This window comes from Pseudomonas sp. YNh, from assembly GCF_037993085.1.
Taxonomy (GTDB): domain Bacteria; phylum Pseudomonadota; class Gammaproteobacteria; order Pseudomonadales; family Pseudomonadaceae; genus Aquipseudomonas; species Aquipseudomonas putida.
Genome location: NZ_JBBMRJ010000003.1, coordinates 113,151 through 157,602, shown reverse-complemented (window position 1 = coordinate 157,602; position 44,452 = coordinate 113,151). Strand labels below are relative to the sequence as shown.

The following is a 44,452-nucleotide window of genomic DNA, read 5'->3' as shown; positions in this document are numbered from 1 at the left end:
GCGAGTACCCGCCGGGGCGGAACCGGTGAGGGTGGTGCCGTCGGCATCGATGGCCAGGTTGCTAGGGCTGTCTGGCGCGGTGGTCAGCGGTACGTCGTACTCCACTGCCACGGAAGCGTTACCGCTTGGGTCAGTCTGCACCAGGTTCAGCTGTTCGCCCTGCTGTGCAGCCGGGTCGAGGTCGATCAGGAAGGTACCGTTGGCACTCACCACGCCAGAGCCGATGACGTTGCCGTCGGCATCGCGCACTTCTACGGTGGCGCCAGGTTCGCCACGCCCGCTCAGGGCCGTGCCTCCCGGGCCGACCAGAATGTCGGTGACGGCATCAGGCGGGGTGATGTCCGGGGCGGTGAATTCCAGTGGTATCGAGCTATTGCCCGCGGCATCGACCTGGCGAATGTCCAGGGCTTCGCCGTTGGCCTGGGCAGGCGAGAGGGCGAGGCTGAAGGTACCGTCAGCGTTGACCAGGCCGCTGCCGATGAGGTTGCCGGCAGCATCGCGCACCTGCACGGTGGCGCCGGGTTCGCCGCGACCGGTGAGGGTTACGCCATTCGCCAGGGCCAGGTCGGTTGGCTGGTCTGGGGCGCTGGTGTCAGGGTTGTCGACGTCCGGTGCCGTGATGCTTGCAGCTGGCGAAGTATTGCCGGCTGCGTCTGCGGCGCTGACTTCCAGGGCCTGGCCGTCGGTTTGTGGCGGTTGCAGGGTGATGCTGAACTGGCCGTCAGCACCCGCTACCGCAGTGCCCAGCACTACGCCGCCAGTGCCGCGTACGGAAACCGTCGAGCCAGGTTCGGCACGCCCGGTAAGGGTGGTGCCCTGTTCGTTGATGGCGAGGTCGGTCGGTGCCAGTGGTGCGGTTGCATCCGGGGCGGTGACGGTGCCTGGTGCCGAGACATTACCGGCACCATCGGTCAAGGTGACTTCAAGGTTCTCGCTGTTGATCTGTGGTGGGTTCAACGTCACGTTGAAGCTGCCGTCGGCACCCACGGTGCCGCTGCCGATCAGGTTGCCGGCGGCATCACGGATATTCACCGTGCTGCCCGCTTCACCCCGGCCGGTCAGGCGCAGGCCATCCGGCGACACCAGCAGGTCGATGGGCGTGGCCGGGGCAGTGGTATCGGGGTCCGAGCCGCCACCGCTGCTTCCGCCACCGCCGCTGCCGGCTGCAGCTGCTGCGCCACCGACACCGAGCAGGCTGAGCCCGGCAATCGCCCAGGTCGGCATGGCGCTACCGGCGGTGCCGATACCCGCGACCAGTTCGTCCAGCGAGGCCACGTCTTCGAAGGTAAAGCCAGTGAACGCTGCCGCATCGTACTGGGCGTGCCACAGGGTGCCGTCTTCGCCGACGAAGACAATGTCGCTGCCGACACCGGCCTGGTCCACCGCGAAGAAGTTGCCGACGGTGACTTTCTCACCCGACTTCAGGGTGATGATCAGGTCCTGCCCGCGTTGGGTTACGGTGGCTACTTTGTCGGGAGATACCGGCATCTGCACGACGCCTGGTGCTTTGAGATTGATATTGCCCCAGGCGCTCTGAGTGGCGACTTCGGATTGCTTGTCGGCGATGACGATGTTGTCCATGGATGCTCCCTGCTGGTATCCGGATCCCCCGGCCCGAAACGTTCGGGCCACAACCGCCATAACAGAGCCCTTGCCGGGGTGTTACGCGCAGCCTCGACCAGGCAGTCGAGATTTGGGTGGTTAGGGAGATATAGCAGTCGGGCAGGAAGCAACCAGAGGCTTTCTGGGTTAATCCTTTTGTAGGTAAACCTCAGCGAAGCCCCAGCCGGCGGGCCAATCGGCTCAAGTTTGCGCGGTCCAGGCCCAGCTCGCGCGCGGCTGCCGCCCAGTTGTCCTGGTGGCGTTGCAGGCAGGCTTCGATCACCTGGCGTTGGTAGAGGTCGACCGCTTCGCGCAGGCCGCCTTCAGGTAATGCTGCCACCTGGAGCGGGGCTGCGGGGGAGGGCAGGGACCCCGGTGTTGCCGAGGACACGCGCAGGTCCAGGTCGATGGCTTCGAGTGTGAGGATGCGTGGCCGATCGGGGTGTTGGCCCAGTGCCTTGAGGGCCGAGCGGCCGATCAGGTGTTCCAGTTCGCGCACGTTGCCTGGCCAGTCGTAGGCCAGCAGCGCGGCCTGGGCTTCGTGGCTCAGTCGCAGGCTGTTCAGGCCCAGGCGCGAACGGTTCTGTTCGAGGAAGTAGCCAGCCAACAGCAGTACATCTCGACCACGTTCGCGCAAGGGCGGCACGTGCAGCGGGTACACGCTGAGGCGGTGGTAGAAGTCGGCGCGGAAGTTGCCGTTGCGCACTTCTGCTGCCAGGTCACGGTTGGTGGCGGCAATCAGGCGCACGTCCACGCGGTGCTCGCGGTCCGAGCCCAGGCGTTGCAACTGGCCGCTTTGCAGCACACGCAGCAGCTTGGCCTGTACGGTGAGTGGCAGTTCACCCACTTCGTCGAGGAACAGCGTGCCGCCATTGGCCAGTTCGAACTTGCCGCGGCGCTCGCCGTGCGCACCGGTAAAGGCACCGCGGACATGGCCGAACAGTTCGCTTTCTACCAGCGTGTCGGGCAGGGCGGCGCAGTTCAGGCTGACCAGCGGCTTGTCTGCGCGGCTGCTGGCCTGGTGCAGGGCAAGGGCCACCAGCTCCTTGCCGACCCCGGTTTCGCCGGTGATCAGCACAGTCAGGTCGCTGCCGCCGACCAGGCGGATTTCCTCTACCAGGCGCTTGTGCGCCGGGCTCTGGCCAATCAGTTCTTTATCCTGGCCGCTGGCCTGGCGGTAGATCTCGGCGCGGTGGTGTTCGTCCTCGGCGCGCAGGGCCAGGTGCTTGATGCGCTCGGCCACGGTAACGGTGGCCGCGGCCAGGCTGGCGAAGGCCTGCAGGGCATCCAGTTCCAGGCTCTGGAACTGCCCGGGGGTGAGGGCGTCGAGGGTGACCAGGCCCCAAGGGCGTTCATCGACCATCAACGGGCAACCCATGCAATCGTGCACTTCAAGGTCGGCATCCGGGGCATTGACCAGGCCATCGTAGGGGTCGGGCAGTTCGGAGTCGCTGGCAAAACGGGTGGGTTCCGGGCGGCTGAGCAGGATCTGGAACCGTGGGTGCTCGCTGACCCGGAAGCGCCGGCCGAGGGTGTCGGGGCTCAGGCCATCCACTGCCAGCGGCACCAGCCATTCACCATCCAGGCGCAGCAGCGCGGCGGCATCGCACGGCAGCAGGCCGCGCATGGCCTGCAGCAGGCGCCGGTAGCGCTCCTGGTCGGGCAAATCGCGGGACAGGTCGCTGACCAGGGGCAGCAAGGCGGTGAGCAATGGCTTTGCGGTCATAAAGACTCCAGTGGGTCGTTATGACTATACGCCGGGGTGGGTCGTTTTGACATGACTTCTGTCAAGCCCCTGATTTTGCTGGCGATAAAAGTTGGCACGATTGCTGAAATGGCTAGGGCAGTCATTTGAAGCCACAGGCTCAGGAGTTGTCGCAATGCTCAATGCCGAACAACGTGCAATCATCAAGGCCACTGTACCCCTGCTGGAAAGCGGCGGCGAAGCGCTGACCACCCACTTCTACAAGATGATGCTCAACGAGTATCCCGAGGTCCGTCCACTGTTCAACCAGGCCCACCAGGCCAGTGGTGACCAGCCGCGGGCCCTGGCCAACGGCGTGCTGATGTATGCCCGCCACATCGACCAGCTCGAGCAACTGGGCGGCCTGGTGGGGCAGATCATCAACAAGCATGTTGCCCTGCAGATTCTGCCGGAGCACTACCCGATCGTTGGCAGCTGCCTGCTGCGCGCCATCGAGGAAGTGCTGGGCAAGGAAATCGCCACACCTGCGGTGATCGATGCCTGGGCCGCGGCCTATGGCCAGCTGGCCGACATCCTGATTGGTGCTGAAGAAAACCTTTATAAACAGAAGGAAGACGCCGAGGGCGGCTGGCGCGGTACCCGCGAATTCCGCCTGGTACGTCGCGAGCAGGAAAGCAGCGAGATCGTCTCGTTCTACTTTGCCCCGGTAGACGGCAAGCCGGTGCTCAAGGCCGAGCCAGGCCAGTACATCGGCCTGAAGCTGGACATCGACGGTGCTGAGCAGCGCCGCAACTATTCCCTGTCGGCGCTGTGCGATGGCAAGGAGTACCGCATCAGCGTCAAGCGCGAGGCGGGCGGCAAGGTTTCCAATTACCTGCACGATGAGCTGGTGGTGGGCGATACCCTGCAACTGTTCCCGCCTGCGGGTGACTTTACCCTGGCTGCCAGCGACAAGCCGCTGGTGCTGATCAGCGGGGGCGTGGGCATCACGCCGACCCTGGCGATGTTGCAGGCAGCGTTGCAGACCCGGCGCGAGGTGCATTTCATTCACTGCGCGCGTAACGGTGCGGTGCATGCCTTCCGTGACTGGGTCGATGGCCTGGCGGCGCGTCATCCGCAGCTCAAGCGCTTCTACTGCTATGCCGAGGCTGCGGGTGCCGCTGAGGCCGATGCCATCGGCCTGCTGAGCGAGGACCTGCTGGCCGAGTGGCTGCCGCCGGAGCGTGATGTGGATGCCTACTTCCTTGGGCCCAAGGCCTTCATGGCGGCGGTGAAGCGCCAGTTGAAGGGCCTGGGTGTGCCGGAGCAGCAGAGCCGCTACGAGTTCTTCGGGCCGGCGGCTGCCCTGGAGTGATGTCACGCCTGTACCGGCCCGCGTAGGGGCCGGTACAGGCACAAATGTGTATCCCAGTCACAGTACTCCTTCCTGCCTATATATAAGGAGAGATGAAAAGCGCCTGCTCAGCTTTCATCTTTAATCCTCCTTTAATCACGGTATCCTTCACTCCCGGGTGTCGAGGGGCTTGCCCCTGCGCGGCACCCGGGCAGCCGTTTTTTTGCCGCCCAGCGTTGAACCGACGTTGTTGCGGCCGGTCTCAGCCACACCGGATAGCCCTGCGCAGTGCTATCACGCTGCTTCCTCGGCACGCTCAAAGGCCCTGCCCAGCGTGTAGACTTGCGCTCAGGCAGGCGGACCACGCTGCCACTATCCATCGAAGGAACCGGCAATGAACGAACAAACATCGCGCCTGAATCGGGAACGGCGCTTTCTGGTGCTGTTGGGCCTGATCTGCCTCTCGCTGATCGGCGGCGCCCTCTACATGCAAGTGGTGCTGGGCGAGGCACCGTGCCCGCTGTGCATCCTGCAGCGTTACGCGCTGCTGTTCATTGCCGTATTTGCCTTCATCGCCGCGGCGATGCCCGGGCGCCGCAGCCTGACCTTCTTCGAGGCACTGGTGGTGGTAAGCGCAATTGGCGGAATTATTGCGGCCGGCAACCATGTGTATATACTCGCCAACCCCATGGTCAGCTGTGGCATCGATACCCTCCAGCCGATCGTTGACGACCTGCCTCTGGCCAAACTCTGGCCGCTGGCATTCCAGGTCGACGGCTTCTGCAGTACGCCGTACCCGCCGCTTCTCGGCTTGTCGCTGGCGCAATGGGCGCTCGTGGCGTTCGTGCTGACCGCCATCCTGGTTCCGCTCGGGATCTACCGCAACCGACGCCAGGCTTAGACAAAAGTCCTGAATTGCATGTGGTCTTTTACACCGCATGAGAAGAGGGAAAAGTCGCTCACCGCTTGATCCAGATCAACCACGAAGCCTTGCAGAATGCGGCTTTGAGGCCTAGCAAGCGGGGTGCGACAAACTGTCGCGAAGTTGAATTATCGAGTAGCATTGTTACGCATTCTGTAAAAGACTGTTGCTCAATAAGTCATAGTCAAGGGTTGGCGACCTCACTACAATCGCCCCCAATTTCCGTTCGGCACTGCTTGCGAGTCGCAGGATTGAAGGAAGCCCCAGCGCTCCTTTTTGCTGACTTCGTCAAGTTTCGCCCAACGGCGATACCGGGCGGACCCCCCTCCGCGTTTTCCCGCACCAAATGGACTTGGTCTGAAGTACAGGCCTGTTGCCTACGAAACCATAAGCACCGCTAACACGCTTGAAGCCAAGGTCCTGCAGTCGGACCCCAGGCAGGAGCGAGTACGGGCGCAAAATGCCTCACTTGGCAGGACGAAGTGTTGGCTACCAAAACACAAATTGCATTGAAGCAAGCTGATCTAGAGGTCGTGAGATGAGTAAAAAGCGTTACCCCAGACTGTTTGGCATATTGCCCTTTTTAGGCATGCTTTTACTCAGTGGGTGCAACTGGACCCTGCTCGACCCCAAGGGCCAGGTCGGCATTGAGCAAAAGAACCTGATCCTGATCGCTACCGGCCTGATGCTGCTGGTGGTCATTCCTGTGATCATCATGACCCTGGCGTTCGCCTGGAAGTACCGTGCTTCCAACAAGGCAGCCACCTACACCCCTGACTGGTCTCACTCGACCAAGATCGAGGCTGCGGTGTGGATCATCCCGATCCTGATCATCATCGCCCTGGGTTACGTCACCTACCACTCCACCCACAAGCTGGACCCTTACCGTCCGCTGGACTCGGACGTGAAGCCGATTCAGATCGACGTGGTCGCACTGGACTGGAAGTGGCTGTTCATCTACCCGGAACAGGGCATTGCCACCGTCAACAAGATCAACTTCCCGGCTAATACCCCGGTGAACTTCCGTGTCACCTCCGACGCCGTGATGAACTCGTTCTTCATCCCGGGCCTGGGTGGCCAGATCTACGCCATGGCCGGCATGACCACCAAACTGCACCTGATCGCCAACGAAAACGGTGTGTTTGACGGTATCAGCGCCAACTACAGCGGTGCTGGTTTCACCGGCATGAAATTCAAGGCTACTGCCACTTCCCAGGCCGACTTCGATGCATGGGTCGCCGAGGTCAAGCAGTCGCCGTTGAAACTGGGCAAAGCTGAGTACGAAGCTCTGGCCAAGCCTAGCGAATACAACCCAGTCGCGCTGTACAGCGAGGCGCCAGCAGAGCTGTTCCAGTCCATCGTCGACAAGTACGAAGGCATGAACCGCGGCAAGCCGGTCCACGAAGAAGCAGGCAGCAAAGATCTGGCCACAACCAAGGGTGTGGAATCGAGTATGCAACCAGCTGCCGGTGCAGAGGAGTAAGAGATGTTCGGTAAACTAAGCCTGGAGGCGATACCCTATCACGAGCCGATAGTCATGGTGACGCTTGCCATGATCGCGCTCGGCGGTATCGCTGTCGTCGGTCTTATCACCTATTTCCGCAAGTGGACCTACTTGTGGAGCGAGTGGCTGACTACTGTCGACCACAAAAAGATCGGCGTGATGTACATCATCGTCGCGATGGTCATGCTGCTGCGCGGCTTTGCCGACGCCATCATGATGCGTACCCAGCTGGCTGCCGCTACCGGTGGCTCCGAAGGCTACCTGCCGCCTGAACACTATGACCAGATCTTCACCGCTCACGGTGTGATCATGATCATCTTCATGGCGATGCCGTTCTTCACCGGCCTGATGAACCTCGCGGTTCCTCTGCAGATCGGTGCACGTGACGTTGCCTTCCCGTTCCTGAACTCCCTGAGCTTCTACCTGCTGCTGGCAGGCGTGCTGCTGGTCAACATCTCGCTGGGCGTTGGTGAATTCGCCAAGACCGGCTGGGTTGCCTATCCGCCGCTCGCAGGCATCCAGTACAGCCCTGGGGTAGGTGTCGACTACTACATCTGGGCGCTACAGCTATCCGGATTGGGTACGACGCTTACCGGCGTGAACTTCCTCGTCACCGTGATGAAGATGCGCGCACCTGGCATGAAGCTGATGGACATGCCGATCTTCACCTGGACCTGCACCTGGGCCAACGTACTGATCGTTGCTTCGTTCCCGATTCTGACTGCTGCACTCGCTCTGCTGACTGTTGACCGTTATCTGGACTTCCACATTTTCACCAACGAGCTTGGTGGGAACCCGATGATGTACGTCAACCTGTTCTGGGCGTGGGGTCACCCTGAGGTGTACATCCTGATCCTGCCGGCCTTCGGCGTGTTCTCGGAAGTTACCTCGACGTTCTCTGGCAAACGCCTGTTCGGCCACCACTCGATGATCTACGCATCGGGCGCGATCGCCATCCTCGGCTTTGCGGTATGGCTGCACCACTTCTTCACCATGGGTGCCGGCGCCAGCGTCAACACCTTCTTCGGCCTGGCGACGATGCTGATCTCCATCCCGACCGGTGTGAAGCTGTTCAACTGGCTGTTCACCATGTACCAAGGCCGTGTGCGCTTCACCGCACCGATGCTCTGGACCCTGGGCTTCATGGTCACCTTCTCCATTGGTGGCATGACCGGCGTACTGCTGGCCGTTCCAGGTGCTGACTTCGTTCTGCACAACAGCCTGTTCGTAATTGCGCACTTCCACAACGTGATCATCGGTGGCGCGGTATTCGGCTACATCGCCGGTTTCGCCTTCTGGTTCCCGAAAGCCTTCGGCTTCACCCTGAACGAGAAGTGGGGCAAAGCTGCCTTCTGGTTCTGGCTGTCGGGCTTCTACGTTGCGTTCATGCCGCTGTACGCCCTGGGCTTCATGGGCATGACCCGTCGTCTGAACCACTCCGACAACCCACTGTGGGAACCCTACCTGTACGTAGCCGTTGTCGGCGCCGTGCTGATCCTGTTCGGTATCGCTTGCCAGCTGATCCAGATCTACGTGTCGGTTCGCGACCGCAAAGACAACATGGACGTCACTGGCGACCCATGGGGCGGCCGTACCATCGAGTGGTCCACTTCGTCGCCACCTCCGTTCTACAACTTCGCTCACATGCCTGAGAAAGTTGGTCTGGACGCCTGGCACGAAGCCAAGGAAGCCGGTGTTGCGTACAAGGTTCCGGCCAAGTACGAAGCGATCCACATGCCGAGCAACACCTCCACCGGTCTGTTCATGGGTCTGTTCCTGACCGTGTTCGGTTTCGCCTTCATCTGGCACATCTGGTGGCTGGTGGGCGCGAGCCTGTTGGCAACCATCGCAGTCTTCGTTCGCCACGCTGCACGTGACGACCAGGGCTACATGGTTCCGGCCGAAGAAGTGGCGCGCATCGAAGGCGAGCGTATGAAAGCGCTGGCCAAAGCAGGTGCTCTGCCTGCCGGCGCACGTGTCGAATCGTTTGAGCGGGTGTAATCAATGTCCAGTCAAGTAATGCACGGCGGCGCTGCTCATGGTCACGACCATGGGCATGACGACCACCACCACGACTCGGGCCAGATGACCGTACTGGGTTTCTGGCTGTACCTGATGACCGACTGCATCCTGTTTGCGTCGCTCTTCGCCACCTACGCGGTGCTGTCCGGCAGTTTTGCCGGCGGCCCGTCGGGTCATGACATCTTCCAGCTCGATTTCGTAGCTGTTGAAACGCTGTTCCTGCTGCTGTCCTCGATCACCTTCGGCTTCGCCATGCTGAAGATGTTCGATGGCAAGAAAGCCGGCGTACTGGGCTGGTTGGCTGTGACCTTCCTGTTCGGTGCGGGCTTCATCGCGATGGAAATCTATGAATTCCATCACCTGATCAGCGAGGGCTTCGGCCCGCAGCGCAGTGGCTTCCTGTCGGCGTTCTTCGCCCTGGTAGGTACCCACGGTCTGCACGTGACTGCCGGCCTGATCTGGATGGCAATCATGATGTACCAGATCAACAAGCATGGCATCACGCCGACCGCCAAGACCCGCATGAGCTGCCTGAGCCTGTTCTGGCACTTCCTGGACGTGGTCTGGATCTGCGTATTCACCGTCGTTTACCTGCTGGGGGTTCTGTAATGGCTAGCGCACACGACACTCATCACGAAGGTAGCCACGGCAGCGTCAAGTCGTACATGATCGGCTTTGTCCTGTCGATCATCCTGACCGCGATTCCGTTCGCGCTGGCGATGACTGCCAGCCTGCCGAAGAACCTGACCGTTCTGATCATTGTTGCCATGGCCGTGATCCAGGTAGTGGTACACCTGGTGTACTTCCTGCACATGGACCGCTCGAAAGAGCAACGCAACAACGTGTCGACGTTCCTGTTCACCGTGCTGGTAATTGCACTGCTGGTCGGCCTGTCGCTGTGGATCATGTTCAACATCCACATCGAAATGATGGCCAAGTGAGGTAAGACTGCATGTCCGTTAAGCACTTTATCCAAATCACCAAACCGGGGATCATTTTCGGTAACGTGCTTTCCGTGGCAGGCGGTTTCTTCCTTGCCTCGAAGGGCCATGTGGATTTCGCCTTGTTCCTGGCGGTGGTGATCGGTACTTCGCTGGTGGTTGCGTCCGGATGCGTGTTCAACAACTGCATCGACCGTGACATCGACCACAAGATGGAGCGCACCAAGAACCGCGTCATGGTGCAGGGCGGCATGTCGCTGCCCCTCGCGCTGATCTACGCCACCCTGCTCGGGGTGGCGGGTTTCAGCCTGCTGTATGTCCAGGCCAACCCACTGTCGGCGTTCTGCGCAGCTGTAGGCTTCATTGTCTATGTCGGTTTCTACAGCCTGTGGCTGAAGCGTAAATCGGTGCACGGCACCTTGGTCGGCAGCCTTTCGGGTGCCATGCCTCCGGTGATCGGCTACTGCGCCGTTAGCAACAGCTTCGACCTGGCTGCGGTAACCCTGCTGGTGATGTTCAGCCTGTGGCAGATGCCGCACAGCTTTGCCATCGCAATCTTCCGCTTCAAGGATTACAGCGCTGCCAACATTCCGGTCCTGCCGGTGGCACGTGGCATCCTGGCGGCGAAGAAGCAGATCGTGCTGTACGTGCTGGCCTTCGTGCTCGCCACCTTGATGCTCACCCTCGGCGGTTACGCCGGCCTCGGCTACCTGGCCGTGGCAGCTGCCATGGGCCTGTACTGGCTGTACATGGCCTGGGGTGGCTACAAGGCCGAGGACGACAGCAAGTGGGCCCGCAAGGTGTTCGGCTTCTCCATCCTCACCGTTACCGCCCTGAGCGTGATGATGGGTGTGGACAGCCAGACCGCTGCGGACGTGCTGATGACTTACGCACGCTGATACTGCTGCCTGTTTCACGAAAACCCCGGCCATGTGCCGGGGTTTTTTTATGCCTGTCTTCCTGTGCCGGCCCTTTCGCGGGCTTGCCCGCTCCCACAGGTACGGCGCAGTTCCCAGGGGCTGCGGGTAACCCTGTGGGAGCGGGCGAGCCCGCGAAGAGGCCAGCGCAGGAAAACATAAATCCTGGATTTTCAAAAAATACTTCTGAAAAGTTCTAACAAAACAGGATTTTGTCCTTTACAGCTACCATGTTTCGGCACTATCTTCTGACCCAGGCCGCCACATCGGCCAACGTCGCTCGGACGGTTCCGGGCGCTTACGTACTCAGAGGAAGCCATGGCCAACCCAGGTTCGCCGCGCCGCTTTGCGCGCATCGATCGTCTCCCCCCTTACGTCTTCAACATCACTGCCGAGCTCAAGATGGCCGCCCGCCGCCGTGGCGAGGACATCATCGACCTGAGCATGGGCAACCCCGACGGCGCCACCCCGCCGCACATCGTCGAGAAGCTGGTGCAGGTTGCCCAGCGTGAAGACACCCACGGCTATTCCACCTCTCGCGGCATCCCACGCCTGCGCCGGGCCATTTCCAACTGGTACAAGGAACGCTACGAGGTCGACATCGACCCGGAAAGCGAAGCCATCGTAACTATCGGCTCGAAAGAAGGCTTGGCCCACCTGATGCTGGCCACCCTCGACCAGGGCGACACGGTGCTGGTGCCCAACCCCAGCTACCCGATCCACATCTACGGCGCAGTGATCGCCGGTGCCCAGGTGCGTTCGGTGCCGCTGGTGCCGGGTGTGGATTTCTTCAACGAACTCGAGCGGGCCATCCGCGAGTCCATCCCCAAGCCGAAGATGATGATCCTGGGCTTCCCGTCCAACCCGACCGCCCAGTGCGTGGAGCTGGACTTCTTCGAGCGCGTGGTGGCCCTGGCCAAGCAGTACGATGTACTGGTGGTGCACGACCTGGCCTACGCCGACATCGTCTACGACGGCTGGAAAGCCCCGTCGATCATGCAGGTGCCTGGCGCCAAGGACATTGCGGTGGAGTTCTTCACCCTGTCCAAAAGCTACAACATGGCGGGCTGGCGGATCGGCTTCATGGTCGGCAACCCCGAGCTGGTCAACGCCCTGGCCCGGATCAAGAGCTACCACGACTACGGCACCTTCACCCCGCTGCAGGTCGCTGCCATTGCGGCGCTGGAAGGTGACCAGCAATGCGTCCGTGACATTGCCGAGCAGTACCGCCAGCGCCGCAACCTGCTGGTGAAAGGGCTGCACGAGCTGGGCTGGATGGTCGAGAACCCCAAGGCATCGATGTACGTATGGGCGAAGATCCCTGAGCAATATGCACACATGGGCTCGCTGGAGTTCTCCAAGAAGCTGCTGGCCGAGGCCAAGGTGTGCGTGTCGCCGGGGATTGGTTTTGGCGAATATGGTGACGACCATGTGCGCTTTGCCCTGATCGAGAACCAGGACCGTATTCGCCAGGCCATTCGCGGCATCCGGCAGATGTTCCGGGCTGACGGGTTGGCCCGCAAGTAAGCGCTTGGGGCTGCAAAGCAGCCCCTCGATTTTTGCAGCAGGGCGAGCTTTCCGCCTGCGTTTCACCGATCAGCCTACCTATCTTCAGCACTCATTTCTCACCAAAGAGACTCCTCTCCATGAGTGTGTTCACCGCCTACTTCTGTGGCACCGGCTCGCATCGCTTCGACGATGCAAACCCCAACTTCTGGAACGGCGAGCTGGTTTCGACCCTGGCCGCCAACGACCAGGGCCGCGAATTCGCCCACTGGATTGCTGTTGACGGCCCCGGCAGCGGCAACCTTCAGGATGACAAGCTGTTCGTAGAACCCGGCGGGTACTTCAACTGGACCGGCCAGTTGTTCGGTAGCGGCTGGGAAGAAAACGTCAACCACGTGCTGCAGGTGATCAAAGGCGAAAGCAGCTGGCAGCGCACCAAGCTGAGCGAGGAAGAGTACGGGCGGCTGAAGGATGCTGGCGTACCTGTTCCGGAAGTATCATCCACGGCCTCGTGGTTCTGGCGTACCTACGACTACGGTGACCGCCACCCAACGCCGCAAGAGTTGCAAGAGCGCATCATCAGCATGTTCCGCAAGCCGCGCATTCCGACCCAGGTGAACCTGGTGGGCTGGAGCCGGGGCGGCATCAGCTGCCACATGCTGGCCAACGCCATGGCGAAAGACCCGGTGTTGCGAAACGTACCGGTGAATATCTTTGCGATCGACCCGGTACCTGGTGTCGGCAATGTGCAAGCCGAGCGCATCGCACTGGCGGAGAACGTGCGTGAATATGTCGGCTTCTACTCGCGGGATGAGCGTTCCAAAGGGTTTGCCTGCGTGATCCCGTCAGTCGCCAGTGGCACGCAAATCTGTATTTATCCGATGCCCGGGCGTCATGCCACGCTGGTCGGCAACGCCTCGGTCGATGGTGCAAGCGACGGCACGGTGCTCAAGGAGCCCGGGCTGATCGTGCGACATTTCGCTGAAGTCTGCCTGACCCGCTGGGGGGTTCAACTGGGCAGGCAGCTGGCGTTGAACGACAGCCAGTTGATGAAGTGTCACCAAGCCATGGCCGCGGCCGAAGCGCAGTACCAGGCTATGCGCGTCAAATCCTATACAGTGCTGACCGAGGGTGAAAAGCATGACCGGTTGGTGCATTGCGGCGAAGACCGTACGCACTTCAGCAAGGTGTGTGGTGATGACTATGACCCGACCGAAGGGCTTGCCTTGCAGCGTTGGGATGCCTCCACCTACAAGGCATTGCGCTGAATGAAGCGGGCGGCCGGATCAGTGGCAAATTTTTTTGCATGTACCCTCTATCCAGCCGCCCCTGGTTCGATTGAGAATGGCGCCGCGGGCCAACCCCGATAACAACAACCTTCCCTCCGTGGCATCATGTCTGAATATAACCCTTGCCTTGACTGCGGCGCCTGCTGCGGGTACTTCCGTGTGTCTTTCTTCTGGGGCGAATGCCAGTCTGCCGGGGGCGTTGTGCCGGACGACCTGGTGGTACAGATCAACCCCACCCGCGTTGCCATGATCGGCACTGATGCCAAGCCCTGCCGCTGCGTCAGCCTTGAAGGCGAGATCGGCAAAGAAGTCGCTTGTACCATTTACGCCAACCGCTCCAGCCCTTGCCGCGAATTCGAAGCATCGTGGGAGGGGGGTGTGCATAACCCCAGCTGCGACGATGCGCGGGCGGCGTATGGGCTGCCACCACTGACGCCGCCAGGCGCCAACGAGCCGCATTGGCCGGATGATGGGGCTGAGGTGGCCTGAACCCTTTATGCTCGCCTGGGCTGGCCCTGTCGCCGGCAAGCCAGCTCCCACAGGTACTGCACAAGGCTCAGGTTCTGTGGTGGCCTGGTGGGAGCTGGCTTGCCGGCGATGGGCTGCAAAGCAGCCCCGGGATGCCTGAACCCTGCACTTGACGTTAAACTGTCATCTCCCCAGCAATGGACAGGAGATCCGGCGTGACCCCACCCCGCAGTTTCCCCAGTGACCTCTGCCTCGACAGCCCGCGTCTGCACTTGCGCCCCATGCGCCATGCCGATGCTGCGCAATGGCTGGCGATCATGGCCGACCCCGAGGTCATGCGTTATTGGCACCATGCCCCCTGGCAAGACCTGGCCGAAGCCGAAAGCGCCCTGGCCGCCGACCGCGAAGCCTATGCCAATGGCGACCAGCTCAAGCTCGGCATGTATCGCCGTGACAATGGTGAGCTCATCGGCATGGTGCAGCTGTTCAACATCGACGATGTGTCCCGCCGCGGCGAAATCGGCTACTGCCTGGCCAGTGCCGTGCAGGGCAGGGGCTACATGGACGAGGCATTGACCTGCTTCATCGACTACCTGGCCCACACCCTGCACATGCGCCGCCTTGAAGGCGAAATCGACCCACGCAACCAGGGCTCGGCGCGCACACTCGAGCGGCAGGGCTTTGTGCTGGAAGGCACCCTGCGGGCGCGCTGGTGCGTGGCCGGTGAGCTGTCCGACTCGGGTATCTACGGGTTGTTGCTTGAACCACCTGTTGCATAGTCGTGCGCCGCATGGTGTCGCCGTGCGGCACCTATTGAGGGTCTGGAAGCGGGGCAGGGCCTGGGTTATGGTCGTAGGCTGTCCCGTTTCCTCCAGGTGTGCCCCTTGCCCGTTTTCTACTTGAGCATCAGCCTGCTGTTGTATCTGCTCGCCCTGTTTTTCGATGGCGCGCTGATGAGCGGCGCACGCCACATGCCAGCCCTGCAGATGTTGCTGTACGGGCCGTGGGGCATGCCCTTCGGCTTGTACCAATGGTTTGCCAACCCGCTGCTGGCCCTGGCCATTCTTGCCCATCGGCGGTTCCGACGCCTGGCATTGCTGGCCGGGTTGGCGGCGGCGTACCTGGCGGCCAGCAGTTTCGGCATCACCCGCCTGCCGGACAACCAGAGCTATGAGTTTCACGACCTGACCGGTTTTGGTGCTGGTTTCTATCTGTGGCTGGCGGCCATCGGGGTGTTCTGCCTGGGGCAGGCCTGGCATTGCTGGAAGGCACGTAGCGCCGACGACATGCCGGGCTGGAACTGGCTGGATGTGGCGTTGATTGCGGCGCTGGGCGTGGCGCTTTATTCAGCCACGCAGATGCCATCGCTGCGCTTCCACCCAGGCAAGGTACTGATGCCGCCAGAACAGCCGCAGTCGTTTTGATACCCGCAAGGAGGGTTTGCATGATCAAGCATTGCCTGACAGGCCTGGCACTGGCCTGCGTTTTGCCGCTGGCGGTGGCGGACGATTACACGCCGGCCTACGGAAAGTGCATGGACAAGGCCTCCAGCACCGTGGCCATGAGCGAGTGCATCCAGGCCGAGACACACGTGCAGGACCAGCGTCTGAACCGGGTGTACAAGCAGTTGATGGGCAAGCTGGATGCCGGGCAGCAGAAAAGCTTGCGGGATGTGCAGCGTAAATGGCTTGCCTACCGCGATGGCAATTGCCAGTTTCATGTGCAGGCCAGTGGCGGGACGATGGCGCAGCTGGAGGGAGGGTCATGCATGATGGACATGACCCGCGACCGGGCGGCGGAGCTGGAACGGGTGCTCAGCCCCGGGCAGTGAGGTTGCCTGTACCGGCCTCATCGCCGGCAAGCCAGCTCCCACAGGTACAGCTCACAGGCAGAAGATGGCACTCAACCTGTGGGAGCTGGCTTGCCGGCGATGGGGCGCGAAGCGGCCCCGCTTTTACTGGCGAGGCTCGCGCAGCGCCCGGGCCTTGAGGTATTCGCGCACTTCCACGGCATCCCCGGCAAACTCGATACGCTCTGCCTTGGCTGCACGCTGATAGGCATACATCGGGTCGTAATACTCGTTGAGCAAGCCTTCGATCCAGCCCCGGTGCAGGTCCACCGCGCCGCTGCGCTGTTGCTCCTCAAGGGCGATGCGCAGGATCTGTGAAAGCCGCTGATAGCGCTCCCCACCCAAGCGCTTGCAGATGTTGGCCATGCTTTGCAGCATGCGCTCGGCAAACAACCGGCGGCCATCCTCCTCACCATGCACGCCGATGAACTCGGCACTCAGGTTGACCACGTAGTCGCGCAAGATGCGCTCCACGCGGTTGGCGAAGCTGTCTTCCAGCCACACCAGCGGGTACTGCTGCATACCCTGATACAACTCCAGTGGCACCGTACAGCTGCCGACAATGCGGCCTTCATCTTCCAGCACGAACTGCTCCCAGCCGCGGGCGCGCTTTTTCAGCACATCGATGGCCAGCTGGTTTTCGAAATCGATCTGCGCCGGTTGTGCAGTGGCACGTTTGCCAAAGCTGGAACCGCGATGGTTGGCGTGGCCTTCCAGGTCGAGCACGTTGTCCAGCTGGTGCAGCACATCGGTCTTGCCGGTACCGGTCAAACCGCCCACCAGCACAAAATCGCATTGCGCTACCGCCTGCTGGGTGGTTTCCAGCAGGAAGGTGCGCATGGCCTTGTAGCCACCTTTGACACGCGGGTACTGGATGCCTGCCTCATCGTGCAGCCAACCCTGCACGATCTGCGAACGCAGGCCGCCCCGGAAGCAGTACAGGTAACCTTGCGGGTGGGCCTGGGCAAACGCTACCCAGGCATCCATCCGCGCCTGCTTGGTGGCGCCGCTGACCAGCTGGTGACCCAGGACGATGGCGGCCGCCTGGCCTTGCTGTTTGAAGCAGGTGCCGACCTTCTGCCGCTCCTGGTCGTTCATCAGCGGCAGGTTGACCACCCCAGGGAAGGCGCCTTTGGCGAATTCGACGGGCGCGCGCATGTCCATCATCGGCACGTCGTCGAGGAACAGCTGACGGAAGTCGGTGCAGTCGGGGCGCATCAGAGCACCTCGACCGCGTGGCTCTGTCGCTCGACCAGCTTGCCGATAGGCGACAGTTGCAGGCCCAGTTCGGCAGCCACGGCGAGGAAGTCGGTTTCACCCTCCGGGGTAACGGCCACCAGCAGGCCACCGCTGGTCTGCGGGTCGCACAGCAGGTGCTTCTGGTCGTCGGTGAGGGTGCCGATCTTGTGCCCGTAGCTGTCGTAGTTGCGCAGGGTCCCACCGGGGATGCAGCCCTCGGCCAGGTAGTGGTCGACACTGGGCAGGCGCGGTACCGCGGTGTAGTCCAGGTGCGCGGTGAGGCCGCTGCCTTCGGCCAGCTCGACCAGGTGGCCGAGCAGGCCGAAGCCGGTGACATCGGTCATGGCCTTGACCCCGTCGAGTTTGCCGAAGCGGCTGCCAGGGGTGTTGAGGGTGCACATCCAGTCGCGGGCCAGGCCCTGGTCCTGCGGGCGCAGCTTGGCCTTTTTCTCGGCGGTGGTGAGGATGCCGATGCCCAGTGGCTTGGTCAGGTACAGCTGGCAGCCTGCAGTGGCGGTGTCGTTGCGCTTGAGGTGGCGCTTGCTGACCACACCGGTGACGGCCAGGCCGAAGATTGGCTCCGGGGCGTCGATGGAGTGGCCACCCGCCAGCGGGATACCGGCTTCGGCGCACACGGCGCGGCCGCCACGGATCACTTCACGGGCCACTTCCGGTGGCAGCACGTTGACTGGCCAGCCAAGAATGGCGATGGCCATCAGCGGGTCGCCGCCCATGGCGTAGATGTCGCTGATGGCGTTGGTGGCGGCGATGCGGCCGAAGTCGTACGGGTCATCGACGATCGGCATGAAGAAGTCGGTGGTCGAGACCACACCGCGCTCTTCGTCCAGCGCGTACACTGCTGCATCGTCGCGTGACGCGTTGCCGACCCACAGTTTAGGGTCCAGGGCCTGGGCGCCGCTTTCGGCGAGGATCACGTCCAGCACCTTGGGGGAAATCTTGCAGCCACAGCCGGCACCATGGCTGTACTGGGTCAGGCGAATCGGCTCGCTCATGTGTACCTCAGCAGGTCAAATTGTTGCGCGATTGTAGCAAAGCTGGCCTTTGGGCCCTTGCCTCTTATAATTCCCGATGTCGGCGGATTTGTCGGCACTTCCCCGCTATTGAACCGGAGAACACCCATGCTCAAACGCCCCCTGGCGCTCGCCGCCGGCCTCGTGCTGTCCTGCTGTGCCGTTGTCGTACAGGCCGCTGAAACCCTGCGGGTCAGCGCCATCCCCGACGAAGCGCCGACCGAGCTGCAGCGCAAGTTCAAGCCACTGGGTGAGTACCTGGCCAAGCAACTGGGCATGGAGGTGAAGTTCGTACCGGTAGCCGACTACCCGGCGGTGGTCGAGTCGCTGGCCGCCGACCGCCTGGACCTGGCCTGGCTGGGTGGTTTCACTTTTGTCCAGGTACACCTGAAGGACCCGACTGCCACGCCGCTGGTGCAGCGTGAGCAGGACGCGCAATTCACCTCCAAGTTCATTACTGCCAACCCCGACGTGAAGAGCCTGGCCGACCTCAAGGGCAAGTCGTTTGCCTTCGGTTCCATTTCGTCCACGTCGGGCAGCCTGATGCCGCGTTACTTCATGCTCAAGCAGGACAACATCAAGCCTGAAGCGTACTTCAGCCGCGTGGCTTATTCCGGCGCCCATGACGCCACCGTGGCCTGGGTACAGGCCGGCAAGGTAGAGGGTGGCGTGCTCAACGCCAGCGTGTGGCAAAAGCTGGTGGATGCCGGCAAGGTGGATACCAGCAAGGTGAAGGTGTTTGCCACCACGCCTGCTTACTTCGACTACAACTGGACCGTGCGCGGCAACATGGACCCGGCGTTGAAGGAGAAGATCAAGAAAGCCTTCCTTGACCTCGACCCGGCCAACCCGGAGCACAAAGCGATTCTGGACCTGCAGGCTGCCAGCCGCTTCATCGAAACCAGGCCTGAGAACTACGAGGGCACCGAGCAAGCCGCACGCGAGGCCGGCCTGCTCAAGTGACTGCTTCGAATGTAGCCATCCATCTGCACGGTGCCAGCCTGCGCCATGGCCAGGTCCGCGCGCTTGATGCGGTCAGCCTGCGCATCGGGCAGGGCGAGCGAGTCGCCATCATCGGGCCGTCGGGGGCGGGCAAGTCGAGCTTGCTGCACCTGATGGCCACGGCCATCCAGCCCAGCGGCGGGCGCCTGGAGCTGCTCGGCGAGCAACCTTGGGCGTTGTCGGCCCGGGCACGGCAGCGCCTGCGGGCACGGGTTGGCCTGGTTCACCAGGCGCCGCCCTTGCCGCCACGCCAGCGGGTGGTGACGGCAGTACTGGCCGGCCGCCTGGGGCAGTGGGGGGTAATGCGCGGCTTGCTCAACCTGCTGTACCCCGGCGATGTACCCGGGGCACGGCAGGTTTTGGCGGAGCTGGGGCTGGCCGACAAACTGTTCGTGCAGTGTGGGCAATTGTCCGGTGGCCAGTTGCAGCGCGTGGGCATTGCCCGGGCGTTGTACCAGCGGCCGCAGGTGCTGCTGACCGATGAGCCGGTGTCGGCCATGGACCCGGTACTGGCCGACCACAGCCTGGCCTTGCTCAACCGCCATGCCCAGGCCAATAGCGTGACGCTGGTAGCGAGCCTGCATGCCGTGGAGCTGGCGCTGGCGCATTTCCCGCGGGTGATCGGTATCCGCGAGGGGCAGGTGGCGTTTGACTGCCGGGCCGATGCGGTCACCCAACCCATGCTGGATGCGCTGTACGCCAACGAACAACTGGCGTCGCCGCCAATCCAGGGGCCGACCCTGACCGTGCAGATACCGCGATGCTGAAGGCCGACACCCGCGACCCGGCCCTGCTGCCGCGGTTGCTGCTGGCCTTGCTGGCAATTGTCGTGCTGTGGCCAGGCATTCAGTTGAGCGAGCTGAACCCGTGGGTGCTGTTGCAGGCTGAGAACCGACAGCAGATCGCCAGTTTCACCAGTGCCTTTTGGCCGCCTGCACACGATGCCGACTTTCTCGCATTGCTGTACGAAGCCACTCTGCAAACCCTGGCCGTGGCCACTGCAGGCATGGCGTTGGCATTGCTGCTGGCAGTGCCAGCCGGGCTGATGGCCAGCCGCGCCTTGTCGTTGCGTGCCGCCTCCCGCGGCGGGCGTGCCGGGTTGTGGTCGCGCTTGCTGCGCCTGCCGGTGCGCGGGTTGCTGATTTTTCTGCGCAGCGTGCCGGAAATTGTCTGGGCGCTGCTGTTTGTACGGGCCGTGGGGCTGGGGCCAACGGCGGGCGTGCTGGCTATCGCCATCACGTACAGCGGCATGCTCGGCAAGGTCTACGCCGAAATCTTCGAGTCGGTCGACCAGCGCCCGGCCCATGCCTTGCTGCAGGCGGGCAGTGGCCGGCTGGCGGCGTTTCTCTACGGCATCCTGCCCAATGCTGCATCGGAAGTGGTGTCATACACCGTGTACCGCTGGGAGTGCGCGGTGCGGGCTTCTGTGGTGATGGGCTTTGTCGGAGCTGGCGGGCTGGGCCAGCAGATCGACCTGTCGATGCGCATGTTCGATGGTGCGCAAGTGGCGAGCATGCTGCTTACGTTCTTGCTGCTGGTGATGCTGGCCGACCTGCTCAGCCGCCTGCTGCGCTGGAGGCTGGCATGAACCGCGCAATCAACCTGTTGCTGCTTGGCGCCATCGCGGTGGCGGTGGTGGCCTCGTTTGCTTACCTGGAGCTGGACCTGCGCGCACTGGTAGGCAACGGCGGGCTGGGACAGATGGGTGAGTATGCCGGGCGCTTCCTGCACCCGGACCTGTCTGCCGATCACCTGAAGGCAGTATGGCGTGGGGCGCTGGAGACCCTTGCCATGTCTGGCCTGGGCACCTTGTTGGCGATGGTACTGGGGATGTTGCTGGCGCTGCCGGCGGCGGGGCGCTTCGGCTGGCCGTTGCAGGGCGCGGCGCGGTTATTGCTGAATGCACTGCGGGCCATCCCTGAACTGGTGTGGGCGGCGCTGACGGTGCTGGCGGCAGGCCTTGGCCCCAATGCGGGTACCCTGGCCTTGGCGCTGCATACCGCTGGCGTGCTGGGGCGGTTGTTTGCCGAGGCGCTGGAGAACGCACCGCCAGAGCCGGCAGCGGCTATCCGCCTGCAGGGCGGCAGCCAGGTGGCGGCGTTCTGCTTTGGTACCTTGCCCAATCTGTGGCCGCAATTGCTGGCCTACAGCTTGTACCGCTGGGAGAACAACATCCGCATGGCCAGCGTGCTGGGGTTTGTCGGGGCGGGTGGCTTGGGGCAGATGCTGTACACCACCTTGAGCCTGTTCCAGGAGGCTCAGGCCAGCACGGTGATCATCGGGATGCTGGTGCTGGTGTTGCTGGTAGATGTGTTGAGTGACGTGTTGCGCCAGCGCTATGTGCGGGCCTGACGGAAAGCGCGGGCTGCAATGCAGCCCCGACATCTCTCAGGCGTTTACAGCCTCGGCACACTGCGCCTCCCGCTGCATCGACTCCAGGTTACGCTCGATCGTCTCGCATATGGTATCCATCTGGATCTGATGCTCGCTGAACCTGAACGGGCTCTGCAAATCAGTCCCGATCCGCTCGATGGCCAGCAACATGAACCCTACCACCGTCGACGCCAGCGGCGTGAACCAGCCCAACGACTCCACAAGCCCCACCGGCACGATCAGGCAGAACAGGGTGATGAACAGCCGTGGGAAATACACATAGGGGTAGGGCAATGGCGTATTGGCAATCCGTTCCATGCCGCCCTGGGCGTTAGAAAGGTCTACCAGCGTCGACTCCAGTCGCGCCAGACGAATGCTGTCCAGTCGCCCGGCCTGGTATTCCCGCGCCAGCAAGGCTGCCGAGCCGCCGAGAATGTCATTGGCGAAATTGTTCGAGCGGTTGCGCCGTTCGAACTCCGCAGGCGGGATGAAGGCCATCAGCTCGTCCGGGCAGCGTTCACCCTTCAGGTGCGCCGCCAGGCAGTTCACATAGGCGATATGCCTGCGCAGCAGGGTGGCCTTGACCGGGTTCAGGCCATCATCCGGGTCATCGATCAGGGTCAGCGTCTGCCGGGCGAAGCTGCGCGACCCGTTCACCAGCGCCCCCCACAACGTGCGTGCCTCCCACCAGCGGTTGTAGGCGCTACTGTTGCGAAAACTCACCAGCACCACCAGCGCCGAGCCCAGCAAGGTCAATGGGATCAACGGCAGGGTGAACTTGCTGTTGAAGAACAGCATGAAGTCGATGGTGACCAGCACATCCCAGATCAGCAGCCAGAACAGCGACCAGCCGATGTAGCCGATGGTCTTCACGGCCAGGCGGTACTTGCGGGTGATGATGTCTTTCACGCGGGGGCACCTCGAAACGCGGGGGATGCTGGATCGGACGTCGAGGCTCGTCGAAGGTTCGAGGGTTGAATGTTGCAAGGGATTTTGTAGCTGAAACGAAGGGAAAAATCCTACCAGCCTGTCAGATGTGCCTGAATTCCTGATTCAGCTCAAAAACGACAGAGTGGGTCGCTTCAATCCTTGAATTGGTGTATCCATAAGGATACGATTGGGTGACCACTTGATGTTTCTCGTTGAACAGACGGAAAGCTTTGCCGCTTGGCTATCGAGCTTGAGAGATTTGAGGGCCAGGCTGGCGATAGGTCGTAGGCTGGAGCGAGCAGCGGGGGCAATCTTGGTGACTTCAAGTGGCTTGGAGGCGGTATTGGTGAGCTTCGCATCGACGTAGCTGCCGGTTATCGCGTCTATTTCACGCAAAAGGGGGAGAGGTTGGTTTTACTGCTGGTCGGCGGCGACAAGTCCACCCAGGCCGCCGACATCCTCAAAGCCAGAAAGCTGCTGAAGGAGATGAAATGAGCGAAAAATTGATCCCGTTTGATATGGCAGCCTTGTTGAGCAGCGATGAGGCAATCAGTGAATACCTTAGCCAGGTGCTATCAGATGGCGATACCGAGGAAATCATTCGAGCACTTGGACATATCGCTCGTGCACGGGGCATGACACATATTGCTACGGAAAGTGGGCTGGGTAGAGAAAGCCTGTACAAGGCGCTGAGCCCTGGCGCGAAGCCTCGTTTTGACACTGTATTGAGGGTCATTCGTGCTCTGGGGGTGGACCTTCTCGTTCAGCCACATGCAATGACCCGCTGATCCAGCTCGGTTAAGTCACTATTTGCTTCATCTGCACCAACGCTACCCGTGTTCCGTCCCACGCCTGCCGCTCCTCGATGCCGAACGGTGTGAAGCCCAGCTGTGGATAAAGCAGCAGGCCGGCGGTGTTGTGATTGAAGCATGACACCCAGACCTCCCGGGCGCTGAACTGCTGGCGGGCGAGGTCGATCATTGCCGCTACCAGATAACGCGCTACACCAAAGCCGCGGGCGCTGGGGGCCACCACTACGTTGCCCAGGGCACATACGCCGCCATGTTCGGCTTTGTAGAAATTGGCGAAGGCCAGGACAGCGCCGTTACCTTCCACTACCGTGGAGCCGCTGCGTTGGGCTATGGCGTCGCTCAGCTGGTTGGGGGTGAGGGGGTAGGTGGCTTTGGGGAACATGTAGAACAGTTCGTCCGGGTTCTGCGGGAAGCTGCAGATGACGGGGATGTCCTCGGGCCGGATGGGGCGGTGGGTCAGGTGCATGGCAGGTCCTTCTCGCGTTGGTTGGCACGGCCTCTTCGCGGGTACTGCACAAAGCTCAAATCCTGTGCAGGCCCTGTGGGAGCGGGTTTACCCGCGAAGAGGCCATCAGCCTCACATCATAGGCCGCTTTCCATCCAATACCGCGCCCCGATTCACGGCTTGGCTGCCACCGCCACGTAGCCTTTGACCGAAGCCGGTGCCTGGGGCTTGGCCTTGTGCGCCAGCAGGTACTGGTAACGCCGCCATTCCTTGTCGATTTCGCTGAACGACATGAACACGCTGATACGGTCCTTGCCGGCCAGGTCCGGGCGCTTGCCGGCGTCGATCTCGCTGGTGGGAATGATGGCCACGTTGATGCCCACCACCTTGCCATCATCGGCAAACACAGGCCCACCCGACATGCCCTTGGTGATCGGGCCGTCATGCACTGAGTAGAAGACGCTGCCAGGCGTACCTTCAAGCCGTACCAGTGACGGCAGGGCATGGCCCTTGCCCTGCATCGGCATCATGAAACTGTTGAAACCCACCGCCGTCACGGCTTCCCCAGGCACGTACTGGCGCCAGTGCGGCACGCTGCTGGCCTTGTGCTTGAAGAACACTACGTCACCGAGGCCCTCGTGGACCACGTTGCGCAGGAAGGGGGTGTGTTTGGCGGTTACAGCGTAATCCTCGTTCCACTGGATGGCGCTGGCCATCAGCAACATCGGCAGCGGTGCACCGGAAGTGACCACGAAAGCCTGGCTGTAGACGGGGTCTGAAACGTACGACGTTGGCACTCCATTGCACCCACTGAGCAGCATCATTGCCGCCATGCAGGGCGCGATTGTTTTCATGTGTCACACAGGGTGTGGAGAAATGGGAGCGCAACTATGGCTAAGTGCCATTACGCTAGCAATACTTTCGGCATATATCCGACGAATGACAGCTTAAGTGTTAGTCATGACGGCGGCCAATAGAATGCAGGTATGGCTACAGGTCCCAGAGCCATTGGGGCGGCGTCAAAGTGGGGGGGGGCGGGCGGATCTGATGGGTGTGAGCTGCATTGAGCTATCACACTGACAAGCTACCTTTTTCAGGGTGACCTGTTCATAGTTGCCAGTCGATTTACCCTGAAAGGAATCAGAACATTGTTTAAGCTAAATCCCTTGGTGCCCGAGCTGATTGTTTCTGATCTACCACGCAGCCTGGCATTCTACTGCGGCGTACTCGGCTTCAAGATTGAATACGACCGGCCAGAAGAGCATTTTGCCTTCCTGTCTTTTGGTGGCAGCCAGCTGATGCTGGAGCAGGACTGGCAGAGTGAGTCACCCTGGCGGGTCGGCCCGCTGGAGCCGCCGTATGGTCGAGGCATCAACCTGTCGATCGAATGCGCTGATGCACTGTCCTTGGTCGCGTCGCTGGGGGTTGCAGGGCATAGCATCAGAAAGCCGATTGAAGAGTGTTGGTACCGCCAGGGCGGCATGCTGGTCGGCCAGCGCAATTTCCTGGTGCAAGACCCGGACGGCTACCTGCTTCGGTTTGCTGAAGATCTCGGCGTGAGGAGCGCCTGAGCCAAGGGCGGATGCACGAAAAATGGACCCCAGGTTGCGCTCAATGGCGCCACATAACGCTATACACCCACACAGTTACTGAATTCTCAGCGCTTGTTGCCTCCGTGCACTTTCGAAACTAAGCCAGCATCTTCGCTCGAACTAACTTGCCTCTTTCGAGTGTTGAATGTCGCCATATCAACTATTTATGTCCCCTGCGCGATAGTTTCAAAATGGCTGAACTAAGTATTTGCCCACAGCGCTTTTTCCCGAAGCGGGTCATCAACAAAATAGCCGCCCTTCAATTTTAAGCATCAGCCTGACGCGGTGGCCGAAAGTTGACCGCGGCGGCTGGCGGCCAGGTAGGTGGCTCGCCGCCTGAGCTGATGAACCCACACCGATTACCAGGAAAGGAAAGTGTCATGGGAATGACGAGGCGTAAATTTTTGATCGGCGGCGGCGTCGTGGCTATTGCAGGTGGCGCAGGCATTCTGACCCCCTTGCTGACCCGCGAAGGCCGGTTGATCCCCGGCAAGCCGCGGTTTGGTTTTGTAGAAGGCACCGAAGGTGCACTTCCCAAGCAGGCAGACGTGGTAGTTGTTGGCGCTGGTATTCTGGGGCTCATGACCGCGATCAATCTTGTCGAACGTGGCCTCTCGGTAGTCGTCGTTGAAAAAGGGGATATTGCCGGCGAGCAGTCATGCAGGTTCTATGGTCAGGTCATGACCTACAAGATGCCTGACGCGACGTTCCAGTTGCACCATCTTGCGAAACAACGGTGGCGCGAGATGAATGCCAAAGTGGGTGCAGATACCAGCTATCGCACACAGGGCCGGGTCGAAGTTCCTTTCGATGAAGAAGACCTGGAAAGCGTCAGAAAGTGGATTGATGTCAAAAGCCGGGAAGTAGCAGCGGACAACCCCTTCAAGACTCGGATCATTCAGGGGAATGAACTCGAACAGCGGCTGCGCGGTGCATCATCGAGCTGGAAAATTGCAGGTTTCGAGGAAGACTCCGGTAGCCTGGACGCCGAGCGCGCATCGTTTGTCATGGCGGAGTACGCCAAGAAAATGGGTGTGCGCATCTACACCCACTGCGCCGCAAGGGGCCTGGAAACCCAGGCAGGCGTCATTTCGGATGTGGTGACCGAGAAGGGTGCCATCAGCACTTCTCGCGTGGTCGTGGCAGGCGGCGCCTGGTCCAGGCTGTTCATGCAGAACCTGGGCGTCGATGTGCCTACCTTGCCGGCCTACCAGTCCCAGCAAATCATCAGCGCGGCACCCCGTGCACCGGGGGGCAACGTTGCATTGCCGGGGAATATCTACTTCCGCGAGCAGGCCGACGGTACATACGCCACCTCACCGCGCGTCGTCGTTGCCCCGGTGGTCAAAGAATCGTTCATGTATGGCTATAAATACCTGCCATTGCTGGCCATCCCCGACTTCCCGGTGCACATCTCACTCAACAAGCAACTGATCGATTCGTTCACTCAGCCCACCCAGTGGAGGCTGGACGAGGTATCGCCCTTCGAGAAAAACAGGCTGATGACGGCGGCCCCGGATATTCCAGAGCTGGACGCATCTCTGGAAAAGCTCAAGGTCGAGTTCCCTGCCTTCCAGGATGCCAAGTTGATCGATCAGTGGAGCGGTGCCATGGCCATCGCCCCGGATGAGAACCCGATCATTTCGCAGGTCAATGAGTACCCAGGCCTGGTCATCAACACCGCGACCGGCTGGGGTATGACGGAAAGCCCGGTGTCGTCCGAGCTGACGGCAGACCTGCTGCTTGGAAAGGCGCCGGTGCTGGACCCGAAACCCTTCAGTTTGTATCGATTCTAAGTACACATACCGCAATGGAATGACCCGTACACGCATCATCGGTGCGTGTACATTCTTGCGTAACCATCAGGAGAGAAATATGAAATTCGCTTTCAAGACCGTTGCTGCATTGGCGTTGGGATTAGCCGGTGCCGGCAGCGTTCATGCACAAGATATCGTGCGCCATGGCGCAGGTAGTTTCCCTATCTCGTCGGCTGTAGAGATTCCTGCCGGGAAGTCGATCGTCTACCTGAGCGGTTCCGTCCCGTCGGTGATCCATCCCGACGCGCCCAAGGATTCGCTGGAAGCCTACGGTGATACCAAGGCACAAACCATCAATGTGCTTGAAAGCATCCAGCAGCAGCTGAAAGCGTTGGGTCTTGGCCTGACGGACGTGGTGAAGATGCAGGTATTCCTGGTGGGCGGACCGGAGAACGGCGGGAAGATGGATTTCGACGGTTTCATGGCCGGCTACACCCGTTTCTTCGGCCCAGCCGCCAAGCAGCCGGTGCTACCTGCGCGCTCGGCGTTCCAGATTGCAGGCCTGGCGCACCCTGCCTGGCGGGTTGAGATCGAAGTGACAGCGGTCCGCCCCTGATAGGGCCTTTGCCTAGCCCGGCAAAATCGTCGGGCACAAAAAAACCGACCATAAGGTCGGTTTTTTCCGGATTTTGGTGCCCCGAGGGAGACTCGAACTCCCACTCCTTTCGAAAACGGATTTTGAATCCGCCGCGTCTACCAATTCCGCCATCAGGGCGTGTGGCGCGCAGTATAGAGAGGTGCCGCTAGTCGGTCAATCGGCTTTCATGGTCAATTTTCACACATTGGGCTAAACTTCCCGGCCCTGCCGAACCGAACATCATCATGCGCGTCGCCGATTTTTCCTTCGAACTCCCTGATTCCCTGATCGCCCGCCACCCGTTGGCCGAGCGCCATGGCAGCCGTCTGCTGGTGCTCGATGGGCCGACCGGCGCGCTGGCGCACCGGCAATTCCCCGACCTGCTCGAGTACCTGCGCCCCGGCGACCTGATGGTGTTCAACAACACCCGGGTCATCCCGGCGCGGTTGTTTGGCCAGAAAGCCTCCGGGGGCAAGCTGGAAGTGCTGGTCGAGCGCGTGCTCGACAGCCACCGGGTGCTGGCCCATGTGCGTGCCAGCAAGGCGCCGAAAGTGGGCGCGGTGATCCTCATCGATGGCGGTGGCGAGGCCGAAATGGTCGCGCGCCATGACACGCTGTTCGAGCTGCGTTTCACCGAAGAGGTGCTGCCATTGCTCGACCGCGTCGGCCATATGCCGCTGCCGCCCTACATCGACCGCCCCGACGAGGGCGCCGACCGTGAGCGCTACCAGACCGTGTACGCCCAGCGCGCCGGTGCGGTTGCCGCGCCCACTGCGGGCCTGCACTTTGACGAAGCGCTGCTGGAAAAGATTGCTGCCAAAGGTGTGGAGCGGGCTTTCGTTACCCTGCACGTGGGCGCGGGCACGTTCCAGCCGGTGCGGGTCGACAAGATCGAAGACCACCACATGCATAAAGAATGGCTCGAAGTGGGCCAGGATGTGGTCGATGCCATCGAGGCCTGCCGCGCACGTGGCGGCCGGGTGGTCGCGGTCGGCACCACCAGCGTGCGTTCGCTGGAAAGCGCGGCGCGCGATGGCGTGCTCAAGGCCTTCAGCGGCGACACCGACATCTTCATCTACCCGGGCCGGCCGTTCCATGTGGTCGATGCCCTGGTCACCAACTTCCACCTGCCGGAGTCCACGCTGCTGATGCTGGTCTCGGCGTTCGCCGGTTACCCCGAAACCATGGCTGCCTACGCGGCGGCGGTCGAGAACGGGTACCGCTTCTTCAGTTACGGTGATGCCATGTTCATCACCCGCAATCCGGCGCCACGCGGCCCCGAGGATCAAGCATGAGTCGCACCTGTCGAATGTCCTTCGAACTGCTGGCTACCGACGGCAAGGCCCGTCGTGGTCGCATCACCTTCCCACGTGGCACGGTGGAAACCCCTGCGTTCATGCCGGTGGGTACCTATGGCACGGTCAAGGGCATGCTGCCACGCGATATCGAGGCCATTGGCGCCGAGATGATCCTGGGCAACACCTTCCACCTGTGGCTGCGCCCGGGCACCGAGGTGATCAAGAAGCACAACGGCCTGCACGACTTCATGCAGTGGAAAGGCCCGATCCTCACCGACTCCGGTGGCTTCCAGGTGTTCAGCCTGGGCGCCATGCGCAAGATCAAGGAAGAGGGCGTGACCTTCGCCTCGCCAGTCGATGGCTCGAAGGTGTTCATGGGCCCTGAAGAGTCGATGCAGGTGCAACGTGACCTGGGCTCGGACGTGGTGATGATCTTCGACGAGTGCACCCCGTATCCGGCCGAGCACGACGTGGCACGTACTTCCATGGAGCTGTCGCTGCGCTGGGCCCAGCGCTCGAAGAACGCCCACGCCGACAACACGGCGGCGCTGTTCGGCATCGTCCAGGGCGGCATGTACCAGGACCTGCGCATGCGCTCCCTGGAAGGCCTGGAAAACATCGGTTTCGACGGCCTGGCCATCGGTGGCCTGTCGGTGGGCGAACCCAAGCACGAAATGATCAAGGTGCTGGATTACCTGCCGGGCATGATGCCTGCTGACAAACCTCGTTACCTTATGGGGGTAGGCAAACCGGAAGATCTCGTTGAGGGTGTGCGCCGCGGCGTCGACATGTTCGACTGCGTGATGCCTACGCGTAACGCGCGTAACGGCCATCTGTTCGTCGATACAGGGGTGATCAAGATCCGCAATGCGTTCCATCGCCACGATGAATCGCCGCTGGATCCGACCTGTGACTGCTACACCTGCACCAACTTCTCCCGCGCCTATCTCCATCACCTGGACAAGTGCGGCGAAATGTTGAGCAGCATGCTGAATACCATCCACAACTTGCGCCATTACCAGCGCTTGATGGCCGGTTTACGCGAGGCTATTCAACAGGGTAAATTGGCCGCCTTCGTCGACGCCTTCTACGCCAAGCGCGGGCTTCCTGTACCGCCTTTGGACTGACTGTCTGCATCCATTATTAGAAAATTACATTAGGAGTGCCCAATGAGCTTCTTCATCCCCGCCGCATACGCGGACGCTGCAGCACCTGCCGCTGGCCCAGCCGGTACCGGTTTCGAGTGGATTTTCCTGGTTGGTTTCCTGGTCATCTTCTACCTGATGATCTGGCGTCCACAGGCCAAACGTGCCAAAGAGCAGAAGAACCTGCTCGGCAACTTGCAGAAAGGTGACGAAGTTGTCACCAACGGCGGCATCGCCGGCAAGATCGTCAAGGTTTCCGATGATTTCGTGGTGCTGGAAGTTTCCGACACTGTCGAGCTGAAGTTCCAGAAGGGCGCCATCGCGGCAACCCTGCCAAAAGGTACGCTCAAGGCTATCTGAGTTACCGGTTTTATTTTCCAGTCGGGGCGCGCAAAGCGCCCCGCGTCTTGAACGGGCGGCGTGATGCTGAACAAATACCCTCTGTGGAAATATGCACTGATCGTGCTGGTACTGGTGGTCGGTTTCATTTATTCCGCTCCCAACCTCTACCCGGATGATCCGGCGGTACAGATCAGCGGTGCCAGTTCGGCGCTGCAGGTGAACCAGGCCGACCTCGATCGTGTCAGCAAGGCGCTGGTCGATGCCAAGATCGCTGTCAAAGGCGCGAGCCTGGGTGAGAAGGGCAGCGGGCTGATCCGCCTGACCAACCAGGAAGACCAACTGCCAGCCAAGGATGTAGTGCGCAAGGCACTGGGCGATGATTATGTCGTGGCCCTGAACCTGGCACAGACTACCCCGCAATGGCTGCGCAACCTGGGTGCGAGCCCGATGAAGCTGGGCCTGGACCTGTCCGGTGGTGTGCACTTCCTGCTGGAAGTGGACATGGACAAGGCCATGACCGCCCGCATGAAGGTCTACGAAGGCGAGGTCAAGACCTTGCTGCGCAAAGAGCGCGTCCGCTACCGCAGCCTGCCTCAGCAGGATGGCGGCATCATGCTGGGCTTCGCTGACGATGCAACCCGCGAACAGGCACGTGCCCTGATCCGCAAGAATTTCAATGATTTCGACCTGACCACCACCGAGCGCAACGACCTCGCCGTGCTGCGTCTGGCGCTGACTCAGGCAAAAGTTGCCGAGATCCGCGAATACTCGATCAAGCAGAACCTCACCACCGTGCGCAACCGTGTCAACGAGCTGGGCGTGGCCGAGCCGCTGGTACAGCGCCAGGGCGCCAACCGTATCGTGGTCGAGCTGCCGGGCGTGCAGGACACTGCCGAAGCCAAGCGTATCCTCGGTAAAACCGCCAACCTGGAGTTCCGCTTTGGTGCCGAGCCGGGTGCGTCCAAGGCCACTACCGAAGTGTTCGAGTTCCGCGAAGGCGGCCGTTCTGCACCGGTCGAGCGCGGCCTGATCATCACCGGTGACCAGGTTACCGACGCCCAGGCCAGCTTTGACGAGCACGGTCGCCCACAAGTGAACATCCGCCTGGATGGCCACGGTGGCGAGCTGATGAGCCGTGCTACCCGTAGCAACGTCGGCCGCAGCATGGCAGTGATCTTCATCGAGCAGAAGCCGGTCACGCGCTACGTGAAGCAGACCGTCGACGGCGTCGAGAAGGACGTTGCCGTACAAAGCTTCGTGGAAGAAAAGAAGATCATCAGCCTGGCGACCATCCAGTCGCCACTGGGCAGCCAGTTCCGCATCACCGGCCTGAACGGCCAGGGCGAATCGTCCGAACTGGCTCTGCTGCTGCGTGCCGGTGGTCTGGCCGCGCCGATGTACTTCGCTGAAGAACGTACCATTGGCCCAAGCCTGGGTGCCGACAACATCACCAAGGGTATCGATGCGTCGCTGTGGGGCATGCTGTTCGTCTCGCTGTTCATCATCGCCATCTACCGCGGCTTTGGCGTGATCGCCACCATCGCCCTGGCGGGCAATATGGTGCTGTTGCTGGCGCTGATGTCGCTGCTGGGTGCCACCCTGACCCTGCCGGGTATTGCCGGTATCGTGTTGACCATGGGTATGGCGGTGGACGCCAACGTGCTGATCTTCTCGCGTATCCGCGAAGAGCTGAAAGCCGGCATGTCGGTACAGCGCGCCATCCACGAAGGCTTCAACCGCGCCTACACCGCGATCATCGACGCCAACCTGACCAGCCTGCTGGTCGGCGGTATCCTGTTCGCCATGGGGACCGGCCCGGTCAAAGGCTTTGCGGTTACCATGTCCCTCGGGATTTTCACCTCGATGTTCACCGCCGTCATGGTGACCCGCGCAATGGTCAACCTGACCTGCGGCGGGCGTGACATCAAGAAGCTGTGGGTTTGAGGGAGCTGCGATGAAAACCATCAACTTCATGGGCGTGCGCAATGTTGCGTTCGCCATTACCGTGCTCCTCACCGTGCTGGCGCTGTTCAGCTGGTGGCAGAAGGGCCTCAACTTTGGCCTGGACTTCACCGGCGGTACGCTGATCGAGCTCACATACGAGCGCCCGGCCGACCTCAAGGCGGTGCGTGCCGAGCTGGTCGACTCCGGCTTCCACGAGGCCGTGGTGCAGAGCTTCGGCGCTACCACCGACCTGCTGGTGCGTATGCCGGGCGATGACCCGCAGCTGGGTAACAAGGTAGCCGCTGCCCTGCAGAAGGCTGGCGGCGACAACCCGGCCACGCTCAAGCGTGTCGAGTTCGTTGGCCCGCAGGTGGGAGAAGAGCTGCGCGACCAGGGCGGCATGGGCATGCTCATGGCCTTGGGCGGCATCCTTATCTACCTGGCCTTCCGTTTCCAGTGGAAGTTCGCCGTGGGTGCGATCGTTTCGCTGATCCACGACGTGGTGGTCACCCTGGGTATCCTGTCGTTCTTCCAGATTACCTTCGACCTGACGGTGCTGGCGGCGGTGCTGGCGATCATCGGCTACTCGCTGAACGACACCATCGTCGTGTTCGACCGGGTGCGTGAAAACTTCCGCGTCATGCGCAAGGCTTCGCTGATCGAGAACATCAACGTTTCGACCACCCAGACCCTGCTGCGCACCATCGCCACCTCGGTTTCGACCTTGCTGGCCATTGCCGCACTGCTGTTCTTCGGTGGCGACAACCTGTTCGGCTTCTCGCTGGCCCTGTTCATCGGTGTTCTGGCCGGTACCTACTCGTCGATCTACATCGCCAACGTGGTACTGATCTGGCTGAACCTGAACAGCGAAGACCTGATCCCTCCAGTCAAGGCTGAAGGTGTGGACGAGCGCCCATAAGGCCCTGTCCCTACGCCGTACGGCGAGCAAAAAGGCGCGAGTGTTGAACTCGCGCCTTTTTTTTTGCTCCAAGGCTGGGAGAAGCGCGGATTGAGACCCGCTGGTACGATCAGGAGGTTCACGTGAATAAATCAATGCTGGTGGGTGCGGTGCTGGGTGCTGTCGGTGTAACTGCCGGAGGTGCTGTGGCGACCTACAGCTTGGTGAACAAAGGCCCCGAAGTCGCCCAGGTGACGGACGTGCAGCCGATCAAGCAGCAGGTGAAAACCCCGCGTGAAGTATGCAAGGACGTGGCCGTGACGCGTCAGGCGCCGGTCAAGGACCAGCACCAGATTGCCGGTACCGTGGTCGGTGCGCTGGCAGGTGGCTTGCTGGGTAACCAGATTGGTGGTGGTACCGGTAAGAAGATCGCTACCGTGGCCGGTGCGGTCGGTGGTGGTTATGCCGGTAACAAGGTGCAGGAAGGCATGCAGCAGCGTGACACCTACACCACCACGCAAACCCGCTGCAATACGGTCAATGACATCAGCGAGAAGGTGGTGGGTTACAACGTGACCTATTCCATCGGTGATCAGGTAGGCAAGGTGAAGATGGACCGCGAGCCGGGAGCCACCATTCCGCTGGACAAGAATGGCAAGCTGATCCTGAGCGAAGCTGCCCAGTAATCGATGTTGCCTGGTCTGGCCTCTTCGCGGGTGGACCCGCTCCCACACCTGTAATGCGATCCCTGGGGGAGCGGGTTCAGCCGCGAAGAGGCCAACCCAGGCAATACACAGCTGTCAGGTATAAAAAAAGCACCCCGAGGGGTGCTTTTTGCTTTCTGGCAATTCGCGCTTAGCGCTTCATGCTTTCTGGCAGGTGCGGCTGGATAGCGGTCAGCACGGCCTTGAAGCACTTGATGTTGCCTGCAACGATGTGGCCTTTGTCGAGGAAGTCGTGGCCACCGTTGAAGTCGCTCACCAGGCCACCGGCTTCCTGGATCAGCAGCACGCCAGCTGCCATGTCCCATTCGGACAGGCCCGACTCCCAGAAGGCGTCGAAGCGGCCAGCGGCCACGTAGGCGAGGTCCAGGCTGGCGGAGCCGGCGCGGCGGATGCCGGCGGTCTGGCCAGTCAGGGCGCGGAACATGCCCAGGTAGTTGTCCATGTCGGCCATCTGGCCATCACGGAACGGGAAGCCGGTACCCAGCAGGGCGCCTTCCAGGCTGGTGCGCGAGCTGACGCGCAGGCGACGGCCATTGAGCTGGGCGCCACGGCCACGGCTGGCGGTGAATTCTTCCTGGCGTACCGGGTCGAGCACCACGGCGTGTTCAAGGCGACCACGGTATTTGCAGGCGATGCTGACGGCGAAGTGGGGGATACCGCGCAGGAAGTTGGTGGTGCCGTCCAGTGGGTCGATGATCCACAGGTAGTCTTTACCTTCTTCGCCGGTGCCCGCGTGCATGCCCGTCTCTTCACCCTGGATGGAGTGGTTCGGGTAGGCCTTGCGCAGCGCGTCGACGATCTTCTGCTCGGCGGCACGATCAACCTCGGAAACGTAGTCCTTAGCCTCTTTCTCGTCCACCTTGATGCTATCCAGGCGTTCGATGGAGCGGAAAATCAGTTCACTGGCGCTGCGAGCGGCGCGCAGGGCGATATTCAGCATAGGCTGCATGGGCGGGTCACCTGGAGATGTTAAAGAAGAAAGCCGATCATTCTAGCAGAAAAGTTTGTCGGCAGAAGTGTCACATTTGCTTTCATGGCGTTACGTCTGTCGGTTCTGTAAGATCGAAGGCCCTGATTCCTGCATCTGTGAGCACAACACCTTGCTGCAAAATATTCGTGTTGTTCTGGTCAATACCAGCCACCCCGGCAACATCGGCGGCGCTGCGCGTGCCATGAAAAACATGGGCTTGTCGCGCCTGGTGCTGGTGCAGCCGAAAGATTTCCCCGCCCTGGAAGCCAGTGCCCGCGCCTCGGGCGCCGACGATGTGCTGGATAACGCCCAGGTGGTCGACAGCCTTGAGCAGGCGCTGGTCGGCTGTAACCTGGTGATGGGTACCAGCGCCCGCGAGCGCAGCATCCCCTGGCCGTTGATTGGCCCGCGCGAGTGCGGCGCCAAGGCGGTGGAGCACGCCAAGGGGGGCGAAGAGATCGCCCTGGTGTTCGGGCGCGAACACGCCGGCCTCACCAACGAAGAACTGCAGCGATGTCACTTCCACGTGCACATTCCCTCCAACCCCGACTTCAGCTCGCTGAACCTTGCGGCCGCTGTGCAGGTGCTCTCTTACGAGGTGCGCATGGCATCGCTGGCTGCCGGTGAGGCGCCGGGCAAAGTCGAGAAGGTTGACGCCAGCGAGCTGGCGACAATGGACGAAATGGAGCTGTTCTACGACCACCTGGAGAAAACCCTGGTGGGCATCGGCTTCCTCGACCCCGAAAAACCCAAGCACCTGATGCCGCGCCTGCGCCGGCTGTATGGGCGGGTGGCGGTCGAGCGTACGGAAATGAGCATTTTGCGCGGCATCCTCACCGAGACCCAGAAAGTGGTCCGTGGCGAGCCGCATAAACGGAAGGACTGACAGATGTTCGAACGCCTGCGTGAAGATATTCAAAGCGTATTCCACCGTGACCCGGCTGCGCGCAATGCCTTCGAGGTGCTCACCTGCTACCCGGGCATGCATGCCATCTGGCTGCACCGCCTGGGCAATGCCCTGTGGAAGCGTGATTTCAAGTGGCTGGCCCGGCTGGTGTCGAACTTCGGTCGCTGGCTGACCGGTATCGAGATCCATCCCGGTGCCACCATCGGCCGGCGCTTCTTCATTGACCACGGCATGGGCATCGTCATCGGCGAAACCGCCGAGATCGGCGACGACGTCACTCTTTACCAGGGTGTGACCCTGGGCGGCACCAGCTGGAACAAAGGCAAGCGCCACCCCACCCTGGAAAACGGCGTGGTGGTAGGGGCGGGGGCCAAGGTGCTGGGCCCGTTCACCGTCGGCGCCGGGGCCAAGATCGGCTCCAATGCGGTGGTGACCAAGGCTGTACCGGCCGGCGCCACGGCGGTGGGCATCCCGGGGCGGATCATCGTCAAGAGCGAGGACACCGAAGTCGAGGCCAAGCGCAAGGCCATGGCCGAGAAGATCGGTTTCGATGCCTACGGTGTCAGTGGCGACATGCCTGACCCGGTGGCGCGAGCCATCGGCCAGATGCTCGACCACTTGCAGGCCGTCGATGAGCGGTTGGAGGGCATGTGTGGCGCCCTGACCAAGATGGGTAGCGACTACTGCGCCAAGGAACTGCCGGCCCTGCCGGAAGATGATTTCACCGAGGTTGCCCAGGTGGCCCAGCGCGACACTCAGTCGCATTGATTGCGCCGCGCTGAACCCCTGGTGACATACGGGGCGTGTGCTCACGCCCCTCGTCTGCTACAATCGCGCCCGCCTCCCCGACGCAAACCCGACTAAAGCAGTAGGTCTAATAGTTGACTTAAATGCTCGGGAATCGCATACTCGCACACATCCCGAAACTCCCGTGGTACCCAATAGCCATGCGACTGACTACCAAAGGCCGATACGCCGTGACTGCCATGCTTGACCTGGCGTTGCACGCGCAGCATGGGCCGGTGTCTTTGGCCGACATTTCCGAGCGCCAGGGCATTTCCCTCTCTTATCTGGAACAGCTGTTCGCCAAGCTGCGCCGCAGCAGCCTGGTCTCCAGCGTGCGCGGTCCAGGTGGTGGCTACCAGCTGTCGCGGGGCATGGAAACCATCCAGGTGGCCCAGGTCATCGATGCGGTCAACGAATCGGTCGATGCTACCCGTTGCCAGGGCCTCGGGGACTGCCATGCCGGTGATACCTGCCTGACCCACCACCTGTGGTGCGACCTCAGTCAGCAGATCCATGAATTCCTCAGCGGCATCAGCCTGGCCGACCTCGTCATGCGCCGTGAGGTGCAGGAAGTTGCCCAGCGCCAGGACCTGCGTCGTGTCGCAGGCCGAACCGCCCAGCTGGACAAGATTGAGACGTCCGCCGTCGATTGATCCCCCAGGGACGACGAGCGACGCCACCGCCTGATAGGAGAGACAAATGAAGTTGCCGATCTACCTCGATTACTCCGCGACCACCCCGGTCGACCCACGTGTGGCCCAGAAAATGGCCGACTGCCTGCTGGTCGACGGGAACTTCGGTAACCCGGCCTCGCGCTCCCACGTCTTCGGCTGGAAGGCCGAGGAAGCGGTCGAGAACGGCCGTCGCCAGGTTGCCGAACTGATCAACGCCGATCCGCGCGAAATCGTCTGGACCAGCGGTGCCACCGAGTCCGACAACCTCGCACTGAAAGGCGTCGCGCACTTCTATCAGACCAAGGGCAAGCACATCATCACTTCCAAGATCGAGCACAAGGCGGTCCTGGACACCGCTCGCCAGCTCGAGCGTGAAGGTTTCGAAGTGACCTACCTCGAGCCAGGCGCAGACGGCATCGTCACCCCGGCCCAGGTCGAGGCAGCATTGCGCGACGACACCATTCTGGTCTCGCTGATGCACGTGAACAACGAAGTCGGCTCGATCAATGACATCGCCGCCATTGGTGAACTGACCCGTTCGCGCGGCGTACTGTTCCATGTCGACGCCGCCCAGTCGGCCGGCAAGGTCGAGATCGACCTGCAAAAGCTGAAAGTCGACCTGATGTCGTTCTCGGCGCACAAGGTCTACGGCCCGAAAGGCATCGGCGCGCTGTACGTCAGCCGCAAGCCGCGTGTACGCCTTGAAGCCATCATTCACGGCGGTGGCCATGAGCGCGGCATGCGTTCGGGCACCCTGCCGACCCACCAGATTGTCGGCATGGGCGAAGCGTTCGCCATTGCCATGCAGGAAATGGCCGCCGAAAACGTGCGCATCAAGGCCCTGAGCGACCGGTTCTTCAAGCAGGTCTCGGACCTCGAAGAGCTGTACGTCAACGGCAGCAGCACCGCTCGCGTGCCGCACAACCTGAACCTGAGCTTCAACTACGTCGAAGGCGAGTCGCTGCTGATGTCGCTGAAAGACATCGCCGTATCGTCCGGTTCGGCCTGCACCTCCGCTTCGCTCGAGCCGTCGTACGTACTGCGCGCTCTGGGCCGCAACGACGAGCTGGCGCACAGCTCGATCCGCTTCTCCTTCGGCCGCTTCACCACCGAAGAAGAAGTCGACTACGCCGCGCAGAAAGTCTGCGAGGCCGTTAACAAACTGCGTGAGCTGTCGCCGCTGTGGGACATGTACAAAGACGGCGTTGACATCTCCAAGATCGAGTGGGCCGCCCACTAAGCAGTCGCCGGCAAGAGCGGCTCCCTGATGAGGAAGGAATTGCACCATGGCATACAGTGAAAAGGTCATCGACCACTACGAAAACCCACGCAACGTCGGCAAGATGAATGCCGAGGACCCGGATGTCGGTACCGGCATGGTCGGTGCTCCAGCGTGCGGTGACGTGATGCGCCTGCAGATCAAGGTCAACGAGCAGGGCGTCATTGAAGACGCCAAGTTCAAGACCTACGGCTGCGGTTCGGCCATCGCTTCCAGCTCCCTCGCCACCGAGTGGATGAAGGGCAAGACCCTGGACGAAGCCGAAACCATCAAGAACACCCAGCTGGCGGAAGAACTGGCGTTGCCGCCAGTGAAGATCCACTGCTCGGTACTCGCCGAGGATGCCATCAAGGCAGCCGTTCGCGATTACAAGCAGAAAAAAGGCTTGATCTAAGTCGCCTGCAAGGTAAGAGGTAAGGAGTTCTGATGGCTATCAGCATGACAGAAGCCGCCGCCAACCACGTGCGGCGTTCCCTCCAAGGGCGCGGCAAGGGCGAAGGCATTCGCCTGGCCGTGCGCACCACCGGCTGCTCGGGCCTGGCCTACGTGCTGGAGTTCGTCGACGAAGTGGCGGGCGAAGACCAGGTGTTCGAGAACCACGGCGTGAAGGTCATCATCGACCCTAAAAGCCTGGTGTACCTCGACGGCACCGAACTGGACTTCGTCAAGGAAGGGTTGAACGAAGGCTTCAAGTTCAACAACCCCAACGTGCGCGGTGAGTGTGGCTGCGGCGAAAGCTTCAACGTCTGAGGCTGGCTGTGGGTACTCCTTGTCATTACGCTCTGTTTGATCTCCAGCCGTGCTTTCGGCTGGACCTCGACAAGCTGGCCACTCGCTACCGCGAGCTGGCCCGCGAGGTCCATCCTGACCGCTTTGCCGACGCTTCCGAGCGTGAGCAGCGGGTAGCGCTGGAGAAGTCCGCGGCCCTCAACGACGCCTACCAGACCCTGCGCAGTGCGCCGCGCCGTGCCCGCTATCTGCTGGCCATCGGTGGCCACGAAGTGCCCCAGGAGGTCACGGTCCACGACCCCGACTTCCTGCTGCAGCAAATGCAGTGGCGCGAAGAGCTTGAAGAGCTGCAGGACGAAGCCGACCTCGATGGTGTTGCCGTGTTCAAGAAGCGCCTCAAAGGTGCCCAGGACACGCTGAACGAGGATTTCGCCGCCTGCTGGGATGTGCCTGCCGAGCGCGACAAGGCCGAGCGCCTGATGCGCCGCATGCAGTTCCTCGACAAGCTCGCCCAAGAAGTGCGCCAACTGGAAGAGCGCCTCGACGATTAACCCGGCGTTGCCCGTGATGACGCCTAAGGTATTCAGATAAGCATGGCCCTACTGCAGATCGCCGAACCCGGTCAAAGCCCTCAGCCGCACCAGCGCCGCCTGGCGGTGGGTATCGACCTGGGTACCACCAATTCTCTGGTCGCTGCCGTACGCAGCGGTCGTAGCGAACCCCTGCCCGATGTGCAGGGTAACGTCATTCTGCCCTCTGCGGTACGCTACCTGGCTGACCACACTGAGGTCGGCCAGGCTGCGCGCGAGGCGGCCGCCAGTGACCCGCTGAACACCGTGTTGTCGGTCAAGCGCCTTATGGGGCGTGGCCTGGCCGACGTCAAGCAATTGGGTGAGCAGCTGCCGTACCGCTTCATTGGCGGTGAATCGCACATGCCGTTCATCGACACCGTCCAGGGGCCGAAGAGCCCGGTGGAAGTGTCCGCTGACATCCTCAAGGTGCTGCGTGAGCGTGCCGAAGCGACCCTGGGCGGTGACTTGGTGGGCGCGGTGATCACCGTGCCGGCTTATTTCGACGACGCTCAGCGCCAGGCGACCAAGGATGCGGCCAAGCTGGCCGGCCTGAACGTGCTGCGCTTGCTCAACGAGCCAACTGCCGCTGCCGTTGCCTACGGCCTGGACCAGAATGCCGAAGGCCTTGTGGCCATCTATGACCTGGGTGGCGGTACTTTCGATATTTCGATCCTGCGCCTGACTGCTGGTGTGTTCGAAGTGCTGGCCACCGGCGGTGATACCGCTTTGGGTGGTGACGACTTCGACCACGCCATTGCTGGCTGGATAATCGAGCAGGCCGGCCTGTCCTCCGACCTCGACCCGGGTACCCAGCGCCAGCTGTTGCAGGCTGCCTGCGCCGCCAAGGAAGCCCTGACCGACGCTGACGTGGTCAGCATCAGTCACGGTGCCTGGCAGGGCGAGCTCAGCCGGGCCGCCTTCGATGCCATGATCGAGCCGCTGATCGCCCGCAGCCTCAAGGCCTGCCGCCGCGCCGTGCGCGACAGCGGTGTCGAGCTTGAGGAGGTAGGTGCGGTGGTCATGGTCGGTGGTTCGACCCGCGTACCGCGTGTGCGTGAGGCTGTCGGTACACTGTTTGGCCGCACGCCGCTGACCTCGATCGACCCTGATCAGGTGGTCGCCATCGGTGCCGCCATCCAGGCCGATACCCTGGCCGGGAACCGCCGCGAAGGCGGTGAACTGCTGCTGCTTGACGTCATCCCGCTGTCCCTGGGCCTTGAGACCATGGGTGGGCTGATGGAAAAAGTGATCCCGCGCAACACCACCATTCCGGTGGCGCGTGCCCAGGAGTTCACTACGTATAAAGATGGCCAGTCGGCCATGATGATCCACGTGCTGCAGGGCGAGCGCGAGCTGATCAGCGACTGCCGCTCGTTGGCGCGCTTCGAGCTGCGCGGCATTCCGGCGATGGTTGCCGGGGCGGCAAAAATTCGCGTCACCTTCCAGGTGGATGCCGACGGCCTGCTCAGCGTTGCCGCCCGGGAACTGGGTTCGGGTGTGGAAGCCAGCATCCAGGTCAAGCCGTCCTACGGCCTGACCGACGGCGAAATCGCCCGCATGCTCAAGGATTCCTTCGAACACGCAGGTTCCGACAAGCAGGCCCGCCAGTTGCGTGAGCACCAGGTGGACGGCGAGCGCTTGCTCGAAGCGGTACAGGGCGCCCTGGACGCCGACGGTGAGCGCCTGCTTAGCAGCGACGAGCGCGACGCCATTGCATTCCAGATGCAAGAACTACGTGATTTGCTGGCCGGCACCGATGGCGCAGCCATCGAGCAACAGACCAAGCGTCTGTCGCAGGTGACCGACGCATTTGCCGCCCGTCGCCTTGATTCGACGGTCAAAGCCGCACTGGCCGGGCGCAACCTGAATGAGATCGAGGAGTAACCGATGCCGCTGGTGACATTCCTGCCGCATGAGAAGTTCTGCCCAGAAGGGCTGACCGTGGAGGTCGAGCCCGGGACCAACATCCTGGAGCTGGCCCACGACCATCACATCGAGATGGAAAGCGCCTGCGGCGGCGTCAAGGCCTGCACCACTTGCCACTGCATCGTGCGCAAGGGCTTCGATTCGCTCGAAGAAGCCGACGAGCTGGAAGAGGACATGCTGGACAAGGCATGGGGCCTGGAAGCGCAGTCGCGCCTTGGTTGCCAGGTGGTCGTGGGCGATACCGACCTGACCATCGAGATCCCCAAGTATTCGCTCAACCACGCTGCCGAAGCGCCGCACTGAGGTCCTGTACATGAGTCTGAAATGGGTTGATGTACTTGAGATCGCCATCCAGCTTGCAGAAAGCAAGCCTGAGGTCGATCCTCGTTATGTGAATTTCGTGGACCTGCACCGCTGGGTGCTGGCATTGCCAGAGTTCAGCGACGATCCGTCACGCGGCGGTGAGAAAGTGCTTGAGGCAATCCAGGCCGCCTGGATCGACGAAGCCGACTAAGCGTCATGTGCAGGTTAGGCAATCCCCTGAAACCCGCGTATAATTCGCGGGTTTAATTTTTCGTAACACTCATATTCTGGAGTTTTCCATGGCTGTTCAACGTACTTTCTCGATCATCAAGCCTGACGCAGTTGCCAAAAACGTCATCGGCAAGATCACCACTCGCTTTGAAGAAGCCGGCCTGAAAATCGTTGCCTCGAAAATCAAGCAACTGTCCAAAGCCGAAGCCGAAGGCTTCTACGCTGAGCACAGCGCTCGCGGCTTCTTCGGTGACCTGGTTGCTTTCATGACTTCCGGCCCGGTTGTTGTTCAGGTTCTGGAAGGCGAAAACGCCATCGCTCTGAACCGTGAGCTGATGGGCGCTACCAACCCTAAAGAAGCTGCTGCCGGCACCATCCGTGCTGACTTCGCCGAGTCGATCGACGCCAACGCCGTTCACGGTTCGGACTCCGAAGCTGCTGCTGCTCGCGAAATCGCTTACTTCTTCGCTGCTACCGAGGTAACCACTCGCTAAGCGAAAGCTTACGGGTGAGGGTGAATCCATGACGACATCTACTGGCAAAATCAACCTGTTGGGTCTGACCCAGCCGGAAATGGAACAATTCTTCGACTCAATCGGGGAGAAGCGCTTCCGTGCCGGCCAGGTGATGAAATGGATTCACCATTTTGGCGTGTCCGACTTTGCGGCCATGACCAACGTAGGCAAGGCCTTGCGCGAAAAGCTCGAGGCCGTTGCCGAGATTCGCCCACCGGAAGTGGTCAGTGAAGACATTTCCGCCGACGGCACCCGTAAGTGGGTGATCCGCGTTGCCTCCGGCAGCTGCGTCGAGACCGTCTACATTCCTACCGACGACCGCGGCACCCTGTGCGTATCGTCGCAAGCCGGCTGTGCCCTGGATTGCAGCTTCTGCTCCACCGGCAAGCAAGGCTTCAACAGCAACCTCACCGCCGCTGAAGTCATCGGCCAGGTGTGGCTTGCCAACAAATCCTTCGGGACCGTTCCTGCCAAAGTCGACCGCGCGATTACCAACGTGGTCATGATGGGCATGGGCGAGCCCTTGCTGAACTTCGACAACGTCATCGCTGCCATGAAAATCATGATGGATGACCTGGGCTATGGCATTTCCAAGCGTCGCGTCACCTTGTCCACCTCGGGCGTGGTGCCGATGATCGACGAACTGGCCAAGCACATCGACGTGTCGCTGGCCCTGTCGCTGCACGCACCGAACGACGAACTGCGCAACAAGCTGGTACCGATCAACAAGAAGTACCCGCTCAAAGTGCTGCTGGAGTCGTGCATGGGCTACATGTCCACCCTGGGTGGCAAGCGTGTGCTCACCGTCGAGTACACCCTGCTCAAGGACGTCAACGACCAGCCTGAGCATGCCGCGCAAATGATCGAGTTGCTGCGCGATGTGCCGTGCAAGATCAACCTGATCCCGTTCAACCCATTCCCGCATTCGGGCTACGAGCGGCCGAGCAACAATGCCATTCGTCGCTTCCAGGACCTTCTGCACCACGGTGGTTTCAACGTCACCACCCGTACCACCCGTGGTGAGGACATCGATGCCGCCTGTGGCCAGCTGGTCGGCCAGGTCAACGACCGCACCCGTCGCAGCGAGCGCTACATCGCCGTACGCCAGCTTTCTGCGGACGTCGAGCTGCAAGACAGCGCCGCCAGCCACTGACCGGGACTTAGCCCATGAGCCTGCGCGCTGCGCTGTCGATCCTTGCGCTTTTGCTGCTGGCCGGCTGCGTGTCGGGCGGCGCGGGCGACCCCCTGGCCAGCCGCCAGGGCAGGGCGGATGCGGGGCGTGCTTATGTGCAGCTTGGCCTGGGTTATTTGCAACAGGGTTTGACCGAGCAG

At 61.6% G+C, this 44,452-nt stretch carries 48 protein-coding genes, 1 tRNA gene and 1 pseudogene (1 of these 50 running past the window's edge); 41 read left to right on the top strand and 9 right to left on the bottom strand.

The features are described from left to right. Positions 1-1,581: Ig-like domain-containing protein (locus WF331_RS04790; RefSeq protein ID WP_340622689.1), on the bottom strand; the 1,581-nt coding region annotated here is incomplete at its 3' end. Positions 1,582-1,771: 190 nt separating this feature from the next. Next, on the bottom strand, positions 1,772-3,328 hold the full coding sequence (norR, locus tag WF331_RS04785; protein WP_340622688.1) for a nitric oxide reductase transcriptional regulator NorR: 1,557 nt from the start codon (positions 3,326-3,328) through the stop codon (positions 1,772-1,774). Between the two features lie 154 nt (positions 3,329-3,482). On the opposite strand from norR, the gene hmpA reads away from it, so the two are divergent. The 13 genes from hmpA (at position 3,483) to WF331_RS04720 (ending at position 16,040) form a co-directional block, all read left to right on the top strand. Then, positions 3,483-4,661, top strand: a complete 1,179-nt coding sequence (hmpA, locus tag WF331_RS04780; protein ID WP_340622687.1) for an NO-inducible flavohemoprotein — start codon at positions 3,483-3,485, stop codon at positions 4,659-4,661. Positions 4,662-5,034: 373 nt separating this feature from the next. Further along, the gene (locus WF331_RS04775) at positions 5,035-5,541 is read left to right on the top strand and encodes a disulfide bond formation protein B (RefSeq protein WP_016501431.1); all 507 of its coding nucleotides are present in this window, start codon (positions 5,035-5,037) and stop codon (positions 5,539-5,541) included. 559 nt (positions 5,542-6,100) lie between these two features. Further along, positions 6,101-7,045, top strand: coding sequence for a ubiquinol oxidase subunit II (gene cyoA / locus WF331_RS04770; protein WP_016501430.1), 945 nt, complete (start codon positions 6,101-6,103; stop codon positions 7,043-7,045). 3 nt (positions 7,046-7,048) lie between these two features. After that, positions 7,049-9,067 (top strand): cytochrome o ubiquinol oxidase subunit I, encoded by a 2,019-nt coding sequence (gene cyoB, locus WF331_RS04765; protein WP_016501429.1) that lies wholly within the window; start codon positions 7,049-7,051, stop codon positions 9,065-9,067. 3 nt (positions 9,068-9,070) lie between these two features. Further along, entirely contained in the window at positions 9,071-9,697 is a 627-nt protein-coding gene (cyoC, locus tag WF331_RS04760; protein ID WP_016484942.1) for a cytochrome o ubiquinol oxidase subunit III, read from the top strand. Further along, positions 9,697-10,029 carry a cytochrome o ubiquinol oxidase subunit IV gene (gene cyoD, locus WF331_RS04755; protein ID WP_016501428.1) on the top strand — a complete coding sequence of 111 codons (333 nt, stop codon included), beginning with the start codon at positions 9,697-9,699 and terminating at the stop codon, positions 10,027-10,029. The genes cyoC and cyoD overlap by 1 nt, the downstream gene beginning before the upstream one ends. 11 nt (positions 10,030-10,040) lie before the next feature. Beyond that, complete coding sequence (gene cyoE / locus WF331_RS04750) at positions 10,041-10,928, top strand: heme o synthase (protein ID WP_016484944.1); 888 nt, start codon at positions 10,041-10,043, stop codon at positions 10,926-10,928. A 336-nt stretch (positions 10,929-11,264) separates the two neighbouring features. Further along, entirely contained in the window at positions 11,265-12,473 is a 1,209-nt protein-coding gene (gene alaC, locus WF331_RS04745; protein ID WP_016501427.1) for an alanine transaminase, read from the top strand. 119 nt (positions 12,474-12,592) lie between these two features. Continuing rightward, complete coding sequence (locus WF331_RS04740) at positions 12,593-13,720, top strand: hypothetical protein (protein WP_049276157.1); 1,128 nt, start codon at positions 12,593-12,595, stop codon at positions 13,718-13,720. 126 nt (positions 13,721-13,846) lie between these two features. Next, positions 13,847-14,230, top strand: coding sequence for a YkgJ family cysteine cluster protein (locus WF331_RS04735; RefSeq protein ID WP_016501425.1), 384 nt, complete (start codon positions 13,847-13,849; stop codon positions 14,228-14,230). 194 nt (positions 14,231-14,424) lie between these two features. Next, the gene (locus tag WF331_RS04730) at positions 14,425-14,988 is read left to right on the top strand and encodes a GNAT family N-acetyltransferase (protein WP_016501424.1); all 564 of its coding nucleotides are present in this window, start codon (positions 14,425-14,427) and stop codon (positions 14,986-14,988) included. 105 nt (positions 14,989-15,093) lie between these two features. Further along, positions 15,094-15,633, top strand: a complete 540-nt coding sequence (locus WF331_RS04725; RefSeq protein ID WP_016501423.1) for a hypothetical protein — start codon at positions 15,094-15,096, stop codon at positions 15,631-15,633. Positions 15,634-15,653: 20 nt separating this feature from the next. Continuing rightward, positions 15,654-16,040, top strand: coding sequence for a lysozyme inhibitor LprI family protein (locus tag WF331_RS04720; protein ID WP_049274139.1), 387 nt, complete (start codon positions 15,654-15,656; stop codon positions 16,038-16,040). A 123-nt stretch (positions 16,041-16,163) separates the two neighbouring features. On the opposite strand, the gene mnmH is transcribed toward WF331_RS04720, so the two are convergent. Continuing rightward, on the bottom strand, positions 16,164-17,276 hold the full coding sequence (gene mnmH, locus WF331_RS04715; protein ID WP_284395717.1) for a tRNA 2-selenouridine(34) synthase MnmH: 1,113 nt from the start codon (positions 17,274-17,276) through the stop codon (positions 16,164-16,166). Beyond that, positions 17,276-18,310, bottom strand: coding sequence for a selenide, water dikinase SelD (gene selD, locus WF331_RS04710; RefSeq protein ID WP_284364772.1), 1,035 nt, complete (start codon positions 18,308-18,310; stop codon positions 17,276-17,278). The genes mnmH and selD overlap by 1 nt, the downstream gene beginning before the upstream one ends. A 126-nt stretch (positions 18,311-18,436) precedes the next feature. On the opposite strand from selD, the gene WF331_RS04705 reads away from it, so the two are divergent. Genes WF331_RS04705 through phnE form a run of 4 tightly spaced genes read left to right on the top strand, consistent with a single transcriptional unit; the run spans position 18,437 to position 21,682 of the window. Beyond that, a complete protein-coding gene (locus tag WF331_RS04705; protein WP_174371256.1) occupies positions 18,437-19,291 on the top strand; it encodes a putative selenate ABC transporter substrate-binding protein in 855 nt (284 codons plus the stop codon). Continuing rightward, on the top strand, positions 19,288-20,097 hold the full coding sequence (locus WF331_RS04700; RefSeq protein ID WP_284395714.1) for a phosphonate ABC transporter ATP-binding protein: 810 nt from the start codon (positions 19,288-19,290) through the stop codon (positions 20,095-20,097). The genes WF331_RS04705 and WF331_RS04700 overlap by 4 nt, the downstream gene beginning before the upstream one ends. Next, a complete protein-coding gene (locus WF331_RS04695) occupies positions 20,091-20,918 on the top strand; it encodes a PhnE/PtxC family ABC transporter permease (protein WP_016501417.1) in 828 nt (275 codons plus the stop codon). Before WF331_RS04700 ends, WF331_RS04695 begins: the two co-directional genes overlap by 7 nt. Beyond that, a complete protein-coding gene (phnE, locus tag WF331_RS04690; protein ID WP_016501416.1) occupies positions 20,915-21,682 on the top strand; it encodes a phosphonate ABC transporter, permease protein PhnE in 768 nt (255 codons plus the stop codon). The genes WF331_RS04695 and phnE overlap by 4 nt, the downstream gene beginning before the upstream one ends. Positions 21,683-21,718: 36 nt before the next feature. Here the strand turns inward: phnE and WF331_RS04685 are convergent, their stop codons facing one another. Next, a complete protein-coding gene (locus WF331_RS04685; RefSeq protein WP_016501415.1) occupies positions 21,719-22,612 on the bottom strand; it encodes a bestrophin family protein in 894 nt (297 codons plus the stop codon). Between the two features lie 223 nt (positions 22,613-22,835). On the opposite strand from WF331_RS04685, the pseudogene WF331_RS04680 reads away from it, so the two are divergent. Further along, positions 22,836-23,128 (top strand): annotated as a pseudogene (locus WF331_RS04680) (type II toxin-antitoxin system RelE/ParE family toxin). After that, entirely contained in the window at positions 23,125-23,421 is a 297-nt protein-coding gene (locus WF331_RS04675) for an addiction module antidote protein (protein ID WP_003248566.1), read from the top strand. Before WF331_RS04680 ends, WF331_RS04675 begins: the two are co-directional and overlap by 4 nt. Positions 23,422-23,431: 10 nt before the next feature. Here the strand turns inward: WF331_RS04675 and WF331_RS04670 are convergent, their stop codons facing one another. Both WF331_RS04670 and WF331_RS04665 read right to left on the bottom strand, forming a co-directional pair. Next, complete coding sequence (locus WF331_RS04670; RefSeq protein WP_284395707.1) at positions 23,432-23,911, bottom strand: GNAT family N-acetyltransferase; 480 nt, start codon at positions 23,909-23,911, stop codon at positions 23,432-23,434. A gap of 152 nt (positions 23,912-24,063) precedes the next feature. After that, entirely contained in the window at positions 24,064-24,711 is a 648-nt protein-coding gene (locus tag WF331_RS04665; protein WP_016501411.1) for a trypsin-like peptidase domain-containing protein, read from the bottom strand. A 327-nt stretch (positions 24,712-25,038) separates the two neighbouring features. Here WF331_RS04665 and WF331_RS04660 point away from each other — a divergent pair, with 327 nt between their 5' ends. From WF331_RS04660 to WF331_RS04650, 3 genes are all read left to right on the top strand, one after another. Continuing rightward, positions 25,039-25,461 (top strand): bleomycin resistance protein, encoded by a 423-nt coding sequence (locus WF331_RS04660; protein WP_016501410.1) that lies wholly within the window; start codon positions 25,039-25,041, stop codon positions 25,459-25,461. Between the two features lie 401 nt (positions 25,462-25,862). Then, positions 25,863-27,278 carry an NAD(P)/FAD-dependent oxidoreductase gene (locus tag WF331_RS04655; RefSeq protein WP_016501409.1) on the top strand — a complete coding sequence of 472 codons (1,416 nt, stop codon included), beginning with the start codon at positions 25,863-25,865 and terminating at the stop codon, positions 27,276-27,278. A gap of 79 nt (positions 27,279-27,357) precedes the next feature. Then, positions 27,358-27,855 carry a RidA family protein gene (locus tag WF331_RS04650; RefSeq protein ID WP_284364787.1) on the top strand — a complete coding sequence of 166 codons (498 nt, stop codon included), beginning with the start codon at positions 27,358-27,360 and terminating at the stop codon, positions 27,853-27,855. Between the two features lie 74 nt (positions 27,856-27,929). Here the strand turns inward: WF331_RS04650 and WF331_RS04645 are convergent. Beyond that, positions 27,930-28,014, bottom strand: a tRNA-Leu gene (locus WF331_RS04645). A gap of 107 nt (positions 28,015-28,121) precedes the next feature. Between WF331_RS04645 and queA the strand changes: the two genes are divergently transcribed. The 6 genes from queA (at position 28,122) to WF331_RS04615 (ending at position 34,189) form a co-directional block, all read left to right on the top strand. Next, positions 28,122-29,171, top strand: coding sequence for a tRNA preQ1(34) S-adenosylmethionine ribosyltransferase-isomerase QueA (gene queA / locus WF331_RS04640; protein WP_049274126.1), 1,050 nt, complete (start codon positions 28,122-28,124; stop codon positions 29,169-29,171). A 14-nt stretch (positions 29,172-29,185) separates the two neighbouring features. Further along, complete coding sequence (gene tgt / locus WF331_RS04635) at positions 29,186-30,301, top strand: tRNA guanosine(34) transglycosylase Tgt (RefSeq protein ID WP_016501406.1); 1,116 nt, start codon at positions 29,186-29,188, stop codon at positions 30,299-30,301. A 42-nt stretch (positions 30,302-30,343) separates the two neighbouring features. Beyond that, positions 30,344-30,679 (top strand): preprotein translocase subunit YajC, encoded by a 336-nt coding sequence (gene yajC, locus WF331_RS04630; protein WP_016484964.1) that lies wholly within the window; start codon positions 30,344-30,346, stop codon positions 30,677-30,679. A 63-nt stretch (positions 30,680-30,742) separates the two neighbouring features. Further along, the gene (secD, locus tag WF331_RS04625) at positions 30,743-32,605 is read left to right on the top strand and encodes a protein translocase subunit SecD (RefSeq protein WP_174371246.1); all 1,863 of its coding nucleotides are present in this window, start codon (positions 30,743-30,745) and stop codon (positions 32,603-32,605) included. 10 nt (positions 32,606-32,615) lie between these two features. Continuing rightward, positions 32,616-33,524: a protein translocase subunit SecF gene (gene secF / locus WF331_RS04620; RefSeq protein WP_016501404.1), complete on the top strand. Its 909-nt coding sequence runs from the start codon at positions 32,616-32,618 to the stop codon at positions 33,522-33,524. A gap of 122 nt (positions 33,525-33,646) precedes the next feature. After that, entirely contained in the window at positions 33,647-34,189 is a 543-nt protein-coding gene (locus WF331_RS04615; protein ID WP_016501403.1) for a glycine zipper 2TM domain-containing protein, read from the top strand. 169 nt (positions 34,190-34,358) lie between these two features. Here WF331_RS04615 and suhB read toward each other — a convergent pair whose 3' ends face one another. Next, entirely contained in the window at positions 34,359-35,177 is an 819-nt protein-coding gene (gene suhB, locus WF331_RS04610) for a type III secretion system regulator SuhB (RefSeq protein ID WP_012270588.1), read from the bottom strand. 151 nt (positions 35,178-35,328) lie between these two features. On the opposite strand from suhB, the gene trmJ reads away from it, so the two are divergent. The 13 genes from trmJ to pilW all read left to right on the top strand — a co-directional run. After that, positions 35,329-36,084 carry a tRNA (cytosine(32)/uridine(32)-2'-O)-methyltransferase TrmJ gene (gene trmJ, locus WF331_RS04605; RefSeq protein ID WP_041167863.1) on the top strand — a complete coding sequence of 252 codons (756 nt, stop codon included), beginning with the start codon at positions 35,329-35,331 and terminating at the stop codon, positions 36,082-36,084. 3 nt (positions 36,085-36,087) lie between these two features. Further along, positions 36,088-36,873: a serine O-acetyltransferase gene (cysE, locus tag WF331_RS04600; RefSeq protein ID WP_016501401.1), complete on the top strand. Its 786-nt coding sequence runs from the start codon at positions 36,088-36,090 to the stop codon at positions 36,871-36,873. Between the two features lie 179 nt (positions 36,874-37,052). Further along, positions 37,053-37,544 carry a Fe-S cluster assembly transcriptional regulator IscR gene (iscR, locus tag WF331_RS04595; protein ID WP_008092572.1) on the top strand — a complete coding sequence of 164 codons (492 nt, stop codon included), beginning with the start codon at positions 37,053-37,055 and terminating at the stop codon, positions 37,542-37,544. A gap of 46 nt (positions 37,545-37,590) precedes the next feature. Further along, positions 37,591-38,805: an IscS subfamily cysteine desulfurase gene (locus WF331_RS04590; protein WP_340622686.1), complete on the top strand. Its 1,215-nt coding sequence runs from the start codon at positions 37,591-37,593 to the stop codon at positions 38,803-38,805. Positions 38,806-38,851: 46 nt separating this feature from the next. Then, positions 38,852-39,238 carry a Fe-S cluster assembly scaffold IscU gene (gene iscU / locus WF331_RS04585; protein WP_003248539.1) on the top strand — a complete coding sequence of 129 codons (387 nt, stop codon included), beginning with the start codon at positions 38,852-38,854 and terminating at the stop codon, positions 39,236-39,238. A gap of 32 nt (positions 39,239-39,270) precedes the next feature. Further along, a complete protein-coding gene (gene iscA / locus WF331_RS04580) occupies positions 39,271-39,594 on the top strand; it encodes an iron-sulfur cluster assembly protein IscA (RefSeq protein ID WP_016501399.1) in 324 nt (107 codons plus the stop codon). A gap of 8 nt (positions 39,595-39,602) precedes the next feature. Beyond that, positions 39,603-40,124: a co-chaperone HscB gene (hscB, locus tag WF331_RS04575; RefSeq protein ID WP_016501398.1), complete on the top strand. Its 522-nt coding sequence runs from the start codon at positions 39,603-39,605 to the stop codon at positions 40,122-40,124. A 42-nt stretch (positions 40,125-40,166) separates the two neighbouring features. Next, a complete protein-coding gene (gene hscA, locus WF331_RS04570) occupies positions 40,167-42,029 on the top strand; it encodes a Fe-S protein assembly chaperone HscA (protein WP_084967176.1) in 1,863 nt (620 codons plus the stop codon). A 3-nt stretch (positions 42,030-42,032) separates the two neighbouring features. Beyond that, positions 42,033-42,374: an ISC system 2Fe-2S type ferredoxin gene (gene fdx / locus WF331_RS04565; RefSeq protein WP_016501396.1), complete on the top strand. Its 342-nt coding sequence runs from the start codon at positions 42,033-42,035 to the stop codon at positions 42,372-42,374. Positions 42,375-42,384: 10 nt separating this feature from the next. Continuing rightward, positions 42,385-42,585, top strand: a complete 201-nt coding sequence (gene iscX / locus WF331_RS04560) for a Fe-S cluster assembly protein IscX (protein WP_003248529.1) — start codon at positions 42,385-42,387, stop codon at positions 42,583-42,585. A gap of 88 nt (positions 42,586-42,673) precedes the next feature. Next, entirely contained in the window at positions 42,674-43,099 is a 426-nt protein-coding gene (ndk, locus tag WF331_RS04555; RefSeq protein WP_008092560.1) for a nucleoside-diphosphate kinase, read from the top strand. Between the two features lie 28 nt (positions 43,100-43,127). Then, positions 43,128-44,273 (top strand): 23S rRNA (adenine(2503)-C(2))-methyltransferase RlmN, encoded by a 1,146-nt coding sequence (gene rlmN / locus WF331_RS04550; protein ID WP_016484976.1) that lies wholly within the window; start codon positions 43,128-43,130, stop codon positions 44,271-44,273. 14 nt (positions 44,274-44,287) lie between these two features. Beyond that, positions 44,288-44,452, top strand: partial view of a type IV pilus biogenesis/stability protein PilW gene (gene pilW, locus WF331_RS04545; protein ID WP_061203517.1) — the beginning only. The gene runs 597 nt beyond the window's last position; the window shows 165 of its 762 coding nt (coding positions 1-165); it begins with the start codon at positions 44,288-44,290; its stop codon lies beyond the right edge, outside the window.

Coding starts and splice junctions, on each gene's coding strand:
- WF331_RS04720 (WP_049274139.1), top strand. CDS start 15,654: ATGATCAAGCATTGCCTGACAGGCCTGGCACTGGCCTGCGTTTTGCCG.
- iscA (WP_016501399.1), top strand. CDS start 39,271: ATGGCTATCAGCATGACAGAAGCCGCCGCCAACCACGTGCGGCGTTCC.
- cyoB (WP_016501429.1), top strand. CDS start 7,049: ATGTTCGGTAAACTAAGCCTGGAGGCGATACCCTATCACGAGCCGATA.
- WF331_RS04675 (WP_003248566.1), top strand. CDS start 23,125: ATGAGCGAAAAATTGATCCCGTTTGATATGGCAGCCTTGTTGAGCAGC.
- iscX (WP_003248529.1), top strand. CDS start 42,385: ATGAGTCTGAAATGGGTTGATGTACTTGAGATCGCCATCCAGCTTGCA.
- rlmN (WP_016484976.1), top strand. CDS start 43,128: ATGACGACATCTACTGGCAAAATCAACCTGTTGGGTCTGACCCAGCCG.
- WF331_RS04740 (WP_049276157.1), top strand. CDS start 12,593: ATGAGTGTGTTCACCGCCTACTTCTGTGGCACCGGCTCGCATCGCTTC.
- fdx (WP_016501396.1), top strand. CDS start 42,033: ATGCCGCTGGTGACATTCCTGCCGCATGAGAAGTTCTGCCCAGAAGGG.
- cysE (WP_016501401.1), top strand. CDS start 36,088: ATGTTCGAACGCCTGCGTGAAGATATTCAAAGCGTATTCCACCGTGAC.
- WF331_RS04775 (WP_016501431.1), top strand. CDS start 5,035: ATGAACGAACAAACATCGCGCCTGAATCGGGAACGGCGCTTTCTGGTG.
- norR (WP_340622688.1), bottom strand. CDS start 3,328: ATGACCGCAAAGCCATTGCTCACCGCCTTGCTGCCCCTGGTCAGCGAC.
- WF331_RS04735 (WP_016501425.1), top strand. CDS start 13,847: ATGTCTGAATATAACCCTTGCCTTGACTGCGGCGCCTGCTGCGGGTAC.
- cyoE (WP_016484944.1), top strand. CDS start 10,041: ATGTCCGTTAAGCACTTTATCCAAATCACCAAACCGGGGATCATTTTC.
- cyoC (WP_016484942.1), top strand. CDS start 9,071: ATGTCCAGTCAAGTAATGCACGGCGGCGCTGCTCATGGTCACGACCAT.
- alaC (WP_016501427.1), top strand. CDS start 11,265: ATGGCCAACCCAGGTTCGCCGCGCCGCTTTGCGCGCATCGATCGTCTC.
- WF331_RS04650 (WP_284364787.1), top strand. CDS start 27,358: ATGAAATTCGCTTTCAAGACCGTTGCTGCATTGGCGTTGGGATTAGCC.
- WF331_RS04655 (WP_016501409.1), top strand. CDS start 25,863: ATGGGAATGACGAGGCGTAAATTTTTGATCGGCGGCGGCGTCGTGGCT.
- yajC (WP_016484964.1), top strand. CDS start 30,344: ATGAGCTTCTTCATCCCCGCCGCATACGCGGACGCTGCAGCACCTGCC.
- secF (WP_016501404.1), top strand. CDS start 32,616: ATGAAAACCATCAACTTCATGGGCGTGCGCAATGTTGCGTTCGCCATT.
- WF331_RS04670 (WP_284395707.1), bottom strand. CDS start 23,911: ATGCACCTGACCCACCGCCCCATCCGGCCCGAGGACATCCCCGTCATC.
- queA (WP_049274126.1), top strand. CDS start 28,122: ATGCGCGTCGCCGATTTTTCCTTCGAACTCCCTGATTCCCTGATCGCC.
- secD (WP_174371246.1), top strand. CDS start 30,743: ATGCTGAACAAATACCCTCTGTGGAAATATGCACTGATCGTGCTGGTA.
- WF331_RS04705 (WP_174371256.1), top strand. CDS start 18,437: ATGCTCAAACGCCCCCTGGCGCTCGCCGCCGGCCTCGTGCTGTCCTGC.
- cyoA (WP_016501430.1), top strand. CDS start 6,101: ATGAGTAAAAAGCGTTACCCCAGACTGTTTGGCATATTGCCCTTTTTA.
- ndk (WP_008092560.1), top strand. CDS start 42,674: ATGGCTGTTCAACGTACTTTCTCGATCATCAAGCCTGACGCAGTTGCC.
- mnmH (WP_284395717.1), bottom strand. CDS start 17,276: ATGCGCCCCGACTGCACCGACTTCCGTCAGCTGTTCCTCGACGACGTG.
- selD (WP_284364772.1), bottom strand. CDS start 18,310: ATGAGCGAGCCGATTCGCCTGACCCAGTACAGCCATGGTGCCGGCTGT.
- tgt (WP_016501406.1), top strand. CDS start 29,186: ATGTCCTTCGAACTGCTGGCTACCGACGGCAAGGCCCGTCGTGGTCGC.
- suhB (WP_012270588.1), bottom strand. CDS start 35,177: ATGCAGCCTATGCTGAATATCGCCCTGCGCGCCGCTCGCAGCGCCAGT.
- hscA (WP_084967176.1), top strand. CDS start 40,167: ATGGCCCTACTGCAGATCGCCGAACCCGGTCAAAGCCCTCAGCCGCAC.
- WF331_RS04665 (WP_016501411.1), bottom strand. CDS start 24,711: ATGCTGCTCAGTGGGTGCAATGGAGTGCCAACGTCGTACGTTTCAGAC.
- iscU (WP_003248539.1), top strand. CDS start 38,852: ATGGCATACAGTGAAAAGGTCATCGACCACTACGAAAACCCACGCAAC.
- WF331_RS04695 (WP_016501417.1), top strand. CDS start 20,091: ATGCTGAAGGCCGACACCCGCGACCCGGCCCTGCTGCCGCGGTTGCTG.
- cyoD (WP_016501428.1), top strand. CDS start 9,697: ATGGCTAGCGCACACGACACTCATCACGAAGGTAGCCACGGCAGCGTC.
- WF331_RS04590 (WP_340622686.1), top strand. CDS start 37,591: ATGAAGTTGCCGATCTACCTCGATTACTCCGCGACCACCCCGGTCGAC.
- phnE (WP_016501416.1), top strand. CDS start 20,915: ATGAACCGCGCAATCAACCTGTTGCTGCTTGGCGCCATCGCGGTGGCG.
- hmpA (WP_340622687.1), top strand. CDS start 3,483: ATGCTCAATGCCGAACAACGTGCAATCATCAAGGCCACTGTACCCCTG.
- iscR (WP_008092572.1), top strand. CDS start 37,053: ATGCGACTGACTACCAAAGGCCGATACGCCGTGACTGCCATGCTTGAC.